The organism is Paenibacillus sp. FSL F4-0236 (assembly GCF_038000135.1).
Classification (GTDB): domain Bacteria; phylum Bacillota; class Bacilli; order Paenibacillales; family Paenibacillaceae; genus Paenibacillus_AQ.
The window spans coordinates 519044-576714 of sequence record NZ_JBBOBK010000001.1 but is presented as its reverse complement, the minus strand read 5'-3'; the positions used below and the strand labels follow the sequence as shown (position 1 = coordinate 576714).

Genomic DNA, 57671 nt, shown 5'->3' with positions numbered 1-57671 from the left:
TCTGGAGTTCCACCTGTCAGTATTCCGAGCGCAACCTTCGGACCGATCCCAGATACCTCAATCAACTTGCGGAACAATTTTTGCTCCTCCCGAGTCGGGAACCCGAACAGAAGCGTCGCATCCTCACGTGTTTGATAATGAATATAGATCATTACAGGCCCTTCTACTTTAGCAAAAGCATAAGGGTTCGGGCAGAACACCCGATATCCTACGCCCTGCACATCCAGCACCACATATTCCGACTCTAAATGAACGACGGGTCCTCTTAAGAAATCTATCATTTTCGCAATACCTCATTTAATTTAGAATTAAGACTGCTCGAATGGGCATGACATACCGCTACCGCGAGTGCATCCGCTACATCATCCGGTTTAGGGATCGCCGATAATTTCAGTAGCAGCTTCACCATTTCCTGTACCTGCCGTTTCTCTGCCTTACCATAACCAACTACAGCCTGCTTCACCATCATAGGTGTATATTCCGAGACGGGTAAGCCACGCTGTACTGCAGCTAATATCGTCACTCCGCGGGCCTGTGCTACTGGCAATGCTGTTGTAACATTACGTGCAAAGAACAACTTCTCTATCGCTACAGCATCAGGTTTATATTTATCAATGAGCTGACCCATGCCTTCATAGACATGCAGCAGTCGTTCTTCCTCAGGTGTGTGAGCCTCAGTCTGGATACAACCATATTGGACCGGGGTCAACTTATGACCTTCCTTATCCACAAAGCCAAAACCGACAATCGCCAGCCCTGGATCAATTCCCAAAATGCGCAAGCACGATCTCTCCTCTATAACAGGCAGTTTATTCCACCGTTTTCATCCATTACTCCGCTACGAAGCGAACATATGTATTCCTTCAAACCATTATAGCAAAAATACCCCTTCCGGGAGAAAAAAAGTTTACCCTCTAATGCGAAATGACAACTTTAGGCCTACAATGAGAACCTCAAACTTTCTTATATTTGCAAAAAAAAGCTGCCCTAAAGCCATTAATAATGACTTTAGGACAGCTGATATGCTTAAGGATGCTATTGCTTATTCTGCATGACATGTTCGGCAGCCTCACGCGCATAGTCACTGAAGGTGGACAATACGCTGTTGTACTCTTCAATATCTTGTACACGAATGCCCTCATGAAGCTCTTTCCAAATACTTTCCGGCAGAGAGGATTTCAAGGAACCCATATCCATTTGAAAAAAGGTCTTCAGAACCTTTTCCTGTACCGGAGGGCCTTTAAATAATTTCAAGTTCCCAAATGCATCGACCCCGATATAGGCTTCTTTTTTCGTTAGGGTCGATAGATCATTCACTTTTTGTTCCAGCCACAAATCTCCATCACTGCTGATGAAGCCGCTCCATGCAGGGTGTTCGTGAATTATTTTTTTAAGCTGAAGCGGGGTTTTTACACCTGGCAATGTCTGAACTTCTTCCCCAGATACATACGATATTTTTAAATGAACGGTTCTGCTGCGTCCGCTTTGAGCGATCGTCTGCAACAGTTGTTCGTTTTTTATGGTGCCCTTCTCTTTCTCCTCACTGCTGTCCACGCCTACTTTAAATACAGCTGCGGCCAACTCGCTTTCGGCACTATCCGTCCAACTAGAATCCGTCAGCAGTCCACTGATTTCCTCAGGTACCTGCATACTGCGCCATGCCAGTACAGTAAGAGCTAAACAAGCTGCCCCTACCCAAAGCGCCTTTTTCCAACGTCTCCATCGCTGCCAAAGTTGTTTTTTTATGCGCGACACGTTAATCCCTTCATTCTGGTTTTTCCCTATTGTGACCTGAGAAGGGATCATTTATGCGCTTTTCTGTGAATAATCGCTATTTTATCCTAATTGCAAGGTTGACCTTGCAGTACCGTTCAAGCGTTAGGAATAACCGGCAGCTTCACATGGCTTGGATATTCACTATTATGGTAAACAGTCTGCAGCACTGTAATCGCCTCTGAATCTTCATACGGGTTACCACCAGTATTCGTATTCGGGAAAGCAACGAATTTACTGGAAGAGGTAATCGAAAAACGAATTCGGTGTCCTACGGCAAATCTGTGAGCAATATTCGGCATGAAAATATCGTATGCCTCCACTTGCCCTGGCGTGAGTAGCTCTGGTGCATCAAACCCATGACGATATTTAGCTCTGACAATATAGTTAGATAACCGGATAGAGTCTCCATGTTCATTCACATCACTAAGCGTAACTACCCAATCCGTATCCTTACCTGTGCTAGCGGCGTAGATGACAGCAGACAATTCGCCAGCAATAGTCAATTCTTCCGTCAACACCTCACTAGTGTACACAAGAATATCATTTCGTAGCTCATATTTCCGCAAATTTTCAGGCTCCCGCTCACCGCTATCATTCATAGGATCATTTGGGTTATAGACATAAGTATCTTCTGGAGAGTGTTCCTCTGGCGCTGTGAGCAGCTTCCCATCTCCTTGTCCTGAATTAGCCCGACCAGCACTGGAAAGATAAAACGGCGTAGTTGTAGCTTCAACTGGTGTCCAATCCTCCGACGTTCTCCACTGATTCTCACCAACGACATAATAAGAGGCTCTAGGCTCCTGATCTATTCCGTTCGGAATGCCTTTGAGGAAGCGGTCGAACCAGCGCAATACAGAAACATCATAATCATAGACGACTGCATCATTGCCGAAGCTTACACCCTCATAATCTCTGGCTCGGTTTGGCCCATGCTCCCATGCACCCAGACGGATTTTACGATTTGGCACATCATGTTCAGTCAGCATTCTCCAAGTCTCCGATATGCCAGGGCTGTCGCCATCATACCAGCCTGAGATCACATACATAGGGACCTGCACTTGATCCCCGCGTTCCGTAAAGGTACAGTTTCTCCAGAAATCATCATACTCCGGATGCTGGCTCCACAAATCCCATGGTCCAGATGCTTTGCCGATCATTTGCTGTGGAATCTCCTTAATCGGTCTCGCATCGACGGCCGCTTCTGGGTTCACCGTAATGCCCCCAAAAATATCAAAATCCGTCCGGGTACCCACAGATTGTGCAAGCGTCCAAGACAAGAGTGGCCAAGAGCAAAGCGTCCCACCCTTACGCGCTGTATCTACAAACGGTGAGCCAACATTCACTTCATCCACAACAGCCTTCAAATTAGGGTGCCCACTGGTCGCCGCCGAGACAACCACAAAACCGAGATAGGACGCGCCCCACATTCCAACATTGCCATCTGACCAATCCTGCGCGATAATCCAATCGATCGTATCGTAACCATCATCCCGTTCATTATAAAAAGGGATCAATTCCCCTTCCGAATCCGCCCGACCCCTAACGTCCTGTGACACCACTGCATAACCTTTGTTAGCCCATCTCATAAAAATCTCTTTTTTCCCGTTACGGTCATAGCAGGTTCTCACAAGAATCGTCGGCAGCTTGGTTCCCGGCTGAATGCCCTCAGGAAGAAACACATCCGTAGCCAGTCTCACGCCATCACGCATCGGAATCAGATCCGTACCCAAATCATTTACACCATACTCTGGCTTGGACAAAAGGGGATCATCATAAACAACCAGAGGCGTCAGCGTCTCATATCCTGCTTTAACAATCAGCTCGATGCCATACCGATTCGGCGTAAGAAAGGCAATAATCTCACCATCCAAGGTCACAATATCCAGTGCCGTCTCTTTTCGTAGCGCCCATACTTGTGAAGTAAGCTCACGGCCATCCAATACAGCCTGATACTGAATATGCTTTTGATAAAGATCACCATTACTTAGAACTACCTCATCATTGACCCATTCTGCTTTAGCGTAAGCGTCCATGTGTTCGTGGATTTTTTGAAATGGAAGAACGGTCTTGAACTGGCTATCCAGCGCATTGTATTGCATTTGTGTTCGTCTGCGTGGATCAACCTTAGCGAGCATAATTTGTTGTTCCGTAAAATGTATTTTCCCTGAATAAATGCCAGAACAGTAGAAGTTAAATGTAGTTGTGTTCAAGTATGTTGTCATCTATTTATCCCCTATCCCCAAATTTTTTCAAATACACGCAGCCAGTTGCCACCCATAATCTTTGCAATATCCTCATCCTTATAACCGCGAGCCACTAGACCTCTAGTAAAATTGATAAAATAGCTATATTTTTCAAGCCCAGCAACGGTTTCAGTAGAAGGTCCGTCTCCTTTGGCAAATCCTAGCTTAGGTGCAATATGTTCTTTAAAATAAACCAATGACCAGAGCACATCGCTCATCGGCCAATCCGTTCCAATCCCGACATGATCCACGCCTACAAGCCGAATCACATATTCGATATGATCCAACACATGATCAATGGTCGTATGGTTAGGATCTTCATGAACAAACCACGGCATAGCAAAAATACCGATGACTCCACCCGTCTTCGCTATCGCGATAATCTCTTCATCACTTTTACAGCGCATATGTGGATAGATAGCCTCCACACCCGTGTGTGAAGCAATGACCGGAGTCTTAGAATACTGGCAAGCATCGAGCGTGGTCTGTTTTCCACAATGTCCCGTATCTACAATGATCCCGAGCTTGTTCAGACGCTCAATGAATCTTTTTCCATAATTCGTAATCCCAGCGTTCGACTGTTCTGCACAGCCTGCACCGACCTGATTCTGATTGTTATAAGTTAATTGTAAAATTCTTAAGCCAAAATTATGTAACACATCTAATAGGTCCAGATTAGTACCTAGGCCATCCGTTTCTTGAGCTGTGATAATACCCGCCTTATGGCCATTACGCTTGGCTGCACGTATATCCTCTGCGGTTAAAGCTTTAACTAACCAATCTGCGGAGTCAAACTGAAGCTGAACTTCAGCCATGCTATTGATCATGCTTTCTAAGGACTCTAAATGAAGTTCCCGGTTACCCGCGGTAATTCCCGATTTATACCATTCACTTTTATACTCAGGGATCTCACCGCTGGCCAACAGCTTTGTGATCATTTTTGCTGGCATGCTGCTATATATCATCGGCTCATCTTTATAGGGCTCACACAGCTCTTTTATTTTTTTAGACACAGACTCTGGAATTGCGTTTGGAGATAAGGGACCTTGAAATAGCAAATCAATATTAATGTTCTGCTCATGCAAATGTACGGCCCGCTCTTCGTCTTGCTCCGTCAACTTGAAATCATACAAACCTTCATATGTGCTCATCATGTGGTCGCTCCTTAGAATGCAATTTCAATGCCTTTTTGTAATTTAACAGCTTCATTATAAATGAAGTTGGCTGCTGCTAAATCCTCTATTGCAAGTCCTAGTCCTTTAAAAAGAGTGATCTCATCAGCTGTAGCTCTGCCCTCAATATTCCCGCTGATCAGTTCACCGATTTCACCGATAATATGGCCTGAAGTAATCACGCCTTCGTTCAGCGGAATTAAATAATCCCCAGATTCATTATGCGCGGATTCCAATCGGTCTACATATAACTTAGCTAACCGTACGGTCTCCGAATCCAGCTCACGATCCGCTGCTCTACAGGCTCCAACCGCATTGATATGTACTCCAGGCTTCAGCCATTCTCCTTTGAGCACAGGCTCTGTAGATGCCGTTACGGTACAAATGATATCTGCTGGATTAACTGCCTCTTGAATAGACTCAGCCACAAGGATGTCCACACCATATTTACGGCTCATTTCTGCTTGGAAATCTCTTGCCTTTGCAAGTGTCCTACTCCAAACTCTGACCTCACGAATCGATCGAACCAGTAGCATCGCTTCCAGATGGCTTTTGGCTTGCTCGCCCGTACCTAGAATGGCAAGCACCTCTGCATCTTCTCTAGCCAAATAACGAGTGGCTACTGCGCTAACAGCCGCTGTGCGAATTGCGGTAATCTTCTGTCCATCTACTACAGCTTTCAGAACACCGGTAGAAGAATCGAATAACGTAACAAGCCCTTGATGGGAAGGTAAACCTGAGCCATGGTTGCTTGGAAACACACTGATGATTTTGGCACCTGCTACTTCTTCACTCTGCAAAAAGCCCGGCATTAAGCCAATCAGATTGCCTTGGTGCAGCGGGAGTACTTGTCTTAAGCTCTGTATGGCTTGTCCTACGGACAAGTCCTTCAAAACGGATTCCATCACTGTGATGCAAGACTCCATTGCTAATAGCTCAGCCACTTCATTTTGATTAATAACTAGCATAAGACAAACCTCCTTTACTTCATTGTGGCAACAAATGTGGGAACGCAAAATTATTCTTTATATCATAACTTATACGCTTTAAATATTCATGTATAAAGCTGGAAATCAGCAATTTGTCTTACCACGGGCTATTAGCTATACTTAATATAGTTCATATTCTATTTTAAGGAGCTGACGATTGATTATGTCTAGTAAAATAACTTTAGGTAGAACAAATTTGCAGGTACTCCCTCTCGGACTGGGTGCCAATGCTGTTGGTGGGCATAATTTATTTCCCGGCTTAAATGATGAGACTGGTAAAGACATCGTTCGCAACGCTCTTGACCATGGGATCAATTTCATTGATACTGCCTTTATCTATGGTCCAGGTAGATCCGAGGAACTTATTGGAGAAGTGCTGAGAGAAAGAGGCGGCCGTGACAATGTGGTTATTGCTACTAAGGGCGCTCACAAGATTACTGGCGATAAGGTTACGATCGACAACTCTCCAGCTTTTCTAAGACAGTCTGTGGAAGACAGCTTGAAACGCCTCCAGACCGATTATATCGATCTTTACTATATTCATTTCCCTGATGAAAGCACTCCTAAGGATGAAGCTGTTGGCGAGCTTAAGAAGCTGAAGGATGAAGGAAAGATCAAAGCGATCGGGGTCTCCAACTTCTCCATTGAACAGCTGAGAGAAGCCAACAAGGACGGGCATGTGGATGTTCTCCAATCCCATTACAACCTGCTGCACCGTGATGCAGAAAAAGAACTGCTCCCTTACACGCAGGAGCTTGGCATTTCTTTCGTTCCTTACTTCCCACTCGCGTCCGGCCTTCTTGGCGGCAAGTATAAGCAAGGCGATACGTTCAGCGACAATAGAAAGAACAACCCAATGTTTCAAGGAGCGACCTTTGCCAAAAACCTGGAGAAGGTGGACAAGGTTCGCCAAATTGCCGATGCCAAAGGTGTTGAAGTCGCACATGTGGTGCTAGCCTGGTATTTGACCGTACCTTCCATCGACGCACTTATTCCCGGAGCTAAACGTCCGGAACAGATCGTATCGAATCTCCAGACTCTAAAAGTTCAGCTGACACCAGATGAGATCAAAGCGATTGATTCAATCTTCCGTACGTAATAGATCCTTATATGTAAGTAATGTAAAGGGGGTTGTCCTTGAAGTCATGAAATGGCTACTGGGGCAGCCCCTTTTCTAAGGAATAACGTCACTGGAGTCCGCAAGCCTTAATAAATGATCAAGACTCGATAGCACAGCTAGCTAACAAACAAAAATACAGGGTAGCGGATTCTTATCGAATATCCTAAATTCTTTGTATTAGTAAATATTGTTTGCTATACTTTCTCTGTGTATCAGTAGACTTAAATTTTTATACAAAGGGGAATTCCTTGATGATTATTCAACCTAAAACACGCGGATTTATATGCACAACAGCCCATCCAGAGGGATGCGCCAAACAAATAGAACAACAAATTGAATATGTAAAAGCACAAAAGAAAATTGAGGGACCTGCGAATGTACTTGTCATCGGTGCCTCTACCGGATACGGACTGGCTTCTAGAATTTCAGCTGCTTTTGGTGCTGGCGCCAATACCATTGGTGTGTTCTTCGATAAAGCTGCGGAAGGTCAGCGCACCGCATCTGCAGGCTGGTACAACTCCGCTGCCTTTGAACAACAAGCAGCAGAGCTTGGACTTAAATCACACAGCATAGTTGGCGATGCCTTCTCTGATGCGATTAAAGAGAAGACCATTGCATTGATTAAAGCTGAATACGGCACCATCGATTTAGTTATTTATAGTGTCGCTTCACCTCGTCGTACCCATCCGGTAACAGGAGAAACCTTCTCCTCCGTTATTAAACCAGTGGGAACAGCTTATTCGAATAAAACTTTGAACTTCCACACAGGCGAAGTATCCATGACCACCATTGAGCCTGCTAATGAAGAGGAAGTACGTCAGACCATCGCTGTAATGGGCGGCGAAGACTGGAGAATGTGGATCGATCAGCTTCAAGCAGCTGATGTCCTTGCAGATGGTGCTACTACCGTTGCTTACTCCTACATCGGGCCTGAAATCACTCACCCTATCTATCGGGACGGAACAATTGGCCAAGCCAAGCACGATCTGGAACAGACTGCGATCCAAATGAATGACCTTCTTTCATCAAAAGGCGGACGTGCCTTTGTATCCGTTAATAAGGCGCTCGTAACTCAGTCCAGCTCAGCTATTCCTGTAGTACCCCTTTATATCTCTGCACTTTATGAAGTGATGAAGGAAAAAGGCCTGCACGAGAACTGTATTGAACAAATGTATCGCTTGTTCTCTGAGCACCTATACGGTGAAGGCAAGGCTACTGCTGACGGAAGCTGCTTGATCCGCATTGACGACTGGGAAATGCGTGAGGATGTCCAGACAGAGGTTATGAAACGTTGGGACGAGCTGACAACTGATAATGCAGGTGAGCTGGCTGATCTTGAAGGCTACCGCCAAGATTTCTTCAATCTGTTTGGCTTTAGAACAGATGGCGTAGACTACGAAGCAGATATTGATCCTAATGTCGACATTCCGAATATGTATTAAAATGATTCTGAATACATCCATATGCTAATTCTGGATGTATAAACAAAGAGGTTGTCTGCAAAAGTAGTGAAGTCTACTGATGTGGCGGCCTCTTTTTTGTACTTTGCTTACAACCTACCTATACGTCGTAGGGCATATTGGCTTAGCCTCCCACTTTGTGATATGGTTTGATAGAATACTGCAAGTTCTAACTTACATTCTAAGGAGTGAATCACTCATGGTTAAGAAAATTAGTGTAGCGAATGGTGTACTTGACGTATCCCAAATTTCGCTGGGCTGTATGCGGATTGCGGATTTGTCTGCAAAAGAGGCTGATACACATGTACATAGTGCGTTGGAGCTCGGAATAGACTTCTTTGATCATGCCGACATTTATGCGGACGGCAAAGCTGAAGAGGTATTCGCAGGGGTACTTCAGAACAATCCTGGTATGCGTGATAAAATGCTGATCCAAACCAAATGCGGAATCCGCAAGGGCTATTTTGATTTTTCCAAAGAGCATATCCTACAATCCGTAGAGGGTAGCCTTAAACGCTTGAAGACCGATTATATCGATGTGCTCTTGCTTCACCGTCCTGACACGCTGTTCGAGCCGGAAGAAGTGGCTGAGGCTTTTGACATTCTGGAGAGCAAGGGATTGGTCAAGCATTTTGGTGTCAGCAACCAGAACCCGTTACAAATCGAGCTACTTAAGAAAAATGTAAAGCAACCGCTGCTGTTCAACCAGCTGCAATTGAGCATTATGTTTACGGGTATGTTTGATACCGGCTTCAATGTGAATATGACTAACTCCGGTTCGGTTGTTCATGATGGCGGGATCTTAGAGTACAGCCGTCTACACGACATGACCATTCAGCCATGGTCACCTTTCCAATATGGGTTCTTTGAAGGTGTATTCTTGGACAACGACAAGTTCCCTGAATTGAACGAGGTCATTAACCGCTTAGCAGCTGAAAAAGAGGTTACCAATACCGCTATTGCCATTGCCTGGATTCTAAGACATCCGGCAAATATGCAGCCTGTTGTAGGTACAACCAATACGCAGCGATTGCGGGATATTGCCAAAGCATCCGATATTACACTCACCAGACCAGAATGGTATGAAATTTACCGCGCTGCGGGTAATATCCTTCCATAAATATCAAAAGCCACGAAGTACGCTAATATCGTACTTTGTGGCTTTTTTTTGTGACTATAATTGAAACCGTGTAACTCTTATAAAAAAAGAAACGGCATCTCTGCCGTTTCTTTTAAGGATGGACTCTCAGGGGCTCGAACCCTGGACAAATAGATTAAGAGTCTACTGCTCTACCAACTGAGCTAAGAGTCCACAATATAATGATTTACCTTACTATACTTGAAAAGCAAAAGCCCTTAGCTTAACGCATAAGAGCTTCGCTTGCTAATTGATACCGGCGAGAGGACTCGAACCTCCACGGTTTCCCTCTCGATTTTGAGTCGAGCGCGTCTGCCATTCCGCCACGCCGGCAAAGTATGAAGTTAAAATATGGCGCGCCCTGAGAGATTCGAACTCCCGGCCTTTTGATTCGTAGTCAAACGCTCTATCCAGCTGAGCTAAGGGCGCAAAATTTATATGGAGCGGACGACGGGAATCGAACCCGCGACCCTCGCCTTGGCAAGGCGATGCTCTACCGCTGAGCCACGTCCGCACACGATATGTATTAGTGTCCGACTCACTTAAGAAGTGAGCCATGAAGGACTCGAACCTTCGACACCCTGATTAAAAGTCAGGTGCTCTACCAACTGAGCTAATGGCTCATGAAGCAAGAAAAATGGCGGAACCGACGAGATTCGAACTCGCGATCTCCTGCGTGACAGGCAGGCATGTTAGGCCAACTACACCACGGTTCCAAAAGATATAATTGCTTGATGAAAATTGGTTGCGGGGGCAGGATTTGAACCTGCGGCCTTCGGGTTATGAGCCCGACGAGCTACCGGGCTGCTCCACCCCGCGTCATTAAAAATATTTAGCTATTCATTACCATAAGAAAGCTTCATGGTGGAGGCTGAGGGGATCGAACCCCCGACCCTCTGCTTGTAAGGCAGATGCTCTCCCAGCTGAGCTAAGCCTCCATGTAAAGAAGCAACTCAATTATCATAACACAATCCAACCTGTAATGCAACATTTTATTTCAGAAGAACAATTACGTTTTAAAGAAATTGGTGACCCGTATGGGATTCGAACCCATGTTACCTCCGTGAAAGGGAGGTGTCTTAACCCCTTGACCAACGGGCCGTATTGAAAACAAAATGTTTTGACAACAAAAAAGATTATATCATGTATTTCGAAGTATAGCAATACCTAAATTAATATATTTTCACTTTTCTTCTATAATAGGCGTTAAAGTGATATCAAGCTTACTAGCTATCATCTTTACGACTCCTAGAGTAGTCAGGTTATTTGTGTCTAAATGGTCTTTAAATACGTCCTTATTAAGCCCTGTGAGGCATCTGTCGATCTGTTGAACGGCCCATGAGTCATTCCGTTCACCTCTACCACCCAATCTCTTGAGCAGCGTCTCTCGTGAGGCACACAAAGTAAAATGATGAACCTCTAATCCCTCATTTATTAGATTACCAGCAATGTCCATCCAATATTCTGGGTTGACTATGGTCATAGGTACGATAATCGTTCCCCTATATTCGCTAGCTATGTATTTTAACATGGAGTGGTTAATTTCACGCCAAAGATAATAGTCCTGAAAATCACTTTTTGTCATCACATCGGGAATGTTTGCTCTTATGTAATACCCTGCATTCTCTGGATCGTATACAAAAGAATCAGGAAGTCTGCGATGTAATTCATATGCAGTTTCTGTCTTCCCCGCACCAAAAGCTCCATTGATCCATATAATCAAGATCTTTATCCCCCATGAATAATCTATTAGTGACTCTATTAAACCACTTTATCATAAAAACCCTTACAAGCAAATTCACTCTACAAGGCACAACAAAAAGACCACTGTCGATTACTCAACAGTGGTCTTGCGTGCTTGGCAACGTCCTACTCTCCCAGGACCCTTCGGTCCAAGTACCATCGGCGCTGGAGGGCTTAACGGTCGTGTTCGGGATGGGTACGCGTGGAACCCCTCCGCTATCGCCACCAAACGGGCATTTGCGGTACAAATGCATTATTCAGGTCTCAGCATCGCCAAATGCTGAAAACAAATTCATCAACATACAGCCACTAGGACCATATGGTTTAGAACTTGATTCCTGAAAACTGAATCCGAATTGAATTTGCGTTTGCCCTTCTTACGGGGCCCCCGGAAAGTACTCGGAATTAGCTTCACAGCCTTTTCTTCACTTTTTGGGGTATTTTTAGGATAAGCCCTCGACCGATTAGTATTGGTCAGCTCCATGCATTACTGCACTTCCACCTCCAACCTATCTACCTCGTCGTCTTCAAGGGGTCTTACTAATTGGGAAATCTCATCTTGAGGGGGGCTTCACGCTTAGATGCTTTCAGCGCTTATCCCGTCCGTACGTAGCTACCCAGCCATGCTCCTGGCGGAACAACTGGTGCACCAGCGGTACGTCCATCCCGGTCCTCTCGTACTAAGGACAGCTCCTCTCAAATTTCCTGCGCCCACGACAGATAGGGACCGAACTGTCTCACGACGTTCTGAACCCAGCTCGCGTACCGCTTTAATGGGCGAACAGCCCAACCCTTGGGACCTACTTCAGCCCCAGGATGCGATGAGCCGACATCGAGGTGCCAAACCTCCCCGTCGATGTGGACTCTTGGGGGAGATAAGCCTGTTATCCCCAGGGTAGCTTTTATCCGTTGAGCGATGGCCCTTCCATGCGGTACCACCGGATCACTAAGTCCGACTTTCGTCCCTGCTCGACTTGTAGGTCTCGCAGTCAAGCTCCCTTATGCCTTTGCACTCTTCGAATGATTTCCAACCATTCTGAGGGAACCTTGGAACGCCTCCGTTACTCTTTAGGAGGCGACCGCCCCAGTCAAACTGCCCGCCTGACACGGTCCCCGTACCCGGTAAGGGTACTAGGTTAGAACCTAGATACGATCAGGGTGGTATCCCAACGGCGCCTCCACCGAAGCTTGCGCTCCGATTTCTACGGCTCCCACCTATCCTGTACAGATCGTACCCAAATTCAATATCAAGCTGCAGTAAAGCTCCATGGGGTCTTTCCGTCTTGTCGCGGGTAACCTGCATCTTCACAGGTATTAAAATTTCACCGGATCTCTCGTTGAGACAGCGCCCAAGTCGTTACGCCATTCGTGCGGGTCAGAATTTACCTGACAAGGAATTTCGCTACCTTAGGACCGTTATAGTTACGGCCGCCGTTTACTGGGGCTTCGGTTCATAGCTTCGGGTTACCCCTAACCACTCCCCTTAACCTTCCAGCACCGGGCAGGCGTCAGCCCGTATACTTCGCCTTGCGGCTTCGCACAGACCTGTGTTTTTGCTAAACAGTCGCTTGGGCCTTTTCACTGCGGCCCCCTCGTGCTATTCACACTACCGGGGCACCCCTTCTCCCGAAGTTACGGGGTCATTTTGCCGAGTTCCTTAACGAGAGTTCTTCCGCGCGCCTTAGAATTCTCTTCTCGCCTACCTGTGTCGGTTTGCGGTACGGGCACCTTCTCCTGGCTAGAGGCTTTTCTTGGCAGTGTGAGATCATGACCTTCGCTACTGTAATTTTCGCTCCCCATCACAGCCCAGCCTTAACGATGTGCGGATTTGCCTACACATCAGCCTCACTGCTTAGACGGACATATCCATCAGTCCGCGTCACTACCCTCCTGCGTCACCCCATCGCTCATAGCGGATTACGGTGGTACAGTAATTTCAAACTGTTGTCCTTCGACTACGCCTTTCGGCCTCGCCTTAGGTCCCGACTTACCCTGAGCGGACGAGCCTTCCTCAGGAAACCTTGGGCTTTCGGCGGATCAGATTCTCACTGATCTTTTCGTTACTCATACCGGCATTCTCACTTGTATGCTGTCCAGCGCTCCTTACGGTACACCTTCAACCCACATACAACGCTCCCCTACCCCAGATACATACGTATCTAGCCATAGCTTCGGTGGTGTGTTTAGCCCCGTTACATTTTCGGCGCAGAGTCACTCGACCAGTGAGCTATTACGCACTCTTTCAATGGTGGCTGCTTCTAAGCCAACATCCTGGTTGTCTGTGCAACTCCACATCCTTTCCCACTTAACACACACTTGGGGACCTTAGCTGATGGTCTGGGCTGTTTCCCTTTTGACAATGGATCTTAGCACTCACTGTCTGACTCCCGGCAATAAGTATATGGCATTCGGAGTTTGACTGAGCTTGGTAATCCTTGCGGACCCCGCACCCAATCAGTGCTCTACCTCCACTACTCTTATACCGAGGCTAGCCCTAAAGCTATTTCGGGGAGAACCAGCTATCTCCGAGTTCGATTGGAATTTCTCCGCTACCCCCACCTCATCCCCGCATTTTTCAACATGCGTGGGTTCGGGCCTCCAGTGCGTGTTACCGCACCTTCACCCTGGACAGGGGTAGATCACACGGTTTCGGGTCTACGTCCACATACTAAATCGCCCTATTCAGACTCGCTTTCGCTGCGGCTCCGTCTTCTCGACTTAACCTTGCATGTTAAACGTAACTCGCCGGTTCATTCTACAAAAGGCACGCCATCACCCATTAATAGGGCTCTGACTTTTTGTAAGCACACGGTTTCAGGTTCTATTTCACTCCCCTTCCGGGGTGCTTTTCACCTTTCCCTCACGGTACTGTTTCACTATCGGTCGCCAGGTAGTATTTAGCCTTAGCAGATGGTCCTGCTGGATTCATACGGGGTTTCACGTGCCCCGCACTACTCGGGATCCGTCTCGGAGAGAACACAGTTTAGGCTACAGGGCTTTTACCTCTATCGCGGGCCTTTCCAGACCTCTTCACCTACCATATTCCTTTGTAACTCCATGTGAGACGTCCCACAACCCCTAAGAGCAAGCTCTTAGGTTTAGGCTGTTCCGCGTTCGCTCGCCGCTACTGACGGAATCACTATTGTTTTCTCTTCCTCAGGGTACTTAGATGTTTCAGTTCCCCTGGTCTGCCTCTACATCTCCTATGTGTTCAGAGATGAGTAACTGCGAATTACCACAGCTGGGTTTCCCCATTCGGACACCCCCGGATCAAAGCTTGCTTACAGCTCCCCGAGGCAGTTTCGTTGTTCGCCACGTCCTTCGTCGGCTCCTGGCGCCTAGGCATCCTCCGTGTGCTCTTATTAGCTTAACCTCGATTTTTCCTAAGAAAAATCTCACTAATAACATTTACTTGTTTGCACAAGTTGCTAAAAGATGTTCTAAAACGCAAATTCGTTTCGGTATCCAGTTTTCAAGGATCAAGTCTTACTGAGAGCTTAAACTCTCAAAACTGAGCAACGAGTGAGTTGTGGAAGTTTAACTTCCGATTTGAATGTCTTCATTGCAGAAGACGATTCTCCATAGAAAGGAGGTGATCCAGCCGCACCTTCCGATACGGCTACCTTGTTACGACTTCACCCCAATCATCTACCCCACCTTCGGCGGCTGGCTCCCTTGCGGGTTACCCCACCGACTTCGGGTGTTGTAAACTCTCGTGGTGTGACGGGCGGTGTGTACAAGACCCGGGAACGTATTCACCGCGGCATGCTGATCCGCGATTACTAGCAATTCCGACTTCATGCAGGCGAGTTGCAGCCTGCAATCCGAACTGAGACCGGCTTTGATGGGATTGGCTTCACCTCGCGGCTTCGCTTCCCGTTGTACCGGCCATTGTAGTACGTGTGTAGCCCAGGTCATAAGGGGCATGATGATTTGACGTCATCCCCACCTTCCTCCGGTTTGTCACCGGCAGTCACTCTAGAGTGCCCAGCCTTACCTGCTGGCAACTAAAGTTAAGGGTTGCGCTCGTTGCGGGACTTAACCCAACATCTCACGACACGAGCTGACGACAACCATGCACCACCTGTCTCCTCTGTCCCGAAGGCCGCCACTATCTCTAGTGGATTCAGAGGGATGTCAAGACCTGGTAAGGTTCTTCGCGTTGCTTCGAATTAAACCACATACTCCACTGCTTGTGCGGGTCCCCGTCAATTCCTTTGAGTTTCAGTCTTGCGACCGTACTCCCCAGGCGGAGTGCTTACTGTGTTAACTTCGGCACCAAGGGTATCGAAACCCCTAACACCTAGCACTCATCGTTTACGGCGTGGACTACCAGGGTATCTAATCCTGTTTGCTCCCCACGCTTTCGCGCCTCAGCGTCAGTTACAGCCCAGAAAGTCGCCTTCGCCACTGGTGTTCCTCCACATATCTACGCATTTCACCGCTACACGTGGAATTCCACTTTCCTCTTCTGTACTCAAGTCACCCAGTTTCCAGTGCGACCTCAGGTTGAGCCCAAGGTTTAAACACCAGACTTAAATGACCGCCTGCGCGCGCTTTACGCCCAATAATTCCGGACAACGCTTGCCCCCTACGTATTACCGCGGCTGCTGGCACGTAGTTAGCCGGGGCTTTCTTCTCAGGTACCGTCACTCCGATAGCAGTTACTCTACCGGACGTTCTTCCCTGGCAACAGAGCTTTACGATCCGAAAACCTTCATCACTCACGCGGCGTTGCTCCGTCAGACTTTCGTCCATTGCGGAAGATTCCCTACTGCTGCCTCCCGTAGGAGTCTGGGCCGTGTCTCAGTCCCAGTGTGGCCGTTCACCCTCTCAGGTCGGCTACGCATCGTCGCCTTGGTGGGCCGTTACCCCACCAACTAGCTAATGCGCCGCAGGCCCATCCCTCAGTGACAGATTGCTCCGTCTTTCATTCTTCCTTCAGGAGAAAAAAGAAATTATCCGGTATTAGCTACCGTTTCCGGTAGTTATCCCAGTCTAAGGGGCAGGTTGCCTACGTGTTACTCACCCGTCCGCCGCTAAGTTACTTTGAAAGCAAGCTTTCAAAGTAACTCCGCTCGACTTGCATGTATTAGGCACGCCGCCAGCGTTCGTCCTGAGCCAGGATCAAACTCTCCAATTAGTATTGAAAAGAGCGATATGCTCATTTTGAAACATCTGACGAGAAAATTAATTCTCTAATTTTGGATATCACTTTCGTGATTTCCCACTCACTCGTTGTTCAGTTTTCAAAGATCAAGTTCTCGTTGGCGCCGTTTAATGTCTCAGCAGCAACTTTTATAATATATCATGTTTTCCGATGAATTGCAACACTTTTTTTCAAAGTCTTTTGTAATTTCATCCGGATTAACATTCACCAACCGAAAGTTTATATCTCCTCTTTGCGACTGGATTTATAATGTAACATATAACCCACTCTAAAAACAACCCCTAAATTCAAAAAAACATAAATAAGTACTTTCGCCTCAGTCCTACTTCTCGTTCCCATCTTCTCATAAAAAACGTGCAGATTCTAATAATCAGAACCTACACGTTAAATAGAGATTGGATGTTAGTTCAGAACTGTATTAATTAGAAATCCACGGATTTCTGCGTTTCTTTGAGCTCTCTGTACGACCACCAGCATTTGAACGTTGAGACTTCACAGCTGTTTTGTTTTTCTTATTGCTGCTTTGACTCGAGGTCTTTGCTTTTGATGCCGTTTCCTTCGTTGCAGTTCCCTTGCTCTTGAGAGAAGCACCAGAAGTAGATTCCTCACTCACTGTTCTAGCAACTTCGGGAGTGTCCTGTACAAACGTTTCAGGATCTTGGATTTCCGGAACCCGATTATGCTGTGAATAATTACCAATACCTGGATACTGCGGATTAGACGGAATACTCGACATTATCGGCCCGCCAAAAGCTCCAAGAGGAGATGCTGGAACTATTCCCTGATTAGGTGTTCCCGCTCCATAAGCAGAGAATGCATTTGGGTTTCCATATGCAGGATAGGTATTATATACGGGCATTTCATATGAATAGGGTTGAACATGCATTCCCCCACACCCACAAGTAGTTGGCCAAGGAAGGTTCGGTGACATCCCATACATCGGGTTCATCCCTGAAACATTAGCCTCCATATTGTTAGGTGCAGCATTTGGATTCCATTGTTCTGGACTCACGTTAGGCGCAGCATTTGGATTCCATTGTTCTGGACTCACGTTAGGTGCAGCATTCGGATTCCATTGTTCCGGACTCATATTAGGCCAAGCGTTCGGATTCCATTGTTCTGGACTCATGTTAGACGCAGCATTCGGATTCCATTGTTCTGGACTCATGTTAGGCCAAGCATTCGGATTCCATTGTTCTGGGCTCACATTAGGCGCAGCATTCGGATTCCATTGTTCTGGACTCACATTAGGCGCAGCATTCGGATTCCATTGTTCTGGACTCATGTTAGGTGAATACATATTTTCTGAAAAGTAGTATGGAGACATGCATTCAGGTCCATATGACGCCGGTTGAACATAACTTGGTGCCCAATTCATGTTCATATTTGGGCTATTTTGATAAGAATCATAGAGATAAGGATTTCCTCCTAGTCCTGGATATCCCATGTTGTCACAAGCATCTGCCTTTTCCTCTTTGCAAGCCACTGGCTTTATCTCAGCTTTTGCTGCCTCATGATGAGCTACAGGCTCTTGATTTGGAACTGTAATCTGAACAAATAGGCTCTGCATTTCAATTTCTTGCACAGGAGCAACTCCCATTTGCATATTCGGCGCAGCATTAGGTGCAGCATTTTGAGTATTAATAGGGGCCATGTTCATCGATGGGTGTGGTGCAGAATTGTACAAAGGCGAGATATTTGGCGATGATTTAGGTGCAGGTTTAGTTTCCGCTTTAGCTTCTGGTTTATTTTCTGCTTTTGCCTCTGGTTTATTTTCTGCTTTTGCTTCCGGTTTAGTTTCTGGTTTGACCTCTGGTTTAGTTTCCGGTTTTGGTGCAGGAACTACCTCAACTACTGGCTGTTCTTTGGGACCCGTATATTCCTTCCCGCCAACTTGTGTTTTCTCAGAAGCATTAGAAGGCATGTAGCCTGGCTGTACGGGTGAAGCGTTTGATGTCTTTTTTGGAATGTTGACTACTTCCCCTAACATCAGTACATTCGGATTCTTCAGCTGGGGGTTTGCTTCAACCATATCTTTTAAAGGGATTCCCCACGCCTTAGATAATTTCCATAAGGTATCACCTTGTTTGACTGTATGCTTGTAGTAAACTTCACTGTTATCCGGTACGGATACAGGAGCCGTAGGTATTTTTACTTTTTCACCAAGTGCCAGCACATTCGGATTACTGATCTGTGGATTAGCTTCAATAATTTTTTGTAACGGCACTCCGTACTTTTGCGATAATGCATACAGACTATCGCCTTGTTTGACAATGTGTATTTTCACGTAGCATTAACCTCCTAAAAGTTTTGTGGAGTATTGCTTTCTTACAGCTACACAGCAAAACTGGCTTTGAAAGCAAACACCCTTTGGATGGAACATTGCTCTCTTACAGAGTTATATGCGGTACAGCCGCCTCCTTCGTTACTACATCTTATGCAGCCCATGGGCGAATGACATCCCTGAAATAAAAAAAATCCTTTCATGAGACATGAAAAGATTTACCAGAGACCTCCGGCCATCTTCTTCATATACATGAAAGGATATCTAATGCCTATTCAATACTCATTACTCGACTAGCATGTAAAGAGCAAATTGTACGATTAACTGTTATTCCCAAACCTTGTAGCCATCTTTGTCAACAACATTGCGGAACTCTTCAAGCAATCTCAAAGTGATTGGACCCGCTTGTCCTTCACCAATGATTCGGCCGTCAATTTCACGCGCAGCAATAACTTCAGCAGCAGTACCTGTGAAGAATACCTCGTCCGCTATGTAAACATCATGCATAGTGAATGGTTCTTCTTTTAGCTTAATACCCAATTTCTCACATAACTCGATGATCGCCAGACGTGTGATTCCTTCAAGCGCTCCCAAATAGCATGGAGGAGTAAAGACCACACCATTTTTGATGATGAAAATATTATCTCCAGATCCTTCAGTAACATATCCTTGAGCATTCATCATGATTGCTTCATCGGCTTCTGCCAGATTGGACTGGATTTTCACTAGGATATTGTTGAGATAGTTAAGCGATTTAATCTTCGGATTCAGTGCATCCGGAATATTACGACGTTGGGATACAGAAACAGCGCGAAGCCCATTAATGTACGCTTGCTCTGGGTAAATAGCTAATTGTTCAACGATAATGATTACGCTGGCTTTAGGGCAACGGCGTGGATCAAGACCCAAGTTACCAGGACCACGGGATACGATCAGTCGAATATAACCGTTACGCATGTCGTTAAGGCGAATCGTTTCAGCCATAGCTTCCAGCATCTCGTCATAAGTGAGCGGAATGTCCAGCATGATCGACTTCGCCGAATCATATAGTCTGTCCAAATGCTCTTTACATTTAAAAATATTACCATTGTAGATACGAATACCTTCAAATATGCCGTCTCCATACAAAAAACCGTGATCAAAAACGGATACCTTTGCATTTTCCTTAGTTACGTGTTGTCCATCCAGATAGATCCATTGTTCAGCCATGAATTTACTGCACCTCCGCTTTCTCTTCCTCATAGGTGTATGTGGGATACGAGCCCAGAATCCGAACCTGACAGCCTAAAGCGCTAATCTCTTCAATCGCTCCTGGCAGCAGGACTGATTCTATCGGTTCCAGCACATCAATATAAAAATAATAAGTACCCAACTTCTTTTTCGTTGGTCGTGATTCAATACGCGATAAATTCAGCTTCCGCCAAGAAAAGGCAGCGAGGACCTGATGCAAAGCACCGGGAAAATCCTCCGGCAGCGTAACTAGGACACTCGTCTTTACACCATTGCTGCTCCGTGGAAGATCAACCTTCTGCGGACCGACAAGGACAAATCGCGTGTAGTTGTTGTTGTGATCTGTAACTTTCCGATCAACAATCTCCAGCCCATGAGTTGCTGCGCCAAGAGCAGTACCAATCGCAGCCCAGCCCTTGTCAGGATTGTTCTTAACGATTTCAACAGCTTCAGAGGTGCTTCCGACCGACTCCAGTTCAGCCCAAGGTGCATGCTTCCGAACAAATTGCATGCATTGTGCCATTGCAACAGGATGCGAAAGGATTTTTTTAATTTTAGTGAAATCCTTATTGCCGTTCGTATCTCTGAATTCCAGCGGGTGACCGATGAGATTCTGTATCGATGGAAAGATCCATTCAGCCTGCATAGGCAGATCGACCTCATTAATGAGCCAATCAATATGTAGACTAACTGAGCCTTCAATAGTATTCTCAATCGGGATAACGCTGTAATCAGTGGTGCCACCAGCCGTAGAGAGAAAGACATCGGAAATTAGCTTGTGATGCACAATTTTTACAGGCTCGCCGTTAAACAAATGCAGCAGCGCTTCGTGAGATACCGAGCCCTGCGGCAATACCGCCATTGATTTCATAACCGTACTTCTCCTTTTATCATATCCAAAAATGATACGTTTTGCATCTCGTTTCTTTCAAGAAGCTCTGATGTAACACCTGAAGTACAAGGCATCAGCCAGCAAGTCTGAGCAGAGATACCGTGTTCTTGCATCGTATTCATCAGGAAAGCCTCAAGCTCTCGCTTACGAGTCTCATGGCGATCAACTAAACACAGTAGGGTAGGACCGGCACCGCTAAGTGCGATTCCTAAAGCACCATGGTTAGGTGCTTCCGCGAGCAGCTTCTCCATGCCTGGAATAAGCGCTGCACGATAGGGCTGATGCAGACGATCCTGCATCGCTCTACTGATCAGGTCAAGCCGACCTGATGCAAACGAGGCTGTCATTAAAGAGGTTCTGCTGATGTTGTACACAGCATCACTAACTGAGATTTCTGTTGGAAGCACTCCCCGTGCTTTTGTGGTTTCCAGCTCGAATTCTGGAATAACCACGAGAACCTCAAGGTCTTGAGGTGGATCAAGGCGAACGTAATCCGCATGATCACCATCCCACACTGCGGTAATGATGCCACCAAACAAGGAAGCTCCTACATTGTCAGGATGCTTCTCAAGCTGGGTAGCCATATCAAACAGCTTGGCATCATCGAGCGGAGAGCCGATCATCGTATTAGCTGCGACCATGCCCCCAATGATGGCCGAGGCACTGCTGCCGAGTCCACGCGTAAGCGGAATCTCAGAGTACATCGAAATAGATATTTCAGGCACCGTAACGCCAGCCTCTGCAAATACCATTTGAGCGACCTTATAGAGTAAATTACTCTTATCCCGAGCCACTCCCTTCATCTCGTCACCATATAGATGAAAAACTGTCTCCTCTGCTTCCTCCATCTCAATCCAGGCATACAGCGGCAATGCCATGCCAAGAGTATCGAAGCCCGGACCAAGATTGGCAGTACTAGCAGGTACTTTAACCCTTGCTACTCCATAAGTACTCATAACAGGTGCAATCTCCTTACTCATTGTTTAAATATAGAAAGTATAGTCCATCTACAGTGCTAACCTTCCACACGGTAGTGACTCTTGATCCGGTGGATGACTTTCAGTTCATTAAAGTGGCGCAGCACTTTATTCATACTTGCTTTGCTGGCGTTATGGGTAACAATAATAATCTCCGCATCAGGATTATTTGGATTGGCCTGCTGAACTACCGAATCAAGACTCACGTCATACTCGGCAAACACCTGAGTAATCTTGGCCAATACGCCTGCTTTATCATCAACGTGTAAAAGTAGGAAGTTTTTATAAAAGATATCCTCATCACTCTTAAGCTTCTTCTGCTTATAAGGTACTTTTTGCTTCAATCCATTAACACCCAGCTTGAGGTTCTTAATAATGGCTACCAAGTCAGCTACTACCGAAGTTGCCGTTGGCATTGCACCCGCGCCCGCACCATAGAACATTGTCTCTCCTACTGCCTCACCATACACATAAACTGCATTGAAGACACCATTTACAGATGCAAGTGGATGACTTGCTCGAATCAATGTCGGTTGAACACTGATACTGAATTCCTCATCCTGACGTTCAGCAATGCCTAGCAGCTTGATTTCGTATCCGAGACGCTTTGCAAAGGCAATATCGGCTTTACTCACTTCTGAAATCCCGCTCACACTGACGTCATGTAGCTCCACGTTAGTACGGAAGCCTAGGGTCCCGAGAATCGCCATTTTGCGGGCAGCATCCAGACCTTCAACATCGGAAGTTGGATCAGCCTCTGCATATCCTAAATCCTGCGCTTCTTTTAACACATCATTGTAGGATGCGCCTTCTTGGCTCATTTTGGTTAGTATGTAATTAGTTGTTCCATTCACAATACCTATAATCTTCATGATCTTATCTGAAGAAAAGCCTTCGATAAGCGTCCGAATAATCGGAATACCACCTGCAACACTAGCCTCATAAAAGACATCACATTGCTTCTCTTGCGCCTTAGCCAGAATCTCCGAACCGTGCAGCGCCATCAAGTCCTTATTCGCAGTTACGACATGTTTACCGCGGTCCAAAGCTTCAAGAATATATTCCTTTGTTCCATCGATACCACCCATCACTTCAACGATTACATCGATCTCAGGGTCACGAATAACATCCCATGGATCTGTTGTTATTTTGGCAGGGTCGACCTCAATATCACGTAGCTTATTGGAATTATTCACCGCTATGCGCTCAATGAGTATTGGAGAGCCTACTTGACTGCTCAAATCCTCCTGATTTCCTTCCACGATACGAACTACACCTGTACCAACTGTTCCCAGACCCAGCAATCCTACTTTAACCGGCTTCATCAGTATCCTCCTAAAAGTTTTACGTATATAATTTCTCTATCCCTGTCCAACGATTAGGGCGCGCTTCACTCCCGGAATATTCTTCAGACTATCAAGCATCTCTCCGAGCTCCTCATTCAAATGTGAGATTTCCACGGAAATCACCACATTAGCTCGTCCTTGTAGGGGAATACTCTGGTGAATCGTCAGCACGTTAGCCCCATGCCCCGCCACAGATCCTAGAACCTTGGAGAGCATCCCCGATTCATGTTCCAAATCCATGGAGATCGTAACAATTCGCTCACGTTCGAGCTGATGGATCAGGTGAATGCCATCCTTGTATTTATAAAAAGCGCTCCGGCTCAATCCTACCTGTTCTACACCCTCATGTACGGTCTTCGCATCCCCGGCCTCAAGCAATTGTTTGACCTGCATAGTCTTAAGTACGGCATCAGGTAATATGTCCTCACGGACCAAATAATAGCGTTCTTTCACGAACGTCCTCACCTCAAAGACTTTTGTGTTTTCTTAGTGGACATTATATCGGAAAAGACTTATAAAATGCAATAACTTTATATGTATACTCTGAGGCCAGGGAGTTCGGTGCAGCAAAACCCCCGGATTCCCGGGGGCAGCAGGCAATCGTATGTACGCTAACTGTATGGAATCGTCGTCCCGCAATAGTCACAGATCTTATCCTGCCCAGGAAGTACTCTACTCTTAGCACCGCAACTCGGACAAACGATGGATTTCGGCAGTTGGACAGGTGGATTAGGCCTATTCTCCGGTAATGACTGCCGCCCAGATGATGGCTGGTTCTCTGATGCCGCGGAGGGCTGTGCCCGGTCAGGATGTACAAGATTGGGCGGTTGTTTATCTAAGAGCTTAACACGTCCTTCATAATAGACAAGATCAGAAGCAAGTAACCCCCATCTCACCAAATACCGTAGGTCTCTACGTACATCATCTTCACTTTGTTTCGTGATATCAGCTAAATTACCAATATGTCTAACATCATCCACTATGATCAGCATGAGATACTTCTTGCACAGAAAATCAAAGTTTTCTGTTGCGAAGGTAGCCCTCCCTGCAAAGCTGTCCGCCGGAATTATAAAGATCAAGTAGAGGACCACCAGAATGATCAATAAAGTGAACCACTTAAAATCCCCTTTGTAGGTCCCCACGGCGAAGAGGACGGCAAGTTCCATAAAAGCTCCCATACATACATGATAGAGCAATTTGTAGTTAAATGATTTCCGCTCATTCTTATAATGAGTGCTTACAAAACGAAGCATCGCAAGTACAAACCCAAGCGGAGCAAACAAATAGGCAATCGCCATGATGATTCGATCAAACACTGTCCGGTCTCGCTTGTTACGGTAGCGAAGGTTATTCTCAGGCGCACGCACCAGTGCTTGTGCCCGTTTGGAATAAATAAGCTTCGGCGGCAATTTTACAAATGGATTGTCTACACGTCCTTCATAATAAACAATATCTGGAGAAAGTACTCCCTGATCTTTTAAATATTCCAAAACCTCGCGGACGTTCTCTTCACTGAATCCGCGAATATCGGATAGGCTGCCGATATGCCTTATGCCGTCCACAAGAACCAAAGCGATATAGTCATTGCAAAGATAGGTGAATCCCTCTCTCCATCCTACGGCCCTAACCGACAATTTGATGGCGGGAATCCTAAACAATGCGTAGATAATTACCAGCCTGATCAAGAGTGCGACATAATCGATTTGACCGAGTAGCTTGCTAATAATGAAATAGATCGCCAATTCTACAAAGGCACCCATACACGCATGATAAAACAGGTTAATATTGCTTGCTTTGCGCTGTCTCTTGGAATGTGTAGATAATAACCGAACGGCAGCCAATATAAAGCCAACCGGAGCAAATACATACGCAAACACAATAGTCGTATAATCAAACGCCGTCCGCTCATATTCGTGCTTATATATCGGTTTGCCAGTTGTTGGTGGCTGCCTTCGTATATCCAATTTACCCATCTTTTATCTCCCCTAGTTAAGTTATATCTACAATGCTCAGGGAGAACCTTGGCATTAACTGTACGATATCATCGTGCCACAGTATTCACAGCTCTTAGACTGACTAGGCTGAACCGTGTTCTGTGCTCCGCAGCCCGGACAACGGATGGACTTAGGCAGCAGCGGTGAGGACTGCGGTTGAGAATGAATCTGCTGTCCCGAAGCTTGAGCTCCGAAGCCTGATGTCCTTCCAGAATGAACAAGATTAGGTGCTGCCATGGATGGATCTGGCGTCTGGCGCCCCTCTGAAAGTACAATATCAATATCCAATAATCCTTTATTCTTTAGATACTGGACATCTCTCCGTACATCGCTATCGCTTTGACCTATCCGTTCAGATATACTGCCGACATATCGGATATTTTTATTTTGAATCAGCTCTATATAAGAAGTGTTAAGCTTAGAAAGTGTATATTTAGCTTTTGCTGTCACACTCGCAAGAATAAGTGCCGGAATCAAAAATATGACTGCAAGGAAAATCTGGATCGTTAATAATTCGGAAGCTCCAGTGTTTCCACTCATGGTATCCACAAACATTGCAATAGAGAGTTCAACAAATCCGCCGATAAATACATGCATGAGAAGATTTAGATTGGTGGGTCTCCGATGATTTTTATAATGAGTTAGCATCAAACGTAACAATGCAAGAACGAGTCCAATGGGTGTGAATAGATAAGCCGCTGCAAGAATGACATAATCAAACCCAGTCCGGTCTAATTTAATCAGAGGAACCGCTGCACTCCCCGCTGGGGTCGGTGACGGCTCTTGTATGTTCAATCTGTTCATGTAGTTATTTCCTCCTATTTAAGTGCCGCTAATTCCCGATTTCGCCGCTCTAGTGTAGCTTTAATACTGTCGGCCATTTCGTTGATTTCAGCTTGCCAGTTCTCATGTGGCTCATTTGTCATGAGCAGAAGCTTCACATGATCATGCAACAGGGAGATCTGCTGATGCATGATATCCTCAGTAGCATATAAAGATGGATCTGATACAGGATCACTGAACTTGAATTGATCTCGTAACTTATTGAGCACTTTTACAAGCTGTTCAGTTTCAGGATTCTTCCAGCTGCTTGCCAGCGTACTGATCTCGTTTATTTCACTCTGATGCTGCCGAAAAGCTTGCAAGGACCTCTGCATTTGCTGTTCTTCTGTTCCGGCATTCCATCCATAAATCCCGATCACAGCCAGTGTGATTCCACCAATCAAAAGAACCAGCAATTGAACCGCAGCATACCACAGAGGGGACAACTCCAGTAGCCAATCGAAGACAATAGCCGATGCGAATACTCCAACCGCATAAATCCCCGTGATGAATGCACCGCTGAGAAGAACGGGTGATGTCCGCTGCACACTACCTGCAGTACGGAGCCAAAAAATACAATAGCCATACACCACACTCTCCGCCAGCAGAACAGCAACTAGCGAAATCACGAATCGAAACAGTGATTCAGAGAAGCCTAACCCTATAAAGGAGAACACCGTTAGTATTATAGCAGCCACATAAATAATGGTGATGATACGAATATAGCTTTTGCCCTTGTTCATAACGTCCTCCTTCAGCCTGCTTTTGTTCCACACTCTGCACAAAATTTCTGTCCAGGCTTCAGCTCATGCCCACAACCTCCGCATTTAATAACCAAACTATCTCCACAGTGAGGACAGAATTTCACCCCTGGTGATACCATTTCTCCACATTTACCACAGGCTTTAGGCATTTCTTTTCCACAAGAGACACAGGAAGATGCACCCTCAGGATTATCTGCTCCACAGGTTGGACAAGCACGATAAGGATTGCCACAACCAGGACAGAACTTGGCTCCTGCTTTCAATTCATGTCCACATTCCAAACAATTGATCTTGTTTCCGGACGATGCGCTTTGCTGAATGCTCTCCAGAGCATGCCCACAGCCACTGCAGAACCTTCCCTCAACAGAATTCATAACCCCACACTTCGAACAGGAGCGCTCTTGGCGCACAACTGTAGTCCCTGAATCAAAACTCATCCCTCGGGTCATACGATTCACCATATCCATAGCCGGTCCAGCGAATCCCATACCAAGTCCAAGCCCCATCCCGGTGTTCATCATGCCTACTCCAAGATTGCCAGGATTACCTGCTGCTTTTTCCATCGTGTTAAAGCCACGCTCCTGTTGATAGTTGAAGCCGATAATATCCATTTCTGCTTTTTTAGCTAAAGCTTCCTTTAATCGAATCGTTGCCGGATCATCATCAGGAATATTAATGGAATCAATATAGAAATTATTCAGCTCAAGTCCATTATCCAGAAAAGTTGATGCTAGCCGCCCCTGGATATGCTTTGAGATCTCTGCAACATAGGCATTAATCTCCAATATACTGATTTGCTTATGTACAAGGTAGGATGAAATCAGTTCATTTATATTCGACATAAGCAAGCCGCGAAAATAATTCACGAGCGTATTGTGATCAAACTGAGGAAGCGTTCCAACAAGCTGCAACAAAAATTTGCGCGGGTTATCAACCTTTACACCAAACTGTCCGAAGGAACGAACAGAAATCATAATTTTGTATTTAGGATCCTGGAGTTGTAAAGGTGCGCTGGTTCCCCATTTAACATTCATCGAATTGGTCTTGTTCACATACCATACTTCTGCTGTGAACGGCGACTTCCCACCGAAAGGAAGATTGACGATATTAGATAAAATAGGAATATTGGCGGTGCTCAGGGTGTGCCGCCCTGCCGTAAAGGAATCAAGCGCTTGTCCGCCCTTGAATAGGATCGCTTCCTGAGATTCATTAACGATTAGCTGAGTCCATGTCCCTAGCTCTTGGTTAGGATATTTCCATGCGAAAATCCCTGGAGGACCGTCGTACTTCACCACTTCTATAATTGCCATCTGCTATTCCCTCTTTCATCATCTATGATATATGAATAACGTATGCGTTCCCGGATGGGAAATTGTGTATTTCGATATTAATTGTATACGATATATATCGTGATTTGGGTTCTTTTCACGAAAAAAATATACTCGATATGGAAATAAAAAAAGCGCGGCTTGTGTCTTCCTCTACAGGAGAACACAAGTCGCGCTTTGTAATCAGCTAAATATTAATAGTAACTGCTATTCTCTACGAACTCGAATTCGAACTCACCAATACGGACAATAGTCCCCTCTACAGCTCCACGTTTACGAAGCTCTGCATCTACACCCATATGTCGCAATGTCCGGGCGAGTTTTAGAATCGCATCATGTGTGCTAAGCTGCATACGTTTCAACATTTTCTCGATACGAGGGCTGTTGACCACATATGTTTCATTATCACGTGTAATGGTGAACGAGTTATTATCTTCCGCTTCTAGCTTATAAACCTTACGTTCAGTTGTTCCTGATACTTCTTCAACTACCGGTGCCACCGGAATACTATCAAGAATATCCGTTGCACGATATAACAGTTCCTGAACACCCTGACGGGTAAGCGAGGAGATTGGCATAACCTCAAGATCCGGACGCAGCTCAGCTACGCGTTCTCGGAAAGCGATGAGATTCTCCTCTGACTCTGGCATATCCATTTTATTCGCGGCCACGATTTGAGGACGATCAATTAGAGCCGCATTATATTGCTTCAGCTCGTCATTAATGAGAACCCAATCCTCGAAGGGATCACGTCCCTCTGAACCAGACATATCCACTACGTGAATAATGATCCGTGTACGTTCAACGTGACGCAGGAATTCATGACCAAGCCCTATGCCTTCACTAGCTCCCTCAATTAATCCTGGCAGATCCGCCATTACAAAGCTTCGTCCATCCCCAACATCTACTACACCTAAGTTCGGTGTAATCGTAGTGAAATGGTATGCACCAATCTTTGGTTGAGCTGCGGATACGACCGACAGTAGCGTAGATTTGCCCACACTCGGGAAGCCTACAAGTCCCACATCAGCCATAACCTTAAGTTCCATGACAATATACCGCTCTTGACCTTCTTCACCGTTCTCTGCTAGCTCTGGAGCCTTATTAGCTGCTGTTGCAAAACGAGCATTCCCACGACCCCCACGACCCCCACGGGCAACAACAACTTGCTGACCATGACGAGTCAAATCGGCGATGATCTCTTGAGTATCATCGTCAATTAACATGGTTCCAGGTGGAATCCGCACGATCATATGATCAGCGTTCGCCCCATGCTGACTTCTGTTACGTCCTTTAATCCCTTTGTCCGCTTTAAAATGGCGCTGATAACGGAAATCCATCAGCGTACGCAAGCCCTCATCTACGCGGAAGATAACGTCGCCACCACGGCCACCGTCACCACCTGCTGGACCACCATCCGGTACATACTTTTCCCGGCGAAACGCAACGATACCATCCCCGCCGTCTCCGCCCTTAACATAAATCTTAGCTTTATCTACGAACATTAATGTTCACCTTCCTCACATTTCAAGCGGCAAACGCAGCTCTACATAAGCCTTGCTGGGCTTAAACTGCTCCGCTTTCATGATTTTCCCTTGTACTATATTATAAATTTGCCCTTTGAGCTGCTCGGGATTGCCATGCTCTCCCTCACCTTCGAAGGAGATAAGAATGTCTCCTCCATCCTGAATAAAGCCAAGACGCAGCTTGCGCGTTTCACCCTGAGGAGCCAGTCCGTTATATTGATAAGCTCGTACGGTCTGCATGATCACTGAAGTCAGCTCATCTCCTGCTTCCCGGTTTAGCTTCTCCTCCAGTTGCAATCCTTCCTCCACTTGAACTTCCAGTTCCAGACTAGTCCGGTAAGTTCGGAAAGATTGGATATAGAAGACCAATGAAGGAATGCCCAGCTTCGCGATACGACTATCAAGCGCTATGCGTTCCTTTATTCTTTCCACACACTCCACGGATTTATCAGGCTTTCCAAGCTGAATATATCCGTAAAGAATCTGCAAATCATTCATCCAATCATGACGATGATGATTCAGTGTCCGAATCGCCGCCTGTTGCAGAGTGTTCTCTTGTATACGCAGTTCCCGTTCCCAATGACGCTGACTCCAAATCAAACTGAAAGCAACCGTTGCTGCTACCCAAATTCCAAGCAACAGACACGTCAAAAGGGAGGTATGCCAATACACGAGTCCTAAAGGAAGCATTACGGATAACATGACTGCCCAGATTGCACTTTTCCAGGATTTCATTCTTTCTCCCCGTCCCTCAGTTCGCAAAATTCATGACTTCGTTTAGATTATTACCCTCATCAATTACCATTTCCTAGTATAACACAGCAGTTCCCTGTAGTTCACCAGAGATAACCGTGAGATTTCACATATGTCTAAGGATGTTTATGTTTTCTTAAAACTCTGAAGGTATACATTTCTAAAGTGCTCAAAGAGGTATCCACAAACGCTTCTGAATATTCTACAAAAAAGCCTCCGGCACTCATGCCGGAGGCTTCTACATGCAAATATGGTTCCGTAAGCTTACGCTTCCAGTGCCGCTGCTACCGGAGCGACATCAACTGGGTATACGCTCACTTTTTTGCGATCGCGGCCCCAACGTTCGAACTTCACTACGCCATCCACCAATGCGAACAACGTATCATCTTTACCGATGCCTACGTTAGTGCCTGGGTGAATTTTTGTTCCGCGTTGACGAACCAAGATGTTGCCGCCGGTTACTGCTTGACCGTCAGCACGTTTCACGCCAAGACGTTTGGAATGGGAATCCCGTCCGTTTTTTGTGGAACCTACACCTTTTTTCGATGCGAACAATTGAAGATTCAATTTCAACATGTTGTCAACCTCCTTCTTTAAATATTTACTTGCTCTATTTGAAGATACTTTCCGTATGATTCTGCGATATCATTTAGCATCACGACCATGGATTCAAGCAGCAATTGCACCTTCGCGGAAGTATCGAAATCATCAATGGAACTTAATGTTCCACTTAGGAATCCGTTCTTCATGGATGTATCCATGGAGATTCCGGTCAAAGTCTCAATCGAATTGACGGTTCCAACCGTTACGGCCGAAACTCCGGCACATACGATATCTTCGCCACGCTTTGCATAACCCGCGTGCCCTTTTACCTCAAAGCCAACGATAGTTCCTAGATCCGAAGATCGTGTAATCCGTACGTTAATCATTCACGCACCTTCTTACGCTTGAATCTTCTCGATAGTTACTTTCGTGTACGGTTGACGATGGCCTTGTTTCTTGTGGTAGTTCTTCTTAGGTTTGTATTTGTAAACTACAACCTTAGCGCCTTTACCATGTTTCTCGACTTTAGCTGTTACAGACGCGCCGCTTACGAGCGGAGTTCCTGCAGTCAGACCACCTTCGTTAGAAACAGCCAATACACGGTCAAAAGTTACACTTGCGCCGTCTTCAGCTTCCAACTTCTCAATGAACAAAACATCGCCCTCTTGGACTTTGTATTGTTTACCGCCAGTTTCGATAATTGCATACATTTTACTTGCACCTCCTCATGTCTCAGACTCGCCTAGTCTAGGTGGCAGATTCCCGTGGGAACTGCACTTATGTACCCGATCGGAGCGGTTACAGCATGTGCAGGACCGAATCAATCAAACACATACTTGAAGATATTATCATACTTATCGCCCATCGTCAACTCATTCCATCCATTCTCCAACTTTCCCAGTCCCTCCGCAGCACTGACAAAGGATAGGTGCGAAGCTGGCTGAATCATGTCTTGCCTTCTTCCGGGTCATCTCGAGGAGTCCAAGTCTTGTCCAACCGAGAATATGGGTTTTGGTTCGATCCTTGCAGATCACTTTCTCCAGCCGCTCAGTAACCATTTTACGGTGTATTTCTTCTTCCATATCAATAAAATCAACAATAATAATTCCGCCCGTATCTCGCAAACGGATCAGACGACCAATCTCCTCTGCTGCAAGCAAATTAGTATTCGTCACCGTCTCTTCAAAGGATACTCCTCCAATGTATTGCGCGGTGTTCACGTCAATAACGGTGAGCGCCTCCGTCTCATCCCAGATCATTGTCGCTCCGCCCTCCAGCGTGATCTTGCGACTGAAGCTCTTGTGCAACTGTTCCTGAACCCCATAAGCTGTAAAAATGGACTCCGGTCCATTATATAAACTCACAGGCTTGTACCCATCAGGTGCCATGTCATCCAGAAATGCCTTGGCTTCTTTAACTGCAACTGGAGAATCTATAATCAGCTGATCACGCTGTGGATTAAACGCATCTCTTATAAAGCGCTGAACAATACTAAGATCACGATGAAGTAGAGCTGGGGCTTCTGCAGTTTGTGCCCGACGTGTAATGTTATCCCATTGCGCACGTAAAAATGAAAGATCACCCTCCACTGCTTCATGCGGCTCATCCTGAGAGACGGTCCGCATAATAACCCCCTCTTCTTTCATTCGCAGACGTTCACCAATTCCTTTGAGCCGGCTACGTTCTGCATCGCGACTTATTTTTTTGGATACCCCAACATAATCGGCAAAAGGCATGTACACCATCCAGCGACCGGGCAATGTATAATGGGTCGTTACACGTGCACCTTTGCCGCCACTAGGCTCTTTTCTTACTTGTACAACAATATCCTGACCCGGCTGCAAAAGCGTCTCGATAGAAGGCTTCACATCCGGCTGTCTATCCAAATGAGGGTGCAATACATCATCAACATATAAAAAAGCATTCTTCTTCTGTCCAATGTCAACAAAAGCAGCCTGCATACCTGGAAGTACGTTAATCACACGGCCTTTATAATAACTTCCGACCAGCCCTTGCTGCTGATCGCGTTCAGCCGCGTACTCCACAAGCCTTCCGTTCTCCAGAAGAGCCATTCGGGTAATGTGCTGCGTGCAGTGAACGATCATCTGTTTCATGGCTTCACCTCTGGTTTCGTTCATTCATTCATCCCTTCTCACGCTCTGCATAAATACACTACATTCCGAAGTAGGTAGATATTAAGCGCTGTTCCGGCACAACAGCAACAACATTTCCTTCGCCGTTTAATACATAGATAAAATGATATTGATTACGTTTAAATAGACGCAATATAGCATCTAAAGGTTTCGCAGATAAGGCAACAATTGGACGAGCCACACTTCCTGTCCGCAAATGATACTCATAAACCGCCTCCCTATTCATCAAAAATGCAACAAATCGGTACGGTAAATTCTGATGATCCGTGAGATTTGAATACAATAAAAAAGCACCGATCATAACCATATTCAGCCTCAAGCCTCCGCCCGCTCCAAGAGGCAATAGCGCATAAACAATCACAAAAATGCTTGCAGCAACACTCACTCGTCCGCTCCATAGCAAAGTATAGTAATAAGGAAGAAATAAACTAACTGTAGCCTGAAGTACTTTGCCTCCGTCAAGTGGCAGAACAGGCAAAAGATTAAAGAGCGCAATAATGGCATTAGCATTTATAAAATAGACTAAAAATTCCTGATTACCATAACCTGCTTGCTGAAGCCCAAGAGCCATAACAATCATGATGCCATTTTGCAGCGGACCGGCAAGTGCAATACCAATCTCACGACTAGCGGTGAGCCGCCCATGATCCTCAATAACCGCAACTCCGCCAAACGGAAGAAGCTGAACCGATTTGACTGTAACACCAACTAAAAGGGCAGCCACCACATGTCCTATTTCATGAATGAGGACGATCGTAAATAAAGTTAGCAACTCCAGAAATTGTCCTGTGAGTACAGAGAACAACATAATGATTACGAACAATGGATGTAGTGACAGATCGATCCCTAAGATCCTAATCAAACGATACCACTTCTGTAGGATCAATATAAGTCTTGTCTTTCATCACTGCAAAGAATAGCGTTGGAGCTGAGGAGCCCTCTTTCTCCAGCATCCACCCGAGTTCATCTCCACTCTGAATCCAGTCATCAATCTCCAGCTTAGTGCCATTTAAATGTCCGTATTCTGCTGTGATTCCTCCAGAATGTTGAACTGCAATTCGAATGCCACCGTCCAATTCTTTGGAAATGGAAAGAACACGTCCCATGTCTATACTCTTCACCGTCACATTTGAGGTTGAATCGATTTGAGGCATAATTTCTACACCTTTTAGCGTGGAAGCAAAGGGCTCCACAATGCTTCCAGCTACCGGGGCACTAAGCTCATGTTGAGCTGCTGCCTTTTGAGCAGGTTCGTCTTTGTCACCAAATATCGGTATGAACGCCGGTGCACCATTAAAATTCTCCTCATACCAGACCCGCACTGCTGTGAAATCCATGTCATTACTCAAGGCATCACTAATAAAGGCTTGGACTTTATAGGACCATGGCTGGTGAACTGTAAAAACTCCCCAAACCGCTCCAAACACAAGCACACTCGCTATAACCCGTCGAATAAAACCGGAAGAAAATTTAGAACCTCCTCCTCCTGGTTCCTCCCAGCCACCCCGTCTCTCTTTCCACATCACTTCCGGATCAGGCTCTATAGATGATTGCTCCTCATTTTTCTTAAACCCCGTACCCCACTCCTTGAAGCTCGTACTCTTTTCGGGCATAACGAATAACGGAGGCACCTCTGCTGCTTCTATATTCGGGATTTCCTCCAGCAAACTACGGATACGCTCCTTGCGGCGATTCTTGATATCTGATTTGAGATCCATGTTTATCCCTCCGGACGGGCTTGTTTTACTTCCATTTTATGAAGCACGGAAGTCTCTTTAGAACAAGCCCGCCCAAGGCGGAGCACTTAAATACCACTAAATAAATAAATCCCACCCATAGATTTCTCTAGTGGTGGGACCGTTAATGCTTCTATAGTAAGATTGCTTGGTGCAGAATTAAGCCATACCGAAAAATTTCTTGAACTTCTTAAATGCTCCCGGTTTCCGATCAAGCTGCATTAGCGGCACAGCATCACCTAAAATTCTACGAGCAATATTGCGGTAGGCAATAGCTGCTGACGAATCGGGATTCATAACTGTAGGCTCTCCACTATTTGCGGCCTTAATGACCAGTTCATCATCCGGAACAATTCCGATAAGATCAATATTCAACACCTGTAAAATATCCTCAATATCAAGCATATCCCCAGACTTCACAAGACCTGGGCGAATACGATTTACCACCAGCTTTGGCGATTCGACATGTGACTGCTCAAGCAGTCCGATAATACGATCCGCATCCCGCACAGCAGCATGCTCTGGTGTGGTAACCACGATCGCTTTATCCGCACCGGCAATCGCATTGCGGAAGCCATGTTCAATCCCTGCTGGACAATCAATCAAAATATATTCATATTCCTTCTTCAGTTCGAGAATAATATCTTTTACTTGTTCAGGAGTGACGGACGTTTTATCCTTCGTTTGAGCTGCGGGCAACATATACAACTCATCAAAGCGTTTGTCTTTAACGAGTGCTTGATTTAGGCGACAACGACCCTCCGCTACATCCACAAGATCATAAATAATACGATTCTCAAGCCCCATTACTACATCCAGATTACGCAGTCCAATGTCGGTATCGACGAGACATACTTTTTTACCCTGCAGTGCAAGTGCGGTTCCAATATTGGCTGTTGTGGTTGTTTTGCCAACTCCGCCTTTGCCCGAGGTTACGACTATCGCTTCTCCCATGGAGGCTACACCCCTTTAAACACATTTAAATCCTGACGTACTTTGACTAAATTATGAATTTTATCGATTTGCATAGCTCCGTTCGTTAAATATGCAAACTCCATACTGCTTTCTCGGGTTTCCCACTCATCGGGAGGACGACTGATAATATCAGCAATTCGCAGTTGTGTCGGAGACATTAATGAAGCAGCGATAATCGCCTCTTCATTTCCATCTACTCCAGCATGCGCCATACCTCTAAGTGATCCTAGAATATAGATATCGCCTGAACAGGTAATAGTTCCTCCTGGGTTCACATCCCCCAGATATAAAAGATTTCCATCATGGTGCAGCACCTGACCGGAACGAAGAATCCCGCTCATAAGAAACAACGCGTCATTATCCTCACTGCCGGGCACTGGAAGCGCCTCTATGGAACGAATCAGTAGATTTCCCTGTCCCTTCAGAATCTCCAGCACAGCTTCCTTATCTTCCTCAGTTACGGGACGATTGCCCAGCTTAATATCTACATGGACAATCGGTCCAGTCAAAATATTTTGATGGCTGTGCTCCAACTTATAGCGAAGCTCGCTCAGAAGATCTTCGAAGGGACACTTGTCGTCTAGCAGGAATATCAGGCCATCCTTGATGCCCTTAATCCTTACATGCTTGGATTTTACTGTCATATGCCTGGCCCCCTATCCTCATTCATTCGTGCCGGGCCCCTTAAATTCCTGCTTTGTTAAGAAAGAATATAGAAGCTTCTTTATGCCGCTTCTTCCGTACTCTTCTCTTTCTTGATCAGCTCAAGCTGGCGTCGTAACGGTATGTAGAGGATCAGAGCAATAGCAAAATGAAAGAGCATCGTTGGTAGCATATGATTCAAAATAGCCCAGCTATAAGGCTCCTGATTGAGATTGAATACACTATAAATACCAAATAACACACTATCCTCTAGCAAGCTTCCGAGCAGAATCACAGTCATCATAAGAGGCAGTGGCGCACGCGGAATCTGAAACAGAAGGCCAATTAAATAAGCCGACAGACCCATCGCAAAAGAATGTGCTCCTAGAATTCTGCCATAAAAAACGACATCATGTAATAGTCCGAAAGTTAGGCCCAGTATAAGCGCTGTATGACGATGATGATATACAGCCACGAACAATAGCACAACGAACACTAGATTCGGAATAATTCGCATCTGCCATACATCTGGAATCAGCCAAGGCAGAATGGTTCCCTCCAGAATGAACAAGAGGAACAGTAACAGAACAAGAACAGATCTGCGCATATTCACTATTCAGCACGCTCCTCCGTAAAAACAACAATCAGCTGCTTCCAGTCTTGAAATTCTGCTGAAGGCTTAATCACTGCTGTGGAGGTTAATCCAAATTCACCAACCTCAACGCTTTCAACGGTACCGATGGTCAATCCTCGCGGATACAATCCCCCAATACCAGAAGAAACGATAACATCCTTTGGCGCAATAGGATCACCTGGCGGGATCTTGTTCATCAATAACTTGTTTGTCTTCGGATCATAGCTTTCAATCATACCAAAGGTTTTGCCCTCTTTGTTAATAGCGGTTGCCGCAATTGGCGGCTGAGAATTAGGGTCATTCGTATCCATCATGGTCATCAGCTTCACCGTAGAGGTGAAATTGCTGACTTGACTAATAACACCCACCAAACCATCCACCGAAATCACAGACATATTTGGTCGAACGCCATCTTTAGCACCTAAATCGATTACAATCGTACTATTGCTTGGTTCTGTTGTCTGACTAACCACCTGCGCAATATGGTATTGATATTTATACAATTCCTCCTGAGCTTTCGTGAACTTCAACTGTTCCTTTAACTGCTCATTTTCTACCTGAATGAAATTGTATTGCGCTTTATCACGTGCATATTGGGCGGCTAGAATCTTCAGCTGCTCATTTTCCTTAGAAAGATCTTTCAGATTTCCGATATCTTCAAACAAGCCCGCTACATATCCAGCGGGCTTGTAGAACATTTTTTGCACGAAACCAGTAGTATCTCTAAGAAAGTTCTCCGGCCAGGACAAGGAACTCCTTGATGCCAAGCTGAAGCCCATCACCACAATGAACAGCACCAGTGTAATCAACAGAATAAACAGACGTTTATTGCTTAAGAGTTTAAACAGTTTCAACACCCTCTAACAACAGTATTTCTCCCATAACAGGGGTTGACGTACACAAGTGGCAATACATAGGCTTATCTCTTAGAGCGAAGACTGGAACTGCTGCGACTCTTGAACAAATGGATATTATCAAGCGCCTTTCCTGTTCCAATCGCTACACAATCCAGAGGGTTCTCAGCGACAATAACTGGCATTCCGGTTTCACGCGCAAGCAGTTTATCCAAGTTACGAAGCAAGGCGCCTCCACCTGTCAAGACAATCCCGCGATCCATGATATCTGCTGCGAGCTCCGGTGGACATTTTTCCAAAGTTACTTTAACAGCTTCAATAATAGAACTCACTGTATCGGACAATGCTTCACAGATCTCATCAGAAGTAATTGTAAGCGTCTTTGGCAGGCCTGTAACGAGATCGCGTCCGCGAATTTCCATAGTCTCAGCTTTCTCAAGTGGCAAGGCAGAACCTACGTCCATTTTAAGCTGTTCCGACGTACGTTCACCAATCATCAGATTGTACTGACGTTTGATGTACTGAATGATGGACTCATCCGCTTCATCACCCGCAACACGTACGGAACGACTAGTAACAATACCGCCGAGTGAAATTACAGCAACTTCAGTAGTACCTCCGCCGATATCAACAACCATACTTCCTGTTGGCTCCCATACCGGTAGATCTGCACCAATCGCTGCAGCAAAAGGTTCCTCGATAATGTAAGCTTCGCGAGCACCAGCTTGTCTAGTAGCATCTTCTACGGCACGTTGCTCTACAGCAGTAATGCCGGATGGTACGCAGACCATTACATTAGGGTGACGTTGGAACATAGAACGTTGTTTCTGTGCTTGACGAATAAAATATTTTATCATCGTAGCCGTTGTGTCAAAATCAGCGATAACGCCATCCTTCATCGGACGGATCGCACGAATGTTTCCCGGTGTACGACCGATCATCTTTTTAGCGGATTCACCCACGGCTTCAATCGTCTTAGTGTCAGTGTTAATGGCTACAACGGAAGGCTCTCTTACAACGATCCCCTTACCGCGTACATAGACAAGCGTATTCGCTGTCCCCAAGTCAATTCCTAAATCTTTCGTAAAACTACCCAACATGCTAATTCTCCTTTTCCTAAGTAAATCTTCACATTTATATTACATGTGTCCTTTTTCTTTCAAGCTTACAAAGCTGCTATCACCGATAATTAGATGATCTAACACGTCAATCCCGACAATCTCGCCTGCCTGAAGCAGTCTTGAGGTCAAGGAGATATCCTCCGGACTAGGCGTTGGATCACCACTAGGATGATTATGTGCACATATGATAGAGGCACTACTACATTTTATAGCTGCTCGGAATACCTCACGAGGATGAACAATCGAAGCATTAAGACTGCCCATAGACAACGTTTCTTGTCCTATCACATGATTCTTCGTATTCAGAAACAAGCAGACAAAATGCTCCTTCTGCAGATAACGCAATTGCTCAGTCAGTATCTCCGCAGCGTCCTCAGGACAACGGATAATGACTGGCATGTTAAACCTGGAGTTCGCAAGGCGCCTTCCAAGTTCGATGCCTGCTTTTAGTTGCACGGCCTTGGCAGGGCCGATACCTTTGATTTCGGTCAGTTCTTCGATGCTAAGGTCAACTAGCCCACGCAGGCCACCGATTTTCCCCAGCATCTGCTGTGCAATATGAATAGCCGATTCACGGCGTGTTCCCGTACGCAGCAGAATGGCTAACAACTCCGCTTGACTTAATGATTCCGCCCCATAATGCATCATGCGCTCTCTTGGTCGTTCTTCATGGGGGAGGTCCCGCAGCATTACTGATTGCGACTCCATCCCTATCCCTCTTTCCCAAGCTTCCACCGGTTCAATACAGTTATACCGAACTCGGACAGCATTTCGCCAAGAAGCGACAGCGGCAATCCGACAACATTGAAATAACAGCCTTCAATTCGTTCCACCAAGGTGGAGCCAAGCCCTTGTATCGCATAAGAGCCAGCCTTATCAGCGGGCTCCCCCGTAGCTATATAAGCAATAATTTCATTCTCCGTCATTGCTCTCATCGTTACGGAAGTAACACGGTGCTCCACTATAGTCTTTCCATGCGGAAGTCCAATACAGGCTACACCCGTGTATACCTTATGATTCCGGCCCTGAAGTCTGGTAAGCATCGATTTACTGTCCAGCTCGTCCACCGGTTTGCCTAGCACAGTGTTATCTAGTACAACAATCGTATCACTACCAATAATTACTGCGTTACGCTCTCCTGCTGCAGCCACTACAGCCTCTGCTTTTCGTAGAGCCAAACTGCGCACGATTTGCTCCGGCGTAAAGTCCGGTGGTGTGCTTTCGTCAGCTTCGCTGGTAATGACCTCAAAAGGCAAGCCCAGTAAAGACAAAAGCTCTCGTCGACGCGGTGAACCTGAGGCTAAAATAATGTGTTGTGAGTTGTCCACGTTGTAAACGTCCCTTCTTGATCAGTAACGAGAGTTACAGTCTTCGGTACAGCCATACAGCTGTAATAATACCGACGAGACTTAGCATGCACAATTTCAAATGAATAGTGATGTCATAGGTTATGATGTCCAAATCGGCTCGCGGAGACCACTTAAGCACAGTCGATGTTGTTAGAAAAGAAAGAGCCTTTACCGGCTGCAGTAGCTTGGCGATCCAGGCTCCAGCCAGCCAGCCTAGAATTAGAAATAACAGCAGTGTTCCTACATTTTTCTTCTTCATCTCAGTCTTCCCTCGCCATTTTTTGACACCCTAATTATTATACGGTGAAATTGTGATCAATACAAACGTAAAATCCCTTACGGTAATGTTTACCACCATTTGCACTAAAAGTTGCGGAGCGATACCATCCTCCGTATCAATTATAGTTTAAGTTATATAGGGATAATTTCCTCTTTCGCGCCAAAACAGCAAGCCCCCACATCTGGAGGCTTGCTGTCTTTAATATCAACAATCTATCAGTTAATTCATTGCAGTTAGTAGCTGTTTCTGGCTAGTCAAAAAGCTCAGCATCGATTCTTGCACTTCCCAAAGTAGGCCCTGAGCCTTGTTCTTGTTATATTCACTCCAAGCTGATATCCCTTGGCTCATTGATTTCTCTAACGCTGCGCAAATGCTTTTGGCTTCAGGAGATACGCCTTGTTCCAGCACTTTTACTGCTTCACTCCATTGCAGATGGAGATCACTCATAGCGGGGGTATTTGCTGTCGTACTAGTTTGGCCAGCGCTAAGTAAAGAAGCAGATTGACTGCTTAGTTCACTGAGCAGCTGCCCACTCACGGAGAAATAGTTCTTCACTTCCTCTGCATTACCGGTATAGACAAGCTGTTCAGCCCCGGGAAGTGCCACCTCTCTCACATACAGTTCAATACCCTGATTCTTTAGTCCGCTGCTAAGTAGCTTGGCCTGTTCACGGTCGGATGATATTCCAGCATACACACGATTGCCGTCGGCAGGATCCATACCCGCGGCCAAACCTGCAGTTAACAGCTCCTGGCGAGCCTCTTCAGCGCCTGCAGGTGTACTGAATACTCCGTACTGCAGCAGATAATAGCTTTGCGCAGCTACTTGAACTGGGATGGTGTTCTTCCCTGCATTTTCAGTACCCGTCACTGGTAATCCTGATGTACCTACACCTGCCGGATCTTTAGCTCCACTGGACTGCACTGAAGTAGCCGCCATGTCTGCTGTCCCATTTCCAGAGCTACTGTCCATATTCCCTCCGTAAAAGAAAGAAAGTGCAGCATAACCAAGCAGTACCCCTGTGCCGATGGCTCCCGTAACAGAAAGAGCCAATTTCCACCAATACGAAGGACGTCGAGTATGATAAGAGCCTCCGTAACTGCCAGAGGATACATTCTCTAATTTATCCCTGCTATCCGAAACCATATCTGACAGAAGATACGATTGCTGTGTATATCTAAAATCCTTATCCTGTTCGTCCCATTCTTCCTGACGTGGATCTACAGTACCCGAGTAATAGTCATAGGAATCTTCCGGCGGTGCCTCATGCGTAGAACGAAAATCAGGCTCATAAAGCCATGTTTGCTGTGCTGGACCTACCTCTTGACGCAGTCCCTCAGCGTACTCTTCAGCTGTGCCCAATCCGCCATTTGACCAGCGCTCTACCACTTTAGGCTTTGGTTTAGGCTCGTCCTTGTTCACGTCAAATCGGAATGTCATTCTTCCGTTATTCAACAGTTACACCTCACCTCATCTAATCTATAAGTAAATATATGATAGACAATAGAGAGATATGCTATTTTTAAGCCATAGGAATTATGAAAGATTATGCAGATTCAGTTTACATTACATGTACCTTTTATATACTATATAAAAAGAGCTAAAAGTGTGCACTATACTAGGTAAGCTAGAAATGATGCTTTAGTTCACTACTGATTAGGAGGGCTTCTTCTGAAACAAAAAATTCAAGCAGCTATTGTAGGCTACGGAAATTTAGGAAAAGGTGTACGTAAGGCTATCAACCAAAGTGAAGATATCGAGCTAGTTGCGATCTTTACGCGCAGAGAACCTGGACAACTGGAAGCCGGAGAAGCCGGTGTGAAGTTCGAACACATCTCTGCCGTCGAACAATATAAGGGTAAAGTGGATGTTATGATTCTATGCGGAGGATCGGCTACCGATCTGCCAGAACAAACACCAGCCATTGCCCGGATGTTTAATACCGTGGACAGCTTTGATACTCATGCCAAAATCCCCGAGTTCTACGAGACCGTTGACGCCGCAGCTAAACAAGGTGGAACACTCAGCGTAATTTCTACTGGTTGGGATCCAGGCTTATTCTCAATGAATCGTCTGCTCGCTGAAGCTATTCTTCCACAAGGTAAAGAATACACCTTCTGGGGCAAAGGCGTTAGCCAAGGCCACTCCGATGCGATCCGCAGAGTAGATGGAGTTAAAGCTGGTGTACAATATACCGTTCCTGTACAAGAGATTATTGAGGCCATTCGCGCTGGTGAAACACCAGAGCTTACCACTCGTCAAAAACACCTTAGAGAGTGTTTTGTAGTGGCTGAAGCAGGGGCAGATCAAGAACGCATTCGTGCAGAAATCGTGAATATGCCGAACTATTTTGCAGATTATGATACTACGGTTACTTTCATCACTGAAGAAGAATTGGCAGCTCAGCATAGCGGAATTCCGCACGGCGGGTTTGTTATTCGCAGTGGTGTAACAGGGGAAGGTACGAAGCAGATTGTTGAATTCGGCCTGAAGCTGGAGAGCAATCCAGAATTTACAGCTAGTGTTCTCGTGGCCTATGCCAGAGCCGCTCAGCGTATGAGTCAAGAAGGACAGAGTGGAGCGCGTACAGTATTCGATATTCCACTTGGAATGTTGTCTCCGAAATCTCCAGAAGAATTACGCCGCAACCTGCTGTAAAATCATACAAAAATGAAATAACCCGCGTAGGACCCTAAAACGTCCTCGCGGGTTTTTTATATACTGCAGGCAGAGCCTTCTCGGGCGTACCTTTTACACAAGACTAAGAATCTTGTTCTTCACATAATTCACTTCGTAATCCTTCAACAATGTGCGATGCGCCCGATCAGCAATAATCGTTGCCATCTCAGGATTCTTTAACAACGTTATTACGCTAGCAACAACATCAACTGAGGTATTAGCAAGCAAAATATTACGGTTATGCTCACAGTTCAATCGCTCGCATACTATAGAACTAGTAACCACCGGCGTTTTGAGTGCCCATGATTCCAGAATGTTTCTGGAGACTTCACAACCTTCAAGGATCGGCACAAGAACCGCTTTAGCACGACGTATATAATCAGCAGACGGTTTCAAAGGTCCAGTGATAATGACCGATACATCATCCTTTACAAGCGTCAACACATCCGTATGAACCTCATGACCCGTGATGTAACACTTGATATCAGGCACTTGCTCTTTAATCAAAGGGTAGCTTTTCTTAAAGAAGTTTTGAGCAGCCTTAATCCCTTGTCTGGTGTTCATATTCCAGTGCAGAACCATTGAATTTTCTTTTGCAACAGGCTCAGTAAAAACGTCGTATTCATTCATTTTTATGAAATGAGGAACAACATGAACTTTACGGGCATCCGCAAAGGATAGAGATTTGAATGAAAGGGCATCCCATTCCGAGGTTGCCAAGAGTACACCCGTTTTATTCATTAGTCTCCGCTTATTCCGCCGAACCAAAGCCTCATTTAGTTTATAATAAGGATTACTGCTGCTCGGCTTCCCAATTTCTTTTCCAACGGCAAGCCCGCTCTCAAAACGATACGTATCTGTAATAACACTGGCCTCAGGAAGCAGATTACGAACCATATCAATGCAATTTCCCAGCAAGCTATGCGATATAAATACATGTCTGTAATTATTCGATCTACAAAGCTCCAAGATGGTACTCTTCATGTCTTTCTCCGCATGACTCCGATTAGTGAAATTCCGTAATATATGTAAGGGACGCAGCATAGATCTCCACGAGTTAATGCACCCGTTAATGTAATGAACCGTTAGTGCAGTTCCATCATTTGTAGACATATCCTTGTGCGTACTGGCATACGTCAGCAAATCAATATCAAATTTCCCTAGCAAAATCTCGAGAATACTCCCTGTTCTCATTTCTCCTTCTAGATCCTCTGCGCTTTGATTTTGTGCTGAAAGGAACAGCATTCTTTCTCGCATGACTCTGGCTCCTTGAATTTTTTATATAAATCATCTCTACTTATCACTGCAACTTTAGATGCAGTTCAATAGTAACTCATTTCACATAAAATTTTTGTCGATTTATAGGGAAACCTTTAAAATTTTTATATATTTTCATGCTTTATTCGAAAATCATTGCGATAAACCTATATATATCGCTATTTTTTTGAAGATTCAAGCAAAAAAACTTCTTTTCCAGTAATACACGAACATGAATTTTCTATTCCAAAATTTTATACTCGTTAGGTATTCTGAACTATTCCCTATGCAAACAAAAAAGTGTCTTCCTCATCTAATGACGAAAGGAAGACACTTTTATATTTCATAGCTTCTAACAACGCAGTTCCGACCCTTTTTCTTAGCTTGATACAATGCATTATCACAAAGTTTGTAGAGATTATTTAGAGAAAAACGTTCACCCGATTCTATCGTAATGACTCCAATACTTATCGTGTAGTGCAGCGGTACGCCATGAATCATTGAACCTATAACAGCTGTGCGCATTCCTTCAGCAATAACATCACTACTCTTCTCATCGGCTCTGTGCAGGAGCACTGCGAACTCTTCTCCCCCAAATCTTCCGATCAGATCACCATGACCAAGCTGTTGCTCTATTTTAGACGCCAAATCAGTTAGTACTTGGTCACCTGTATTATGGCCGTAATTATCATTTATGCTCTTAAAGTGATCGACATCCAGCAGTAAAAAAGAATAGGGCAGTTTCTTCATCGCTGAAGCAGCTATTAAAGGCCGAGCACGCAAAACGAACGACCTGCGATTCAAAATACCGGTCAACTCATCATAAGTTGCTACCCGCTCCATTTCTGCAAAGGAATCTTCTCTATAAAGCAGCATAATTCCCGCGGTTCCTAGAAACATATACAAATAAATCCCGAGATAAAAAAACAAATAAAGAAATTGTGCAACTTGTGTATTGATTCCTAATACGGAATACAGCGGTTCTAAGGCTCTCCCCGCCAACGACAAGATGACAAGACAATATAGCAGTCCCATTATTATTTGTAGCGAAGTCTCCATGACCTTCAGACATAGTATATAAGCAGGATAGGCTATAATCAGAACTCCAGCCAGACAAGCGACTGGAATAACGAGAGGATCCTTTGGCATCAACAAATACATAAGCACCACAACTAGAATGGATACTCCGAATAATATAGAATAATATCTCTCCACTTTGCTCCCGAATACTCTGAGAAGCATTAGAAGCGCCAAGCTTTCGAGCGTGCCTCCAGCCAAAGCAAGAAGTGCTATGATCGGTAGACTAAGTGGTGTATCTATAAAATCCTTCAGTAATAAGAGGATCAAGGCTGCTAGTTGCAAATATTTTGCTGTGATAAACAATGAAGAAGTCTGTTCCTGCGGATAACGCAAACGATACACCACGATAAGCAGCACCGTGAACGATTGCCACAAAAAGAGACACACCAGCAGTGTCTGGAGATCCAGATGCATATAAGTGAAGTTCACCTCCCCTAGTATTCCTGACTCTCAGTATACATATCGGTATCTGATGACTCTATTTCTTCCCTCTTGTTTGGCCTGATATAATGCCTTGTCGCTTAGCTTGTACAACTTATTTATCGAAATCTCCTGATCTGGCATGATCGTAATTACACCTATACTAACTGTGTACCCCTGTTGAACCTTATTAGTGGAAGTATTCATTATCGCCTCACGAAGCGCTTCAGCTTTCTGGTCGCAGCTCTGCTCATCTACCCCACAGAGTATGACTGCGAATTCCTCGCCCCCTAGTCTGCCAAACAAATCGCCATTTCCGAGATTATCTTTAATCGTCGATGCGAACTCTTCCAGCACAATGTCACCGGTATCATGACCATAAGTATCGTTGACCTGTTTAAAATAATCCAAATCCAATAGCAAAAATGAGAAGTACTCCTGCGCTCGAAATGCCTTTTCAAGCTTTATCTCCGCTTCCTGAAGAAATGCTCCACGGTTTAGGATCCCCGTCAAATCATCATAACTGGCTATTCTTTTTAGTTTGACGAAGGAATGCTCATTTGAGAGAAGAATATAACCGGCAGCCCCTACGATAAATAATAAATACATCCCCAAATAATACAAATATTGCGTGAGATTTGTTGAGAACACATTCATCTCGGGCTCCCAAATCAATGCAACAAGCGCCCGCATCAGCATAATCGCTGCAAATACATAAAATAATACGCCTAATATTTTTTGAAGAGGGGTAGCCTTTTTATTCACAGTTAGATGATAAGCTGGATAAACTATAAATAGTATAGACCAAAGTGAAGTACAAGCGATGCGCAAGTTGGAATGATTAAAAAATAATGCGATGATACTAAAACTAATTATGCTCAATACCGAAAGGATGATGTAATATCGCTTTATTTTTGGCCCCAGTACTCCCATCATCAGCAGTAACGCTGTAATTTCTAGACAGCACCCTCCAAGGATTAGAGCATTGCTAAGCGGAATGGACAACGCATGAGGGAGATAATCCCATAATAAAATCGAACACCAAAAGAGTAGCTGCACTTCCTTTGATCGGATGAACAAGGTGGAGGCTGTATCTTTAACAGCGGTACTTCGATAATTGGTTATAAGCAGTAATATAAATAAATTTCCGAAAATAAACAAATAAATCAGTGTTCTAATTTCAAGCAGGGAGCTCATACGTCACCACCTATGCGAAAATATCCCCACAAAGTGCGGCTTTGCTTCGATGCGTACTCGGGTACTTTGTGGGGATCCCAAATATACGTTGAAAAATCGATCCTCTTCTGACAGCACTATAGCACTTTATAACTATATCAGTAAATACGTTAACAATACCAAAAAAACACTTCCCTCTAAACTCCCTTCAGATAAACACAAGGATTATCTGAACGAAATTTTGGGGAAGTGCTATTGAATAGAGAATATAAATATCCTCGAATTAGCCTCAATTTGCAAACTTAATGCTTCTTCTTCAAACCGTCTGCCAGTGCGTATCCGACCTTCCAGATATCGCCTGCGCCCATCGTAATCACCAGATCACCTGGAGCAATACGAGGTGTCAGATCAGCTAGCACATCTTCTTTGGTTGGCAGATGTCTCGCGCCCGCATTACTGTTCTTAACGATAAGCTCAACCAGCTTCGCAGAAGTAACACCTTCGATTTGTTTCTCTCCAGCCGGAGAGTAAATATCAGTGATGATGACTTCGTCAGCTTCGCTAAAGGCACGGCTGAAAGCATCTAACAGGAAGAAAGTACGTGTATAGCGCTGAGGCTGGAATACCGCAATAATCCGTTTCCCTGTTGCCTTAGCAGCACTGATCGTTGCCTGAATCTCTGTAGGATGATGCGCATAATCATCAATGACCAGAATGTCATTGACTTCTCCGAGCACTTGAAAACGGCGCTTCGCACCATGGAATTTCACAATTGCTTCAGCGATTTTCTCGAAAGAAATCCCTGATTTCAAACAAGCGATTACCGCTGCCATTGAATTATAAAGATTGTACTGTCCGGGAACGGAGAGTTCAATCCGTCCAAGCACTTCTCCATTATGATTCATCGTGTACGATACTTGACGATCGCCTAAAACGATATCAGTGGCAATATAATCCGCAGTGTTCGACTTGATGCCATAAGTAATCACCTTACCTGTTACTTCAGGTAAAAGAGAAATCACATTCTCGTCGTCAGCGCATACTATAGCAGTTCCATCTTCGCGCGTTTGGTTCATGAACTGCACGTATGCAGCCTTAAGACGGTTAAAATCTCCGTCGTAATTTTCTAAGTGATCCGCTTCAACATTCGTAACGATCCCAAGCCAAGGGTGATAGTGCAGGAAAGAGCCATCACTCTCATCCGCTTCCGCTACTACAAACTCACCTTGTCCCGCCTTTGCATTCGTACCTACATTCATAATCTCTCCACCGATAATATACGTTGGATCAACGTCGCACTCTTCCATCACAAGTGCAATCATGGAGGAGGTGGTAGTTTTCCCGTGTGCTCCAGCAACGGCTACCCCTTTACGTTCATTCAATAAACGGGCTAACATTTGCGAACGATGCAGAATTGGAATCTTAAGACGCTCAGCTTCCACCCATTCCACATTATCACTAGACAAAGCCGTAGAGTATACGACTAGATCCGCACCTTTTACTTGTTCTGCTGTATGCCCAATATAAATCTTGGCACCTTTAGCAATCAATTTATCCGTTAATTCTTGGGCAGCCACATCGGAGCCCGTAACTGTATATCCCATTTCTAGCATTACCCGGGCAATCGCGCTCATTCCGTAGCCGCCGATCCCTATAAAATGCACACGTTCAGTAGTATCCAACAGTCGTCACCAGCCTTTTTCAGTATCGGGTTGCTGCAAAAGTGTACCGCGTACGTCAGAGATTAAATACAGCGTACCAGATACGACGGCAAGGTCATCCTCCGCTGTAATCGACTTCAGTAGCTGCAGCGCTTTTCCCCAATTATGTTCTACTATGATTGCCAAGTTTTCCTTGGCATATTTCTCCCGCAGACTTTCTGCGATAACTTGCAGATTCTCCGCGTCCATTTTGTTCTGGAAATCCGGTTCGGTCAGGATGAGCGTATCCACTATAGGCAGTATATGCTTAAAGTAGGATTCATGATGCTTATTTGACAGCATTCCCATAAGTAAATTTAATTTACCGTATTGATAGAGCTGAGGCAGACTTTTTGCAAGACTCTCCGCACCTTCCGGATTATGTGCTCCGTCCAGTACAATCCTTGGAGACTTGCTTACCTCTTCCAGCCTTCCAGCCCAGAATGCGTGGCGCAAACCTTCAAGCACATCTTCATCCTCAAGCATAAAGGCCATATACTGACGCAGAACCTCAAGTACCATCATGGCAGCTGCCGCATTGCTAATCTGGTGCTCGCCTTTCATTACGATCCCAAGTTCAAGCGAACGAAAGGGACCCTTAAAATGAAAAGTCTGCACATCCTCCCGGATTTCATTAGCCTCATAGCTAAAATCTTCTCCGGCAAGATAAAGAGTAGAGCGGCAAGCCGCTGCTTTCTCTTTCAGAACCGCTACGACTTCCGGCTGAGTTACGCAGCTAACAACAGGTACGCCCGTCTTAATAATTCCGGCTTTCTCCATTGCAATCTTCTCTAGCGTATCTCCCAAAATATCCATGTGATCATGACCAACATTAGTAATCACAGAAACAATCGGAGTCACGATGTTCGTTACATCCAGCCTTCCCCCAAGCCCGGTCTCCCATACGACAACATCAGGACAAGAGACGCCCGCAAAAAATAGAATGGCCACAGCTGTAGTTACCTCGAACATCGTAGGTGAGCCAAACTCCGTTTCCGAAATTTCTTGGACTAGTGGACGTAATTGGTTAACCAGCTCGACAAGCGTTTCTTCAGAGATGTCCGTATTATTATATTGGAACCTGTTCGTGAACTTTGTAATATACGGAGATGTAAAGGTGCCTACTGAATAGCCGCTTTGTATAAGTGCACTAGTCAAAAAAGCACAAGTTGAACCTTTGCCGTTCGTACCCGCCACATGAATAAACTTCAGCCGACGGTGCGGATTTCCCAGCTTGTCCATCAACATCTCGATTCTATCTAAACCTGGCCGTATCCCAAAAGGGATTAGGCTCTTGATCCAATCAACCGCTTCGGTGTATGTCGCAAGAGGGGCGGTACTTCCGCCCCGATTTAGGTCATCCATGTCTCTTATCCTCTCAGCTCTGCGATGCGGGCAAGTACTTTCTCACGTTTAGCAGAATAATCTGCCTGCTTCGCCCGTTCCTCTTCGATAACTTTAGCAGGAGCTTTGGCCACGAAGCCTTGATTGCTCAGCTTTTTCTCTACGCGTTCTACTTCGCTGTTCAGCGTCTGTACTTCTTTTTCCAGACGGGCGATTTCTTGTTCAATATCAATGAGTCCCGACAATGGCAGAAGCAGTTCTGCTCCTGTTACTACAGCGGACATTACCTTATCCGGCGTTTCTGGATTCAGTCCAGCTTCGAAGGAAGATGTATTACAGAAGCGTCCAATGTAGTTGTCGTTACGGGTGATAATACTCAGCGTCTCTTCATTACCCGCTTTGATGATCAATTCAACCTTTTTGCTCATCGGTACATTCACTTCAGCCCGGATATTACGAACGGCCCGGATTACATCCATCAGCAGGTTCATTTCCGCTACGGCTTGCGGATTCTCCAGAGCAGCATCATACTCCGGCCATGCAGCCAGCGTAATCGTCTCCCCTTCATGCGGAAGGTGCTGCCAAATTTCTTCCGAAATAAACGGCATAAACGGATGAATCAAGCGCATTGTGCGGTCTAGTACATAGGCAAGTACAGACTGTGTCTTCGCTTTGGCCGCGGCGTCTGATCCGTAAAGTGACAGCTTCGCGAACTCAATATACCAGTCACATAGATCGTCCCAAATGAAGTTGTACAGCTGGCGACCGGTCTCACCGAACTCGTACGAGTCAATTAGACGCGTAATCTCACGAGAAGTTTCGTTCAGACGGTGCAAAATCCAGCGATCAGCAGTACTTAGCTCACCCGAAATGTCAATATTCTCAAAGCTTACGCCTTCCAAATTCATCAACGCGAAGCGTGATGCATTCCAGATCTTATTGGCGAAATTACGTGCCTGCTCAACCTTTTCCCAACGGAAGCGTAGATCCTGTCCAGCTGTACTTCCGGTAGAAATCATGTAACGCATTGCATCTGCGCCATACTTCTCGATTACTTCAAGGGGGTCTACGCCATTCCCGAGTGATTTGGACATTTTTTGACCTTCGGAATCCCGTACCAGACCATGCATCAATACATCTGAGAAAGGTTTTTCTCCGGTAAATTCAAGAGCTGAGAAGATCATCCGCGCTACCCAGAAATAAATAATATCGTAGCCTGTTACGAGCACATCGTTCGGATAGTAGCGTTTGAAATCTGCACTGTTCTCATCTGGCCATCCTAGTGTGGCGAAAGGCCACAGATTAGAGCTAAACCAGGTATCCAGTACATCTTCGTCCTGTTTCAAGTCGGTTAGACCACTGATCCGGCGCGCTTCTTCCTCGTCATTTGCCACAACCAATTCACCAGTAGACTCGGAATACCATGCTGGAATACGATGTCCCCACCACAGCTGACGGGAAATACACCAATCACGTACGTTCTCGATCCAGTTCAGGTAAGTTCTCTCGAAGCGGTCCGGTACAAAGTTAACCCCGTTCCCATCCTTCTGTGCATTGATGGCAGCTTCAGCCAGTGGCTGCATCTTCACGAACCATTGTGTGGACAAGTACGGCTCAACAACCGCTCCAGAGCGTTCACTGTGTCCTACTTGATGCACATGATCTTCGATATTGATCAGCACACCTTGCTCCTTCAGGTCAGCAGTGATAGCCTTACGACATACACTCCGGTCTTGACCTTGGTAAGGTCCTGCTTCTTCATTCATCGTACCGCTCTCATCCATCACGTTAATCTGCGGTAAATTGTGACGTTGACCCATCTCGAAGTCATTCGGATCATGAGCTGGTGTAATCTTAACCGCACCACTACCAAACTCTTTGTCTACATAATCATCAGCGATAATCGGAATCTCACGGCCAATAATCGGCAGGATCAACGTTTTGCCGATCAGATCTTTATAACGATCGTCTTCCGGATGAACAGCAACCGCTGTATCACCCAGCATGGTCTCCGGACGTGTGGTCGCTACTGTAATAAATCCGCTACCGTCTTTGAGCGGGTAACGCAGATGATACAAGTGACCATTAACTTCTTTATATTCAACCTCGATATCCGACAATGCTGTACGAGCCGCCGGGTCCCAGTTGATAATGCGTTTGCCGCGGTAGATCAAGCCTTTATTATAGAGCTTAACGAATACCTCGCGTACAGCTTTCGACAACCCTTCATCCAGGGTAAAACGTTCGCGGGAATAGTCAAGGGAAAGCCCCATCTTAGCCCACTGCTCATGAATGGTGTTCGCATATTTATCTTTCCACTCCCACACCTGCTCCAGAAACTTCTCGCGGCCGAGATCATGTCTAGAAATTCCCTGCTCACGCAGCTTTTGCTCTACCTTTGTCTGCGTTGCGATACCGGCATGGTCCGTACCTGGTAGCCACAACGTATCGAAGCCTTGCATCCGTTTTGTACGAATCAGGATATCCTGAAGCGTAAAATCAAGCGCATGACCAATGTGCAGCATTCCCGTTACGTTTGGCGGCGGGATTACAATGCTGTATGCTTTTGCATCTGGACGCCCGCCTGCACGGAAATATCCACCCTCTGTCCAGTAGGAATACCACTTGGTTTCTGCCGATTTCGGATCATACGTGGTTGGCATTTCATTCTTAGAATCATTTGCAGCGGCAGCATCTGCCGCTGTATCTTGCAAGTTCGGCAACTCTGCCGCTGTTAGATTGTTTTGGTCAGCCATTCTCTGATACCTCCACTTGGTTACTTGTAGTTGGTTTCTAAAAAACAAAAAGACCCCTCGTCTCAAAGGACGAAAGGCCATTCTTTCGCGGTACCACCTTTGTTTCGCGCCAATGAAAAATAAACCTGCACTTCTTTCACCTTACGGTTCAGAAGCTTAGCGCGACACTCGTACAGATAACGGCTGCTACCGGCCACATCCTAACTTATCTTTCATATCCATGAAGACAAGCTCAGAAGGGCGACTCCGGGGCGACTTCGGTGGCTGTATCCTACGGAATGTCACAGCACTTGCATTCCGCTCTCTGAAGGGCTGACCGCCTACTCTTCCCGTTCCCAGTCTTTACTTAGATATTGCTTACTCCATAATACATTTTGAGTCATCCCTAGTCAACCTGAATAGGCTTCTACAGCGGGACTTTAAGCGGAATTTCGACTTATAGCGTGCATATGTCGAATTTTCATTTCGATTCATCACACTGCGTTGATTAGATCCCCCGCATTCTAACGTTCTCCGGTCACACAAGAATAAACGCCTTCGACGTCCTTTTACGGACGGTAAGCGTTTATTTGAGAAATATAAGGATAATGTATAACGTGAAACTTATATATTCTTATATTTGACAAAAATCCCGATCTACTATCAGATCGGGATTCACCTATTCATATGAGTACGCATTTTAATTCAATTACGGAATGTACAACACTTGCCCTTCTTCTACACTCTGCCCAGACAATCGATTATACATTCCCAGCTCCCGCGCACTTAGCTGATACTTCTCTGCGATTGTATCCAGCGTTTCTTCACGCTGCACGATGCAAAGGCGAACCTTACGGAATAGGTTAGCGCCATCTGCTCCAGCAATGAATCTGCTCTTCCACTCCGTATTATTTCCGGCCTCTGGAATGATCGCTGCAGCCGATGCATTTCCTTCAGATAGGAGAGCCTCTTGTTCTTTACGAGAACGACTAGAGCTGAGTAATGAAGAGAAGGTGAGATGTTCTTTGACTGGAGCCTCTGCTTCTTTCTTGCTTCCAAGCGCAATCTTAAGATCTTGTTTCTCCTCGGTATGTGGCACAGTCTCCTGAGAAACTAAGCCTTCGTTCGTATTATCACTGATCGGCTGCGCATTCTCTTCTTGTGCGTGAAGCTCATGGTTTGCCACGTTTTCAGAAGCAAATACAGCGATATCTTGGTCTGCATCAGCAATAGCTGCTGGAACAGCGGTTTCTCTTGAAGCAAAAGTATATTCAGCTTCTTGCTCCTGATCCGCTTGACTCGCCTGGCTAACTTGATCCAGCTGAGTGGCCTCAGCTTCATTCTGTGACTCAGCTTTAAACCAGTAATCCGCTATTCCTGCTTTGGAATCCTCTGTTTGCGAATCCAGACTATGCGTCCGCGCTTTCGCGCCCTTGTCCTTCTCATGAGCGGATGAGAAATTCACTATAGGGGACGAATGACCAGCTCCACTCGAGACCAAAGAGGGCTCTGATGCACCTGCATTCGCTTCAGCATGCTCATGTTCTTCTACGGCAACCTCCGATGCATCCTCGCCAAAGGTCCACTGTGAATTTTCATAAAGTGCATCAGTTTCGTGCTCTTGGTTCTCTGCAGATGCTTCGATTACCCTGTCATCACTGAGAGGGGAATAAGCAACTGTGTACTCTTCCTGCTGCCAGGCCGGTTGTGGTTGAGGCTCCGCACCACCGATTCCCCGCAGTGATAATACGCCTGTTATATTCACTGTGCGCATCGTGAGCAGATCAATATCAAAATTCTCGATCTCCACCCCGATATCTTCAATCGAGCTGACGCGTGTAAGCGGAACAGTGATTTCTACGGGAATAGCATGCTCCAGACGTTGTGTTCGGTCATCTTCACTCCGGTAGAGTCCGGTAAGCAACAGCTGACCATATAACTCGGCACGATCCTCCCGCTGAATCACCTGGATTTCCGGAAGTAGTTCAACCTCCTCCAGCTCAGCTATTCCCGGAAGCTCTTCCGATAGGTGAATGCGTTCATAAATATCAAACCGCAAGCCGTGGGACTGATCAAACACGGGATATGTCCTCCTTCTTGGCATAATCTAACCCTGAGACAGGCCCAGAGCATAAGCCCAAAATGTTACTCCCCACATGTATATGCTTCAAACAGAAAGGCATGACAACTTTGGTGGCACTAACCGGACAGGATGCTATTAATTTCATAAATTCAGGGACCATTCAAACCTATCTGCCGGCCAATAGATGAACTACTCCGCATGAACAAAGTATTATATGCTGCTTTTGCTATTAGGACATAGATAGATGCTTCTTTCTGAAAAAACAGAAAATTATATACCCTACGAAAAAATAGATAAAAAAAGAACCGTAATACCAGCATTTGCTGATACCACGATTCTCAGGTTTATAACGAAGCCGTCAAGGCGCTTCAGACAGCAGCTCCCGCAGCTGAAGCATATCCTCCGGCCACGGATCGCTTACTTCCAGTTGTTCACCGCTCCAAGGGTGGCGGAAAGACAGCAGCTCGCCATGGAGCGCATGTCGGCCGGCGGCACTGGAAGCCCAGACCGGGCCGCCATATAGCGCATCCCCATACAAGGGATGACCCATATGGCTGAGATGGACGCGAATCTGATGCGTCCGTCCGGTCTCCAGCTGCACATGCACCAGGCTCCCGCCATGCAGTGCTTCGCGTCCAATGATTCGAGTCACGGCGGACTGTCCGCCGGGTGAGACTCTTCTCCGCGCCGCATGATGACGATCGCGTCCTATCGGCGCGTCGATCACTTTAAGTGTAGGCGGCACTGTGCCTTCGACGATCGCGGCGTAGAGCCGCGAGATGCTTTTGTCACGCATATTCTCGTCTAGGACAAGCTGTGCGAACTCATTCTTCGCGTACATCACCGGACCTGTTGTATCCTTGTCCAGTCGGTGAATATGCCTTACAGCTACACTATCACCGGAGGCGACATAATGCGCAGCTACAAGATGATCCAGCGTTACACCTAAGCCACTGCCATCCGGATGAACTGCCATGCCTGCCGGCTTGTGCGCAACCAAGCAAAAATCATCCTCATACAACACTTCAAGCTCTTCCCATACTGGTTCAATGCCGGCTTCACGATCCGGAAAAAGTGCCAGTCGCAGTCGATCTCCCTTCCACTGAATGCCCCCCTCGCGGCGCAGACGCAGATGAAGCTTCTCAGGCATACCTACAGTTTCCAGCAGCCACTTATCAATTGCAGCTTCAGAATCCTCGGCTCCTGTAATGATTTTGCCGGGTGTTACTTCCAGCCACTCCCCACGTCTAGTCCAAGCTCCACCACCGGTTCTTTCTCCGGCTCCAATACTCAAAGGGCCTTCAGGGCATTATAGTGGCCCTCAATGGTATCATCAATATCCTGCTCACTATGCGCAGCCGACACGAACATGCCTTCAAACTGTGAAGGTGGCACGCTAATGCCTTGGCTCAGCATATGACCAAAATAACGACGGAATAGATCCGTGTTGCTAGTCTTGGCCGTTTCAAAGTTAGTTACTGGTCCTTCCGTGAAAAACGGACAGACCATCGAGCCCACGCGGTTAATTGTCAGCGGAACACCGGTCTCGATTGCATTCTTTTTCAAGCCTGCCTCCAGACGCGCCCCTAATTGTTCCAGACGATCATAAACTTCCGATGTCAGTAGCTGCAGCGTAGTGAGTCCTGCCGCCATCGCTAATGGATTACCACTAAGTGTGCCAGCCTGATAGATCGGTCCCGTAGGAGCGATTTGCTCCATAATCTCTCTTTTGCCGCCATAAGCGCCGACTGGAAGTCCTCCACCGATAACTTTGCCGAAGCAGGTAATATCCGGAGTAATGTTGAACAAGCCTTGAGCACAGCCACGATTGACACGGAAGCCTGTCATTACCTCATCAAAGATAAGCAAAGATCCATGGTCTGAAGTTAACTTGCGAAGTCCTTCCAGAAATCCCGGAAGTGGTGGTACAACACCCATGTTGCCGGCAATCGGCTCTACGATCACTGCGGCAATCTCACTGCCAAAACGTTCGAAAGCAATCTGAGTGGACTCCAAATCATTGTATGGAACTGTAATCGTATTTACTGCCACACCTTCGGGAACACCTGGGCTGTCCGGCAGACCTAATGTGGCTACACCGGAACCCGCTTTAATAAGCAGACTATCCGCGTGACCATGGTAGGATCCTTCGAATTTCAAAATTTTACTGCGTCCTGTATAAC

47 protein-coding genes, 9 tRNA genes, 3 rRNA genes and 2 other annotated features (2 of these 61 running past the window's edge) are annotated in these 57671 nt (G+C 45.8%); of the genes, 4 read left to right on the top strand and 55 right to left on the bottom strand.

Annotation, left to right across the window (positions count from 1 at the left end):
• The 6 genes from ruvA to NSQ29_RS02655 form a co-directional block, all read right to left on the bottom strand.
• Positions 1-281: the beginning of a Holliday junction branch migration protein RuvA gene (ruvA, locus tag NSQ29_RS02680; RefSeq protein WP_076299706.1), read on the bottom strand. Its footprint begins 337 nt before the window's first position; 281 of the gene's 618 nt are visible here — the first part of the coding sequence; the start codon lies at positions 279-281; its stop codon lies beyond the left edge, outside the window.
• Positions 278-781 (bottom strand): crossover junction endodeoxyribonuclease RuvC, encoded by a 504-nt coding sequence (gene ruvC, locus NSQ29_RS02675; RefSeq protein ID WP_036677679.1) that lies wholly within the window; start codon positions 779-781, stop codon positions 278-280. Before ruvC ends, ruvA begins: the two co-directional genes overlap by 4 nt.
• A gap of 254 nt (positions 782-1035) precedes the next feature.
• Positions 1036-1755 carry a BofC C-terminal domain-containing protein gene (locus NSQ29_RS02670; protein ID WP_341059724.1) on the bottom strand — a complete coding sequence of 240 codons (720 nt, stop codon included), beginning with the start codon at positions 1753-1755 and terminating at the stop codon, positions 1036-1038.
• 116 nt (positions 1756-1871) lie between these two features.
• Complete coding sequence (locus tag NSQ29_RS02665) at positions 1872-3998, bottom strand: CocE/NonD family hydrolase (protein ID WP_341124325.1); 2127 nt, start codon at positions 3996-3998, stop codon at positions 1872-1874.
• 11 nt (positions 3999-4009) lie between these two features.
• Positions 4010-5173, bottom strand: a complete 1164-nt coding sequence (locus NSQ29_RS02660) for a dipeptidase (protein WP_341124324.1) — start codon at positions 5171-5173, stop codon at positions 4010-4012.
• Between the two features lie 11 nt (positions 5174-5184).
• Positions 5185-6159 carry an ornithine cyclodeaminase family protein gene (locus tag NSQ29_RS02655; RefSeq protein ID WP_341124323.1) on the bottom strand — a complete coding sequence of 325 codons (975 nt, stop codon included), beginning with the start codon at positions 6157-6159 and terminating at the stop codon, positions 5185-5187.
• A 184-nt stretch (positions 6160-6343) separates the two neighbouring features.
• Between NSQ29_RS02655 and NSQ29_RS02650 the strand changes: the two genes are divergently transcribed.
• The 3 genes from NSQ29_RS02650 (at position 6344) to NSQ29_RS02640 (ending at position 9880) form a co-directional block, all read left to right on the top strand.
• Positions 6344-7279: an aldo/keto reductase gene (locus NSQ29_RS02650; protein ID WP_339798160.1), complete on the top strand. Its 936-nt coding sequence runs from the start codon at positions 6344-6346 to the stop codon at positions 7277-7279.
• Between the two features lie 272 nt (positions 7280-7551).
• Positions 7552-8742, top strand: coding sequence for an enoyl-ACP reductase FabV (fabV, locus tag NSQ29_RS02645; RefSeq protein WP_076284851.1), 1191 nt, complete (start codon positions 7552-7554; stop codon positions 8740-8742).
• A 217-nt stretch (positions 8743-8959) separates the two neighbouring features.
• The gene (locus NSQ29_RS02640) at positions 8960-9880 is read left to right on the top strand and encodes an aldo/keto reductase (protein WP_341124322.1); all 921 of its coding nucleotides are present in this window, start codon (positions 8960-8962) and stop codon (positions 9878-9880) included.
• 119 nt (positions 9881-9999) lie between these two features.
• On the opposite strand, the gene NSQ29_RS02635 is transcribed toward NSQ29_RS02640, so the two are convergent.
• The 40 genes from NSQ29_RS02635 to NSQ29_RS02440 all read right to left on the bottom strand — a co-directional run bounded on the left by NSQ29_RS02635 (position 10000) and on the right by NSQ29_RS02440 (position 42469).
• Positions 10000-10072, bottom strand: a tRNA-Lys gene (locus NSQ29_RS02635).
• An 80-nt stretch (positions 10073-10152) separates the two neighbouring features.
• Positions 10153-10231 (bottom strand) — tRNA-Leu (locus tag NSQ29_RS02630).
• Positions 10232-10250: 19 nt separating this feature from the next.
• Positions 10251-10327: transfer RNA gene (locus tag NSQ29_RS02625), tRNA-Arg, on the bottom strand.
• A gap of 10 nt (positions 10328-10337) precedes the next feature.
• Positions 10338-10412, bottom strand: a tRNA-Gly gene (locus NSQ29_RS02620).
• Between the two features lie 36 nt (positions 10413-10448).
• Positions 10449-10521: transfer RNA gene (locus tag NSQ29_RS02615), tRNA-Lys, on the bottom strand.
• A 15-nt stretch (positions 10522-10536) separates the two neighbouring features.
• A tRNA-Asp gene (locus NSQ29_RS02610) sits at positions 10537-10614 on the bottom strand.
• A 26-nt stretch (positions 10615-10640) separates the two neighbouring features.
• A tRNA-Met gene (locus tag NSQ29_RS02605) sits at positions 10641-10717 on the bottom strand.
• 43 nt (positions 10718-10760) lie between these two features.
• A tRNA-Val gene (locus NSQ29_RS02600) sits at positions 10761-10836 on the bottom strand.
• Positions 10837-10924: 88 nt separating this feature from the next.
• Positions 10925-10999 (bottom strand) — tRNA-Glu (locus tag NSQ29_RS02595).
• A gap of 82 nt (positions 11000-11081) precedes the next feature.
• Complete coding sequence (locus NSQ29_RS02590) at positions 11082-11621, bottom strand: AAA family ATPase (RefSeq protein WP_341124321.1); 540 nt, start codon at positions 11619-11621, stop codon at positions 11082-11084.
• Between the two features lie 133 nt (positions 11622-11754).
• A 5S ribosomal RNA gene (gene rrf / locus NSQ29_RS02585) occupies positions 11755-11871 on the bottom strand.
• A gap of 214 nt (positions 11872-12085) precedes the next feature.
• Positions 12086-15014, bottom strand: a 23S ribosomal RNA gene (locus NSQ29_RS02580).
• A gap of 212 nt (positions 15015-15226) precedes the next feature.
• A 16S ribosomal RNA gene (locus tag NSQ29_RS02575) occupies positions 15227-16784 on the bottom strand.
• Together the 16S, 23S and 5S rRNA genes form the textbook arrangement of a ribosomal RNA operon.
• Before the next feature lie 445 nt (positions 16785-17229).
• Positions 17230-19098: a LysM peptidoglycan-binding domain-containing protein gene (locus tag NSQ29_RS02570; RefSeq protein WP_341124320.1), complete on the bottom strand. Its 1869-nt coding sequence runs from the start codon at positions 19096-19098 to the stop codon at positions 17230-17232.
• A 324-nt stretch (positions 19099-19422) separates the two neighbouring features.
• A complete protein-coding gene (gene ilvE, locus NSQ29_RS02565) occupies positions 19423-20304 on the bottom strand; it encodes a branched-chain-amino-acid transaminase (RefSeq protein ID WP_339798169.1) in 882 nt (293 codons plus the stop codon).
• Between the two features lie 4 nt (positions 20305-20308).
• On the bottom strand, positions 20309-21196 hold the full coding sequence (pheA, locus tag NSQ29_RS02560) for a prephenate dehydratase (protein WP_341124319.1): 888 nt from the start codon (positions 21194-21196) through the stop codon (positions 20309-20311).
• Positions 21193-22173, bottom strand: coding sequence for a homoserine kinase (gene thrB, locus NSQ29_RS02555; RefSeq protein WP_339243281.1), 981 nt, complete (start codon positions 22171-22173; stop codon positions 21193-21195). The genes pheA and thrB overlap by 4 nt, the downstream gene beginning before the upstream one ends.
• 59 nt (positions 22174-22232) lie before the next feature.
• A complete protein-coding gene (locus NSQ29_RS02550) occupies positions 22233-23519 on the bottom strand; it encodes a homoserine dehydrogenase (RefSeq protein WP_042191151.1) in 1287 nt (428 codons plus the stop codon).
• A 36-nt stretch (positions 23520-23555) separates the two neighbouring features.
• Positions 23556-23993: an ACT domain-containing protein gene (locus NSQ29_RS02545; RefSeq protein WP_042130552.1), complete on the bottom strand. Its 438-nt coding sequence runs from the start codon at positions 23991-23993 to the stop codon at positions 23556-23558.
• A gap of 158 nt (positions 23994-24151) precedes the next feature.
• On the bottom strand, positions 24152-25513 hold the full coding sequence (locus NSQ29_RS02540) for a hypothetical protein (protein ID WP_341124318.1): 1362 nt from the start codon (positions 25511-25513) through the stop codon (positions 24152-24154).
• 54 nt (positions 25514-25567) lie between these two features.
• Positions 25568-26338 carry a hypothetical protein gene (locus NSQ29_RS02535; RefSeq protein ID WP_341124317.1) on the bottom strand — a complete coding sequence of 257 codons (771 nt, stop codon included), beginning with the start codon at positions 26336-26338 and terminating at the stop codon, positions 25568-25570.
• 14 nt (positions 26339-26352) lie between these two features.
• The gene (locus tag NSQ29_RS02530) at positions 26353-27099 is read right to left on the bottom strand and encodes a hypothetical protein (protein ID WP_341124316.1); all 747 of its coding nucleotides are present in this window, start codon (positions 27097-27099) and stop codon (positions 26353-26355) included.
• Positions 27100-27110: 11 nt separating this feature from the next.
• Positions 27111-28430 carry an SPFH domain-containing protein gene (locus NSQ29_RS02525; RefSeq protein WP_339266717.1) on the bottom strand — a complete coding sequence of 440 codons (1320 nt, stop codon included), beginning with the start codon at positions 28428-28430 and terminating at the stop codon, positions 27111-27113.
• Between the two features lie 212 nt (positions 28431-28642).
• Entirely contained in the window at positions 28643-29953 is a 1311-nt protein-coding gene (gene obgE, locus NSQ29_RS02520) for a GTPase ObgE (RefSeq protein ID WP_042191162.1), read from the bottom strand.
• Positions 29954-29968: 15 nt separating this feature from the next.
• On the bottom strand, positions 29969-30709 hold the full coding sequence (locus NSQ29_RS02515) for a Spo0B domain-containing protein (protein ID WP_341124315.1): 741 nt from the start codon (positions 30707-30709) through the stop codon (positions 29969-29971).
• A gap of 282 nt (positions 30710-30991) precedes the next feature.
• Positions 30992-31303: a 50S ribosomal protein L27 gene (gene rpmA / locus NSQ29_RS02510; protein WP_042130564.1), complete on the bottom strand. Its 312-nt coding sequence runs from the start codon at positions 31301-31303 to the stop codon at positions 30992-30994.
• Positions 31304-31320: 17 nt separating this feature from the next.
• Complete coding sequence (locus NSQ29_RS02505; protein ID WP_042130565.1) at positions 31321-31656, bottom strand: ribosomal-processing cysteine protease Prp; 336 nt, start codon at positions 31654-31656, stop codon at positions 31321-31323.
• A gap of 12 nt (positions 31657-31668) precedes the next feature.
• Positions 31669-31980 carry a 50S ribosomal protein L21 gene (gene rplU, locus NSQ29_RS02500; RefSeq protein ID WP_042130566.1) on the bottom strand — a complete coding sequence of 104 codons (312 nt, stop codon included), beginning with the start codon at positions 31978-31980 and terminating at the stop codon, positions 31669-31671.
• Positions 31981-31994: 14 nt separating this feature from the next.
• Positions 31995-32080 (bottom strand) — a sequence feature (ribosomal protein L21 leader region).
• 62 nt (positions 32081-32142) lie between these two features.
• On the bottom strand, positions 32143-33384 hold the full coding sequence (locus NSQ29_RS02495; RefSeq protein WP_341126720.1) for an Rne/Rng family ribonuclease: 1242 nt from the start codon (positions 33382-33384) through the stop codon (positions 32143-32145).
• 58 nt (positions 33385-33442) lie between these two features.
• Entirely contained in the window at positions 33443-34285 is an 843-nt protein-coding gene (locus tag NSQ29_RS02490) for a M50 family metallopeptidase (RefSeq protein WP_341124314.1), read from the bottom strand.
• Entirely contained in the window at positions 34278-35141 is an 864-nt protein-coding gene (locus tag NSQ29_RS02485; RefSeq protein ID WP_341124313.1) for a M23 family metallopeptidase, read from the bottom strand. The genes NSQ29_RS02490 and NSQ29_RS02485 overlap by 8 nt, the downstream gene beginning before the upstream one ends.
• Positions 35142-35318: 177 nt before the next feature.
• Complete coding sequence (gene minD / locus NSQ29_RS02480; protein ID WP_042130573.1) at positions 35319-36113, bottom strand: septum site-determining protein MinD; 795 nt, start codon at positions 36111-36113, stop codon at positions 35319-35321.
• Positions 36114-36118: 5 nt separating this feature from the next.
• Positions 36119-36778, bottom strand: a complete 660-nt coding sequence (gene minC, locus NSQ29_RS02475) for a septum site-determining protein MinC (protein WP_042191171.1) — start codon at positions 36776-36778, stop codon at positions 36119-36121.
• 80 nt (positions 36779-36858) lie between these two features.
• Entirely contained in the window at positions 36859-37389 is a 531-nt protein-coding gene (gene mreD / locus NSQ29_RS02470) for a rod shape-determining protein MreD (RefSeq protein ID WP_081383060.1), read from the bottom strand.
• Entirely contained in the window at positions 37389-38267 is an 879-nt protein-coding gene (gene mreC / locus NSQ29_RS02465) for a rod shape-determining protein MreC (protein WP_042191173.1), read from the bottom strand. The genes mreD and mreC overlap by 1 nt, the downstream gene beginning before the upstream one ends.
• Positions 38268-38329: 62 nt before the next feature.
• Positions 38330-39364, bottom strand: a complete 1035-nt coding sequence (locus tag NSQ29_RS02460) for a rod shape-determining protein (protein ID WP_042191174.1) — start codon at positions 39362-39364, stop codon at positions 38330-38332.
• Between the two features lie 39 nt (positions 39365-39403).
• Positions 39404-40093 (bottom strand): RadC family protein, encoded by a 690-nt coding sequence (gene radC, locus NSQ29_RS02455; RefSeq protein WP_042191176.1) that lies wholly within the window; start codon positions 40091-40093, stop codon positions 39404-39406.
• 2 nt (positions 40094-40095) lie between these two features.
• Positions 40096-40713: a Maf family protein gene (locus NSQ29_RS02450; RefSeq protein ID WP_341124312.1), complete on the bottom strand. Its 618-nt coding sequence runs from the start codon at positions 40711-40713 to the stop codon at positions 40096-40098.
• Positions 40714-40747: 34 nt separating this feature from the next.
• On the bottom strand, positions 40748-40993 hold the full coding sequence (locus tag NSQ29_RS02445; RefSeq protein WP_042191180.1) for a DUF4321 domain-containing protein: 246 nt from the start codon (positions 40991-40993) through the stop codon (positions 40748-40750).
• Positions 40994-41233: 240 nt separating this feature from the next.
• Positions 41234-42469, bottom strand: coding sequence for an SPOR domain-containing protein (locus NSQ29_RS02440; protein WP_340972451.1), 1236 nt, complete (start codon positions 42467-42469; stop codon positions 41234-41236).
• Between the two features lie 216 nt (positions 42470-42685).
• On the opposite strand from NSQ29_RS02440, the gene NSQ29_RS02435 reads away from it, so the two are divergent.
• Positions 42686-43672 (top strand): diaminopimelate dehydrogenase, encoded by a 987-nt coding sequence (locus NSQ29_RS02435; RefSeq protein ID WP_042191182.1) that lies wholly within the window; start codon positions 42686-42688, stop codon positions 43670-43672.
• A gap of 93 nt (positions 43673-43765) precedes the next feature.
• Here the strand turns inward: NSQ29_RS02435 and NSQ29_RS02430 are convergent, their stop codons facing one another.
• The 9 genes from NSQ29_RS02430 to hemL all read right to left on the bottom strand — a co-directional run.
• On the bottom strand, positions 43766-44950 hold the full coding sequence (locus NSQ29_RS02430) for a glycosyltransferase (protein ID WP_341124311.1): 1185 nt from the start codon (positions 44948-44950) through the stop codon (positions 43766-43768).
• A gap of 336 nt (positions 44951-45286) precedes the next feature.
• Positions 45287-46444: a GGDEF domain-containing protein gene (locus NSQ29_RS02425; RefSeq protein ID WP_340972457.1), complete on the bottom strand. Its 1158-nt coding sequence runs from the start codon at positions 46442-46444 to the stop codon at positions 45287-45289.
• A 36-nt stretch (positions 46445-46480) separates the two neighbouring features.
• Complete coding sequence (locus tag NSQ29_RS02420) at positions 46481-47647, bottom strand: GGDEF domain-containing protein (RefSeq protein ID WP_076286490.1); 1167 nt, start codon at positions 47645-47647, stop codon at positions 46481-46483.
• 281 nt (positions 47648-47928) lie between these two features.
• Complete coding sequence (gene murC, locus NSQ29_RS02415; RefSeq protein ID WP_042191191.1) at positions 47929-49308, bottom strand: UDP-N-acetylmuramate--L-alanine ligase; 1380 nt, start codon at positions 49306-49308, stop codon at positions 47929-47931.
• Between the two features lie 6 nt (positions 49309-49314).
• Complete coding sequence (locus NSQ29_RS02410) at positions 49315-50691, bottom strand: bifunctional folylpolyglutamate synthase/dihydrofolate synthase (protein ID WP_042191194.1); 1377 nt, start codon at positions 50689-50691, stop codon at positions 49315-49317.
• A 5-nt stretch (positions 50692-50696) separates the two neighbouring features.
• Positions 50697-53333 carry a valine--tRNA ligase gene (locus tag NSQ29_RS02405; protein WP_076286506.1) on the bottom strand — a complete coding sequence of 879 codons (2637 nt, stop codon included), beginning with the start codon at positions 53331-53333 and terminating at the stop codon, positions 50697-50699.
• Between the two features lie 155 nt (positions 53334-53488).
• Positions 53489-53772, bottom strand: a binding site (T-box leader).
• 342 nt (positions 53773-54114) lie between these two features.
• Complete coding sequence (locus tag NSQ29_RS02400) at positions 54115-55485, bottom strand: LysM peptidoglycan-binding domain-containing protein (protein ID WP_341124310.1); 1371 nt, start codon at positions 55483-55485, stop codon at positions 54115-54117.
• Between the two features lie 361 nt (positions 55486-55846).
• Positions 55847-56782 (bottom strand): RluA family pseudouridine synthase, encoded by a 936-nt coding sequence (locus NSQ29_RS02395; RefSeq protein ID WP_339243294.1) that lies wholly within the window; start codon positions 56780-56782, stop codon positions 55847-55849.
• Positions 56779-57671, bottom strand: the 3' portion of a protein-coding gene (hemL, locus tag NSQ29_RS02390) for a glutamate-1-semialdehyde 2,1-aminomutase (RefSeq protein WP_341124309.1). Its footprint extends 409 nt past the window's final position; only the last 893 of its 1302 coding nucleotides appear in the window; its start codon lies off the right edge, out of view — the gene reads right to left on this strand; its stop codon occupies positions 56779-56781. Before hemL ends, NSQ29_RS02395 begins: the two co-directional genes overlap by 4 nt.

What these genes read in the sequence shown, in the direction of transcription:
- NSQ29_RS02445 (WP_042191180.1), bottom strand. Translation starts at nt 40,993, where the DNA reads ATGAAGAAGAAAAATGTAGGAACACTGCTGTTATTTCTAATTCTAGGC.
- rplU (WP_042130566.1), bottom strand. Translation starts at nt 31,980, where the DNA reads ATGTATGCAATTATCGAAACTGGCGGTAAACAATACAAAGTCCAAGAG.
- minC (WP_042191171.1), bottom strand. Translation starts at nt 36,778, where the DNA reads ATGACAGTAAAATCCAAGCATGTAAGGATTAAGGGCATCAAGGATGGC.
- NSQ29_RS02410 (WP_042191194.1), bottom strand. Translation starts at nt 50,691, where the DNA reads ATGGATGACCTAAATCGGGGCGGAAGTACCGCCCCTCTTGCGACATAC.
- NSQ29_RS02650 (WP_339798160.1), top strand. Translation starts at nt 6,344, where the DNA reads ATGTCTAGTAAAATAACTTTAGGTAGAACAAATTTGCAGGTACTCCCT.
- rpmA (WP_042130564.1), bottom strand. Translation starts at nt 31,303, where the DNA reads ATGTTGAAATTGAATCTTCAATTGTTCGCATCGAAAAAAGGTGTAGGT.
- NSQ29_RS02655 (WP_341124323.1), bottom strand. Translation starts at nt 6,159, where the DNA reads ATGCTAGTTATTAATCAAAATGAAGTGGCTGAGCTATTAGCAATGGAG.
- NSQ29_RS02640 (WP_341124322.1), top strand. Translation starts at nt 8,960, where the DNA reads ATGGTTAAGAAAATTAGTGTAGCGAATGGTGTACTTGACGTATCCCAA.
- fabV (WP_076284851.1), top strand. Translation starts at nt 7,552, where the DNA reads ATGATTATTCAACCTAAAACACGCGGATTTATATGCACAACAGCCCAT.
- ilvE (WP_339798169.1), bottom strand. Translation starts at nt 20,304, where the DNA reads ATGGCTGAACAATGGATCTATCTGGATGGACAACACGTAACTAAGGAA.
- NSQ29_RS02495 (WP_341126720.1), bottom strand. Translation starts at nt 33,384, where the DNA reads ATGAAACAGATGATCGTTCACTGCACGCAGCACATTACCCGAATGGCT.
- NSQ29_RS02420 (WP_076286490.1), bottom strand. Translation starts at nt 47,647, where the DNA reads ATGAGCTCCCTGCTTGAAATTAGAACACTGATTTATTTGTTTATTTTC.
- NSQ29_RS02525 (WP_339266717.1), bottom strand. Translation starts at nt 28,430, where the DNA reads ATGGCAATTATAGAAGTGGTGAAGTACGACGGTCCTCCAGGGATTTTC.
- NSQ29_RS02505 (WP_042130565.1), bottom strand. Translation starts at nt 31,656, where the DNA reads ATGATTAACGTACGGATTACACGATCTTCGGATCTAGGAACTATCGTT.
- NSQ29_RS02660 (WP_341124324.1), bottom strand. Translation starts at nt 5,173, where the DNA reads ATGATGAGCACATATGAAGGTTTGTATGATTTCAAGTTGACGGAGCAA.
- NSQ29_RS02515 (WP_341124315.1), bottom strand. Translation starts at nt 30,709, where the DNA reads ATGAAATCCTGGAAAAGTGCAATCTGGGCAGTCATGTTATCCGTAATG.
- thrB (WP_339243281.1), bottom strand. Translation starts at nt 22,173, where the DNA reads ATGAGTACTTATGGAGTAGCAAGGGTTAAAGTACCTGCTAGTACTGCC.
- NSQ29_RS02540 (WP_341124318.1), bottom strand. Translation starts at nt 25,513, where the DNA reads ATGGGTAAATTGGATATACGAAGGCAGCCACCAACAACTGGCAAACCG.
- NSQ29_RS02665 (WP_341124325.1), bottom strand. Translation starts at nt 3,998, where the DNA reads ATGACAACATACTTGAACACAACTACATTTAACTTCTACTGTTCTGGC.
- NSQ29_RS02430 (WP_341124311.1), bottom strand. Translation starts at nt 44,950, where the DNA reads ATGCGAGAAAGAATGCTGTTCCTTTCAGCACAAAATCAAAGCGCAGAG.
- radC (WP_042191176.1), bottom strand. Translation starts at nt 40,093, where the DNA reads ATGGAGTCGCAATCAGTAATGCTGCGGGACCTCCCCCATGAAGAACGA.
- minD (WP_042130573.1), bottom strand. Translation starts at nt 36,113, where the DNA reads ATGGGAGAAGCGATAGTCGTAACCTCGGGCAAAGGCGGAGTTGGCAAA.
- NSQ29_RS02550 (WP_042191151.1), bottom strand. Translation starts at nt 23,519, where the DNA reads ATGAAGCCGGTTAAAGTAGGATTGCTGGGTCTGGGAACAGTTGGTACA.
- pheA (WP_341124319.1), bottom strand. Translation starts at nt 21,196, where the DNA reads ATGAAATCAATGGCGGTATTGCCGCAGGGCTCGGTATCTCACGAAGCG.
- obgE (WP_042191162.1), bottom strand. Translation starts at nt 29,953, where the DNA reads ATGTTCGTAGATAAAGCTAAGATTTATGTTAAGGGCGGAGACGGCGGG.
- NSQ29_RS02405 (WP_076286506.1), bottom strand. Translation starts at nt 53,333, where the DNA reads ATGCCAACCACGTATGATCCGAAATCGGCAGAAACCAAGTGGTATTCC.
- NSQ29_RS02460 (WP_042191174.1), bottom strand. Translation starts at nt 39,364, where the DNA reads ATGTTGGGTAGTTTTACGAAAGATTTAGGAATTGACTTGGGGACAGCG.
- NSQ29_RS02535 (WP_341124317.1), bottom strand. Translation starts at nt 26,338, where the DNA reads ATGAACAGATTGAACATACAAGAGCCGTCACCGACCCCAGCGGGGAGT.
- NSQ29_RS02485 (WP_341124313.1), bottom strand. Translation starts at nt 35,141, where the DNA reads ATGGATCTCAAATCAGATATCAAGAATCGCCGCAAGGAGCGTATCCGT.
- NSQ29_RS02530 (WP_341124316.1), bottom strand. Translation starts at nt 27,099, where the DNA reads ATGAACAAGGGCAAAAGCTATATTCGTATCATCACCATTATTTATGTG.
- NSQ29_RS02425 (WP_340972457.1), bottom strand. Translation starts at nt 46,444, where the DNA reads ATGCATCTGGATCTCCAGACACTGCTGGTGTGTCTCTTTTTGTGGCAA.